This window comes from Youhaiella tibetensis, assembly GCF_008000755.1.
GTDB lineage: Bacteria > Pseudomonadota > Alphaproteobacteria > Rhizobiales > Devosiaceae > Paradevosia > Paradevosia tibetensis.
Genome location: NZ_CP041690.1, coordinates 1,294,075 through 1,346,651 on the forward strand (window position 1 = coordinate 1,294,075; position 52,577 = coordinate 1,346,651).

Here is a 52,577-nt window from a genome sequence, read left to right on the forward strand (position 1 = left end):
TGCTCCCCCGCTGTTCTACTCGCAGGAATGCGCGATCTACATGAACTCGTCCGCTTCCCGCGCCGGCGTCATCAACAACGCCAAGGACTTCGAGGTCGGCTTCGCTCCGCTGCCCTACTACGATGACGTGACCACCGATCCGAAGAACTCGATCATCGGCGGCGCCACCCTCTGGACCCTCCAGGGCCGTCCGGCCGAAGAGTACAAGGGCGTGGCCAAGTTCTTCACCTACCTCCAGCAGCCCGAAGTCCAGGCCGCCTGGCACCAGTACACCGGCTACCTGCCGATCACGCAGGCTGCCTACGACCTGGGTATTTCGCAGGGCTTCTACGAGAAGAACCCTGGCTCCGACATCGCCATCAAGCAGCTGACCCGCGTCACCCCGACCGAGAACTCCAAGGGCATCCGCTTCGGCAACTACGTCCAGATCCGCAACATCATCTCCGATGAAGCCGTTGCGATGCTGGGCGGCCAGAAGACTGCCAAGGAAGCTCTCGACGAAGCCGTTGCCAAGGGCAACCAGCTCCTGCGCGAGTTCGAGGCGGCCAACCAGTAAGGCCTGGCCTGCACACCGGAAGCCCGCGCCAACCCGCGGGCTTCCTTTTGCCCCGAACCCGAGATAGGCCGATGCAGACCAAGCGCACCGTCTTTCCAAACAAGGTCCTGCCGTACCTGCTTCTTCTGCCGCAGCTGGCCGTGACTTTCGTTTTCTTCCTGTGGCCGGCGGCCCAGGCCTTCTGGCAATCCTTCCTTCGCGAAGACGCCTTCGGCTTCAAGACCACGTTCGTGTGGTTTGCCAACTATTCCAAGCTGTTCGAGGATCCGAACTACCTCAATTCGATGCGCGTGACGGCGATCTTTGCGATCAGCGTCACCGTCCTCTCGATGGTGGTCGCGCTGATCCTGGCCGTCACGGCCAGCCGCATGCTGCGCTCCTCGAAGGTCTATTCCACCCTTCTGGTATGGCCCTACGCCATTGCGCCGGCCATCGCCGGCATCCTCTGGTGGTTCATGTTCAACCCGACCATCGGCATCCTCAGCTACGCGCTGCGGGCGTTCGGGGTGAACTGGAACCACATGATCAACCCCAACGACGCGATGATCCTCATCGTGCTCGCCGCCACCTGGAAGCAGATCTCGTACAACTTCCTGTTCTTCCTGGCTGGCCTGCAATCCATCCCGAAATCGCTCGAGGAAGCGGCGGCCATCGATGGCGCCGGCCCGGTCAAGCGCTTCTGGACCATCGTCTTCCCGCTGCTGTCGCCGACGACCTTCTACCTGCTGGTCATCAACGTGGTCTACGCCATGTTCGATACGTTCGGCGTCATCCACGCGACCACAGAAGGCGGACCGTCCCGCGCCACCGAGATCCTCGTCTACAAGGTCTATTTCGATGGTTTCATCGGCCTCAATCTCGGCTCCTCCGCTGCCCAGTCGGTCATTCTGATGGGTATCGTCATCGCCCTAACCGCCATCCAGTTCCGCTTCGTCGAGCGGCGCGTGCAGTACTGAGGAGGCGCAAATGGTAGAAAACCGTCCCATCCTCAACTTCCTCTCGCACCTGGTGATGATCATCGGCGTGGTGGTCGTGGTGTTCCCCGTCTACCTGGCTTTCATCGCCTCGACGCGCGGCCCCAACGACTTCTACTCGGGCGTCGTGCCGCTCCTGCCGGGGCCGCACATGATCGAGAACTACTGGACCATGCTGACCAGCGGCATGTCGACCTCGGGCGCGCCGCCGCTCGGGCCGATGATGCTCAACTCGCTGATCATGGCGCTGGGCGTCGCGATCGGAAAGATCGCCATCTCGATCCTGTCGGCCTTCGCCATCGTCTACTTCCGCTTTCCCTTCCGCACGCTTGCCTTCTGGCTGATCTTCATCACGCTGATGCTGCCGGTCGAAGTGCGTATCGTGCCGACCTTCAAGGTTGTGGCGGACCTGGGGCTGCTCAACAACTACGGCGGGCTCATCGTGCCGCTGATCGCCTCGGCGACGGCCACCTTCCTCTTCCGCCAGTTCTTCCTGACCGTTCCCGAAGAGCTGATGGAGGCGGCGCGCGTCGACGGGGCAGGGCCGATGAAGTTCTTCCGCGATATCCTGTTGCCGCTCTCGGTCACCAATATCGCAGCCCTCTTCGTGATCCTCTTCATCCTGGGCTGGAACCAGTACCTGTGGCCGCTGATCGTGACCACGAACCCGGACCAGTACACCGTCGTGATGGGCATCAAGCGCATGGCCGACGTCGCCGACAGCTACCCGCAATGGCACACGGTCATGGCGGCGGTGATCCTCGCCGGCCTTCCTCCCGTCCTCGTCATCATCGGAATGCAGCGCCTGTTCGTCAAAGGCCTCACCGAAACGGAGAAGTAACATGGCAACGATCGATCTCGTTGACATCAAGAAAGACTACGGCAACGGCCTGGCGGTGAAGGGCATCGACCTCAACGTCGCCGATGGTGAGTTCATCGTCCTCGTCGGCCCCTCCGGCTGCGGCAAGTCCACGCTCCTGCGCATGGTCGCCGGCCTGGAAACGGTATCCGGCGGCACCGTCAGCATCGGCGGCAAGAACGTGAACAAGGCCGAGCCGGCCGAGCGCGACATCGCCATGGTGTTCCAGAACTATGCGCTCTACCCGCACATGACCGTGCGGCAGAACCTCGAATACGGCCTCAAGAACCGCGGCGTGCCGCGGCCGGAGATCGACAAGCGCGTCAAGGAAGCCGCCGATATTCTCGAGATCGGCCAGTTCCTCGACCGCAAGCCGCGCCAGCTTTCCGGCGGCCAGCGCCAGCGCGTTGCCATGGGGCGTGCCATCGTGCGCGAGCCGGCGGCCTTCCTCTTCGATGAGCCCCTCTCCAATCTCGACGCCAAGCTGCGCGTCCAGATGCGCGTGGAAATACGTCGCCTCCAGCGCCGCCTCAAGACCACCAGCCTCTACGTCACCCACGACCAGCTCGAGGCGCTTACCCTCGCCGACCGGCTGGTGGTGATGAACAATGGCCTGGTCGAACAGGTCGGAACGCCCGTGGAAGTCTACGAGCGCCCGGCGAGCCTGTTCGTCGCAAGCTTCATCGGCTCTCCGCCGATGAACCTGGTGCCCGTGGCCCATTTCAAGGGGGCGACCGGCTCGCTCCCCGCAGGCACCGATATCGTGGGCATTCGCCCCGAGCACCTGTTGCTGGCGGCCCCGGCCGAAGAGCACGCCAAGCTCGAAGCCACCGTCGAACTCGTCGAGCCCGCTGGCGGAGAAAGCCATATCCATGCGCGCTTGGCCGGCTCCGACCAGGTGATCGTCGTGCTCGTCCAGGGCCGGCCGCAGATCGCGGAGGGCTCGACGCTCATGCTTCACGCCCGGCACGCAGACTTCCACCCCTTCAATCAAGAGAGCGGCAAAAGGACCGACTGAACCTGCCATGAGCGCAATAGCGGCAACTAGCACGGAGCGCCCCACCAGAGGGGCGGGCCTCCGGATCGACCAGGTCCACGCCCACAAGGGTGCATCGGCGGTCGCCCCGGAAAACACCCTGTCGGCCTTCCGGTCGGCCTATGGGCAGGGCGCGCGTTGGGTCGAGTTCGACGTCTCCCTCCTCGGGGACGGCACGCCGGTGGTCATCCACGACGCGACGGTTGACCGCTGCTCGTCCTCGACGGGTCACCTCAAGGATCTCTCGCTCAAGGACCTGGACGCGATCGATGCCGGCTCCTGGTTCGATCCGTTCTACCAGGGCGAGCGCATTCCGACCCTGGCCGAGGCGCTCGAGTGCTTTGCCGAATTCGGTCTTTCCGGAAATCTCGAGATCAAGCGCCACAAGCACCAGGCCTCGGTCGAGGAACTGACCGGCAACATCCACGCCGTCCTCAAGGACCGCGACCCTTCCGTCAGGATCTCGATTTCGAGCTTCGATGTGGATGTCCTCAAGTCTATCGGCGCCAAGGACCCATCCCTGGAACTGGCGATGCTTTGGGACAAGCTGCCCGAGAACTGGCGTGACGTCCTGGCGGACATCCCGACCAAGGTCATTCATCTCAACTACAAGGCCCTGACCCTGCCATTTCTCGATGAGGTGGTGGAAAAGGGCCTGTTGGTCCGCGCGTGGACTTGCAACGATCCGGCCGAATTGGCCCAGTTCTGGTCGATGGGGCTGGGTGCGGTCATCACCGACGAGCCGCGGTACTTCCTTAGCCGATAGTTCAAACGGAACGGTAAGATGCTCTCCGAGAGGCAGGCCGAAATACTGTCGCTAATCGAAAGCGAAGGGGCTCAATACATTGAGGACCTGGCGCGTCGATACGGCCTGACCACGCAGACCATCCGCCGTGACATCAACTACCTGTGCGACCGGGGCTACGCCCGCCGCTTCCATGGCGGCGTCGACGTTCCGGTCGAGGGCCGCAACATCTCCGCCAATGCGCGCTTCGAGATCAATGCCGCCGCCAAACAGGTGATCGCGCGCCGTATCGCCGCCGAAATTCCGGAAGGCGCCACGGTGCTCATGGGCATCGGCACCACGGTGCAATATGTGGCCGAGGCCCTGCGCGACCATCGCGACCTCACCATCGTGACCAACAACATCGACGTGGCGCTGACCTTGGGCGATGCGAAACACCTCGAGGTCCACCTGACCGGCGGCATCTATCGGCCGGACGACCGCGACAGCGTCGGCCCGGACACCGTGCGCTATTTCCAGAAGTTCCACGCGGCCTGCTGCGTGGTGGGCACGGGCGGCCTGCACCCGGACATCGGCATGCTCGAGTTCACCCACGAGGAGGCGCAGGTGACTGCCGCCATCATCGAGAATGCCGAGCAGCGCTTCCTTGCTGCCGACGTCTCCAAATGGTTCCGGCCCGCGGCGGCCAAGGTGGCGCCGTTCTCGCGCATGACGCGCTTTTTCACCGATCGCCTTCCGGACGATCCCTCTATTGCCGACAAGCTGCGCCAAAGCGGCGTAGATGTCGTTATCTGTGGTTCGGAGACCTCATGACTTTCCTCGGCCCCGCTCCGGCGACCAGCGATCTGCGCTCGGTGCGGTATCTGTTCACCGACATCGACGACACGCTGACCACGCATGGTCGGCTCCTACCCCAGACCTACCAGGCACTCTGGGACCTGTCCGATGCCGGCATCTCCGTGATTCCGGTCACGGGCGGTTCGGCCGGCTGGGCCGAGCATATCGTGCGCACCTGGCCGGTGGCGGCGGTGATCGGAGAAAGCGGCGCCTTCGTCCTGACCTCGGATCGCGGCAAGGTGGTCTTCGAATATTGGGACGACGAGGCCACCCGGCGCCTGCGCCAGCGCGAGCTCTTGCAGCGCCTCAAGGTCATGCTTTCGGGGACCGGCTTCGAGCTGGCGCATGACCAGCAGTTCCGCATCGCCGATGTCGCCATCGACCTGGCCGGCCACAGCGCCGACGAGATCAACGATCTCGCCAACGCCATTCGCGCCACCGGTGCCCGCGCCGTTGCCAGCTCGATCCACATCAACACCTGGATCGGCGACTACGACAAGCGGGCCATGAGCGAGCGGGTCCTGCTCAAGGATTTCGGCGTCGCGCCCGCCGACGTCGCTGGGCTCACGGCGTTCGTGGGGGACTCCCGGAACGATGCGCCGATGTTCTCCTTCATCCGCAATTCGTTCGGCGTCGGCAACATCGCTCCGTACCTGGCGGAACTGCCGCAGGCCCCGCAATGGGTCTCCAGCCAGCCGGCGGGCATCGGGTTTGCCGACATCGCCAGGTCGCTGCTGGCGGCGCGGGGCTAGGGGACGCCTAGCCCTTCACCTCGTTGCGCCAGCTGTATTGCGGCCAGTAGCCCAGCATGCGCTTGGCCTTGTCGATCGAGAGCAGCGTGCCGTTGGTCGAGATGCCCGGCTTGTGCGGCACGCCCGGAAAGACCTCGGCGAGCAGGGACGCATTGTCCCGGCTCATCACGGTATCGGCGTTGGCGATGATGAACGCTTCGAACCCCTTGAATTCGGCCTCGAGCGCGCGGCGCACTGCCTGCGCGCCGTCGCGAGCATCGATATAGCCCCAGAGATTCCACTTCCGGCCCATGGGGTTCGCATTGAAACTCGGGAAGGCCTGGTAGTCCTCCGGGTCCATGACGTTGGAAAACCGCAGGCCGACGATGCGCAGCTCCGGATCCCAACGGGCGAACTGGGCGGCCATGGTTTCGTCCAGCAGCTTGCCGAGCGAATAGGCGCTTTCGGGCCGCGGGAAATACTCCTCGTCGACCGGCACATAGGGCGGCGGATTGTCGAAGGGGAGGCCGAGCACGGTTTCGCTGGAGGCGAACACCACGTTCTTGATCCCGGCCTGGCGGGCGGCCAGGAAGACGTTGTAGGTCGCCGGGACATTGTTCTTGAACGTCGCCGCATTGGGGCTGAGGCCGGGCGCGGGAATGGCGGCCAGGTGCACGACCGCGTCGAATGGGCCGTGCCGTTCATCGATGCCGCCAAGGATCGCTTCTGCAACCTGACCGTAGTCGGAAAGGTCGACCTTGACGGTCGGGCAGGGGCCATTGCGCGGCGCCACGGTATCGAGGTTGACGACCTCGTATCCATGGGCCAGCAGGTCGCGGACCACCGCGCGCCCAAGCTTTCCACTCCCACCCGTTACGATGACTTTCGGCATGTCCAGTATCCTCCCAAGGCACTCGCGGCCGAAGGACGGCGACCGCTCGGGGCAACCTAGCAAGCCATCCCGACGGGAGCTAGTGGCGCGAAACTGAACGGAATCTGAACGGCCCTCTCAGGGGTGGTTCAAGGCCCTCCCGATAGCTTCGTGTCCATCGAAACGCAACGCGAGCCCTCGAGGACCGAAATGAACAAGCGTCATGAACAGCTTCTGGTGGCAACCCTGGCCGGCCTCGTCATCCTGAGTGCCGCCGCCTTCGCCGTCCAGCCCGCCATGGCCGCCGGCTACAACGTGGACCAGCAGGCCCAGGTGACCGGCGTCGCCAAATGGGACCGGCTGAACGTGCGCAAGTGGCCGGCCGCCTATTCCCAGAAGGTCGGTTCGTTCCAGCTGCACACCATCGTCTGGGTCGAGCGCTGCATCGAAGCCACCCACGGTTCGGACTGGTGCCTCGTCGAGCGCGGTTTCCAGAAGGGCTGGGTCAACTCCTCCTACCTCACGCTCGCCGACGACCTCGACATCTGATTTTTCACTGCGACCTCCCGCCAACTCCTCCGGCCTGTGCTATTTCTTCGCGAATAGCACATGCCGGAGTTCTTTCATGACCGAAGCCAATCCCATTCTTGCCCAGATGGTTCGCGGTAACTGGGTTGAGAATCGCTATCGCGGCGCTTTCGCGGTGGTCGACGCGGATGGCAAGGTCATCTTCTCGGCCGGCGACATCGCGCGCCCGATCTTCCCGCGTTCCGCCGTCAAATCCATGCAGGCCCTGGCGATGGTCACGGCCGGCTCGATCGATCGCTTCGCCCTCTCGGACGAGGACCTGGCGCTCGCCTGCGCCTCCCACCGCGGCGAGGACGTGCATGTCGAAGGAGTCGTCCACTTCCTCGAAGAACTGGGGCTGAGCAAGGACGACCTCGAATGCGGCGCCCATGCGCCCGGCGATCCGGAGGCCCGCAAGGGCCTGCGCCTGCGCCACGAAGCGCCATCAGCGCTCCACAACAACTGCTCGGGCAAGCATTCGGGCATGCTATCGGTGGCACTCGCCATGGGCGCGCCGACACGCGGTTATATCGACCGCGATCATCCCGTACAGGTGCGCGTCCGATCCGCCATAGAGGCGGTCATCGGCGAGCCGCTGACCGAAGGGCGGTGCGGCACCGACGGGTGCTCCATCCCGACATGGGCGGCGCCCCTTGAAGCCTATGCGCGCGGCTTCGCGCGAATGGCGACCGGCAAAGGCCTATCCCCTGACCTGGCGGCCGGCGCCCAGCGCATCTTCGACGCCGCCACGCGCCACCCGCACCTGGTTGCAGGTAAGGACCAGCTCGATACCGTCGTCATGGAAGCGTTCGGCGGTCGCGTGATGCAGAAGGGCGGCGCCGAGGGTGTCCAGTGCGGCGCCATCCGCGACAAGGGCTGGGGCTATGCCATCAAGTGCGACGACGGCAACATGGACGCTTCGCGCGCCATGGTCGCGGCGCTGCTGCTGGCGATCGCCGACCCCGACGCGGCGCAGGCCGAAGTGCTGCACCGCTTCCGCGCGCATCCGGTCCTCAACGTTCGTGGCCTCCATGTCGGGGTCATCGAAGCGCTGGAAGGCGTCTGGGGCTGATCAGCCGGTGACGTTCCCGCTCACGGTGACATTGGGGAAGCGGCTGGCCTCCTCGGCCAGCTTCTCGCTCCTGAACTCCTGCCAGGCCATGCCCGCAATAGCGGCGCGCCTCGAGCCGGAGATCGTATTATTGGTGATCTGAGCGCTGCCTGCGTCTTCCACGACGCTCGCGGCGATGCCCACCTCGGCGTTACGCACGATGTTGCCGTTGACGAGGACGTTGCGCAGGAACGGCCCCCAGCCGGCGAGAATCCCCGGACCGGGAACATTGTCGATGACGTTGCCGGTGATGGCCACGTCGGCCTCCGCGAAAATGCCGGCAGGCGTCGTATCGGGATTGGTCGCCGAGTTCGGAGTGATGTTGCGCACGATATTGCCCGTGCAGGTCGCCAGGTGCCCCTCGCTGTCGAGATTGGCGATCGAGATGCCAACGGCTGCCGCATCGATGATGTTGTTGGCGATGACCGAGCCAGAAAAGGCGAACTCGGAGAAGATCGCCGTCTCGCTGCTGTTGATACAGGTATTGCCGGTGACCTGGGTGTTGTTGGTCGAGTTGAGGCGCACCGCCGAGAAGGCGCAGTCGGCGATGTGATTGTTGGCGACGATCACTTCGTCGGCGCGGAAGACATTGATGCCGTTGCCGTTCTGCCCGTTGCCGCCCGCATCGAACGCGACGTTCGAGATGCGGTTGTTGGTGACGATCGTTCCATCGCGCCCGCTGGCGCTGCGCCAGACCAGAATGCCGTTATTGCGGCAATCGCGGATGCGGTTCGAGGAGATGACGAGCCCGACATTGTCCAGCGCGAAGAGGGCAGTCGAGACGCTTTCGAAGGTGCAGTTTTCGACCAGGCCCTCGCTCGCGAAGATCGCCAGGCCATTGCCCGCCGCGTTGACGAACCGAGCATTGCTCAGGGTTACGCCGCGGCTGTTCTGGATATCGAGAAGACCGGTCCGCGCCTCGCCACCGTCGCCGTTGCCGCCGTCGAATGCCAGCCCATCGAGCGTGACGTTGGTGCGGCCGGTGACCGAAAGGATCGTCTGGCCCTCGGAAAGCGTCAGCACGGTCTCGCCGGGCATGCCGATGACCTGCATGCCGTCCGGCACGTTGAGGTTGGCCGCACGATAGACGCCGGGGGGCAGGAAGAGCGGCAGGTTCTGCGCGGAGGCCGCTTCGAGCGCTGTCTGCAATGCCTGGCTCTGGTCTTCGCTCAGATCAGGCACGACGCCGAGCGTAGCGCCATCCAGCATGGTTTGCGCCCATGCCGGGCGCGCAAGGGTGGCGAGCCCGAGGCACGTGCTGCCTGCGAGCAGCCGGCGGCGGGTAAGCGTGATCTTTTCCATGCCTCACCATGGCTTAGCCACGAGAGGCGGCACAGCGAAAGCTGCCGGATTGGTGAACGGGTGCCTCACTTGCGCGCCCGGATGGTGAGAGCCAGCGGTACGCGAACGTGCCCCGGCGGCAAGCGCCACAGGTGGTCGCTTCCCTGCGTCATCCCATCGCCGATTCCCCACTGCAGGGCCTCATGCTCGCCGATGTGTTCGATCGTGAGCCCGGCCCCGATCAGGGCGTTGAGGATCGAAGAGAGCGAGTGGCTCCATTCGTAGGTCTGCCGGTTCGCGAGCGGGCGCTTTGAGAGGTTGTAGTTGGCAACGACTTCGACAGGCAACGGCCGGTCCGCCGCGGTCTCGTAGTCGAATGCCAGTTTGAGGTTGCCGTCCGCGTCCGGCGCGAGCATCCAGGCGGTGGGGTGGCAATCGACATAGTGGAAGACGCCGCCGGGCTTGAGCAGGCCGGCGACGGCGCGCGCCCAGCGCTCGAGGTCATCCATCCAGACCAGCGTTCCCCAACTTGTGAAGACGCGATCGTACCGCGTGCCCAGGATCTGCGGCGCGTCGTAGACAGCGCCCTGCTCGAAGCGAGCGTCGATGCCGGTCCGGCGCGCGAGTTCACGAGCGTGGGCAATGGCGCGACCGGAAAAGTCGAGCCCCGCGATCACGCCCGCGCCTTGCCGCCGCAGGGACAGCGTGTCGGTGCCGATGTGGCACTGGAGGTGCGCGACCGAACGACCGTCGAGATCGCCCAGTTCTTCGCGCTCTATGGGAAGCAGCAGGTTCGCGCCGGCCAGCAGCTCGGCGATGCGGTAAAAGCCGGTTTCGTCGGCGAAATGCAGGTCGGCGCGTTCATCCCAGTTGGCGCGGTTGGCGGCAAGGTGCGAGGCAAGCGGCATGTCGGGTTCCAGGACTGAAAGCACGGTCATGGAACACGCGCACCGGCACTGAATATCCGGGTGACTACTTACCCCGGCCGCACCGCATAATGTCGGCCATCGGGGAGGTTCGGCTTGTGGGCGCGGATGGCGGGCAGCTATAAGACTCGCCAAATCATCTATTTGCCGAGGCCGCCATGCTCGTTGACGATAAAGTCTATCTCGGAACCAGTACCCGGCCGGAGTACCTTGCCCTCAAGTACGGCAACCGGCACGGACTGGTGACGGGTGCGACGGGCACGGGCAAGACGGTGACGCTCCAGATCATGGCCGAGGGCTTTTCGCGCCTCGGCGTCCCGGTCTTCGCCGCGGACGTCAAGGGCGACCTCTCGGGCATCGCCATGGCCGGTACCGAGCAGGACTTCCTGCTCAAGCGCGCCAAGGAAATCGGGTTCGACGACTACAAATTCGAGGCCTCGCCCACGATCTTCTGGGACCTGTTCGGGCGGCAGGGCCACCCGATCCGCGCCACCATCTCGGAGATGGGGCCGCTGCTGCTGGCGCGCATCCTCGGCCTCAACGACACCCAGGAAGGCGTGCTCAACATCGTCTTCAAGCTCGCCGACGACGAAGGCCTGCTCCTGCTCGACCTCAAGGACCTGCGCGCGCTCCTGGTCGAAGTGCAGCAGCGGTCGACCGAGATCGCCACCAAGTACGGCAACGTCGCCACCGCCAGCGTGGGCGCGGTGCAGCGGGCGCTGCTGGTGCTCGAGCAGCAGGGCGGCGACAACTTCTTCGGCGAGCGCTCGCTGGCCATCCAGGACCTGATGCGCACGACCCCCGATGGCCGCGGCTATGTGTCGGTGCTGGCGGCGGACGAACTGATGCGCTCGCCCAAGCTCTATGCGACCTTCCTGCTCTGGATGCTCTCCGAGCTCTTCGAGGAGCTGCCCGAGGTCGGCGATCCGGACAAGCCCAAGCTCGTCTTCTTCTTCGATGAAGCGCACCTGCTGTTCGACGATGCGCCCAAGGCGCTGCTCGACAAGATCGAGCAGGTGGTACGCCTGGTCCGCTCCAAGGGCGTCGGCGTCTATTTCGTAACACAGAACCCGGTGGACGTGCCCGATACGGTTCTCTCCCAGCTCGGCAATCGCGTCCAGCACGCGCTGCGCGCCTATACGCCTCGCGACCAGAAGGCGGTGAAGGTCGCCGCCGACACCTTCCGCCCCAACCCCGCGTTCTCGACCGCCGAGGTCATCACCCAGCTCGGGACCGGCGAGGCGCTGGTCTCGGTGATCGAGGAAAAGGGCGCCCCCTCGATGGTCGGTCGCACGCTCATCCGTCCGCCCAGCGGCCGGCTAGGGCCGGTGCTCCCCGAGGAACGCCGCACCATCATGGCGAACAGCCCCGTTGCAGGGCTCTACGACACGGCAGTCGACCGACAGTCCGCCTTCGAGGTGCTGGCCGCCAAGACCAAGCAGAAGCAGGAAGACGAGGCGCGCCAGCGCGAACTGGACGAGCAGCTCAAGCAGGCCCGCACGGCCGAGGCGCAAAAGCCCAAGGCGCGGACCAGCACCCGCCAGACCCCGCAGGAGGCCGCCATGAACTCGTTTGCGCGGGCGGCAGCCACCGCGCTCGGCGCGGCGCTGGTGCGCGGCATCCTCGGCTCGCTCAAGCGCGGCCGGTGACCATGCAGTTGCCCGGTACCACCCATTCGGCCAAGCCGACCCTGGCCGTGTTCGCGTCCCAGCAGGGGCCGGGAGATGCCGAGCGCTCTTCCATCATGTCCCAGGCGGGAACGTATTTCGCCCGCAAGGGTGCGCGGATCGTCTGCCTGATCGATGCACTGACCATTCCCGTGCCCCTGATCACCAGCGCCCGCGCCGCGGGCGGCGAGGTGGTCATCATCGCCGACGAGCGCGCACCGCTCCTGCCGGCGCTCCAGGGCGTGGCGGTGGAGCGGATCGCCGAGGTCGGCGAGCGGCTCACCCGGGTTTCGACCCTGGCCGATGGCTTCATCGGGCTGCCCGGCTCGCTCGCCTCCGCGTCCAGCCTCTATTCGGCCTGGGTCAAGGGCGGCGGAGGTCAGGGCGGCAAGCCGGTGGTGCTCTACAACCGCAATCACGCCTTCGAGGTGTTGCGCGGCTACGTCGCAGACGTGGTCTCCCACAGCCGGCGCGGGCACGAACAGGTCGTCCAGTTCGCCGATTCCATCGAGGATAGCTGGAACCGCATCGCCCGGATGCTCAACCTCCACTAGCGAATTAACTTTCTATGGCGGTCCCGACAGGCGCATAATGGTTCATTGCCTGCCGTCGGGAGCAGTCCGATGAGCGATGCCGGGACCACACCCCGCCTCAAGCCGGAGGTGAAGACGCAACGTCCTCGCCTCCACAAGGTCATTCTCGTCAACGACGACTACACGCCGCGCGAATTCGTGGTGCTCGTTCTCAAGGGCGAATTCCGCATGAGCGAGGACGAAGCGCACCGGGTGATGATCACGGCGCATACGCGCGGCGTGTGCGTGGTTGCCGTCTATGTCCAGGAGATCGCCGAAACCAAGGCCACAAGGGCGACCGAGGCGGCCCGAAGCAAGGGATACCCGCTGCTCTTCACCACCGAGCCCGAAGAGTAGCGTCAGCCGCCGAGCTGCTTGCGCATGTAGACGGTGGTGCCTCCCATGAAGGGTTCGGTCTTCTCGATCTGGAAGCCGGCGGACTGGTAGAGCCGCACATTGGCCTCGAAGGCGCCGTTGGTGAGGAGCCGCAGCTCGAAAAGTCCCGCGGCCTCGGCCTGCCGCTCGGCGTGGACGAGCAGGCGGCGCCCCAATCCCTTGCCCTGGTGGAGTGGGCTGACGGCGATGTTTTCGATGAAGAGGTAGTCGGGGTGCGCGATGGTTTCGATGAGGGCTATGATTTCGCCGTCGCCCACCATCAGGTCGATTTCGTGGTCGCGGATGGCGGCGTCGTAGTCGGCCAGCATCGGCATGGGCTCGCGTCCGATGACGGGGACCCACCTGGCGTAGGCCTCGCGAACCAGCTGCCGCACGCTTTGTGCGTCTTCGGCGCGGGCGCGCCGCATCTCGATCATGTCAGTGAATGCCGGGGCGTTCGTCTCGGCCGAAAAGCGCCACGACGTTGTCGGTACTGCGCCCATAGGCGGCCACGCGCGGCATGGCGATGCGCTCGCGGCGTTCGGGCCCACGATAGGTGCGGCCGCCGACGAGCCGCTCGGCCCGCCGCAGGCGCGAGAGCACGCGCTCGAGCAGGTAACGTGGTGACATAGGCTTGACGATGACCTCGTCGATCCCGGTCGAGACCGCGGCGCGCTTGGTGGTTTCGGTGACCGTGCGCGTGAGCGCGATGATCGAAAAGTCGCGCCGGAAAAGCCGCGTATCGTGGCGCAGGGCATCCGCGACTTCGTTGGCCGGCGCATCGGCGCAATCGAAATCGGTCACGAGCACGTCCACCGGCGCCAGACGCATGTAGGTCGTGAGCGCCGCCTGGCTCTCGAACAGGCGAACGCGCAGCGTCGGGCAGCCGGCCAGGACCATCGTCAGGATCGACGACAGTGCCGGATTGGCTGCCAGTACCGCTACGACTTTGATGGATTCGCCCAAGACAAGCCTTTTCGTTAACAAAGTGTTACCACGATTGCGGTCCGGCCGAGAAGCATCTCCGATGGGAGGAGGGCGATTATGCGCAACTATGCTTACGGCGGATCCGTCGGGGTGGTCGCACGAGGTGTTAACGGCGCCATCACCGGGGCGCCCCGGCTGAACGAAGGGCTGCGGTCTTGGTTTGGATCTTTAGGGCGTGTGTCGGCCCGGCCGTTGGTGGAGATGGCGCGTTCCGGACAGGCAAAAGCAAAGCCCGCCCACCTTGCGGCGGACGGGCCATGCGAAACGGCAAATGCCGAAGGAATTACTTGCTGGCGGCTTCGTAGAGCTCGGCCACGTAATCCCAGTTGACCAGGTTGTCGACGAACGCTTCGAGGTACTTCGGACGCAGGTTGCGGTAGTCGATGTAGTAGGAGTGCTCCCACACGTCCACGCCCAGCAGCGGGGTGCCGCCATGGACCAGCGGGTTCTCGCCGTTCGGGGTCTTGGTGATCTCGAGCTTGCCGTCCTTGAGCGACAGCCAGGCCCAGCCCGAACCGAACTGGCCGACACCGGCCGCCACGAAATCGGTGCGGAACTTGTCGTAGCCGCCCAGGTCGGAATCGATGGCCTTCTGCAGCGCGCCCGGCAGGTTCTTGCCGCCGCCATTCGGCTTCATCCACTTCCAGAAGTGGATGTGGTTGTAGTGCTGGCCGGCATTGTTGAAGAGGCCGGCGTTCTTGCCGTAGCTCTCCTTGACGACGTCTTCGAGGCTCTTGCCCTCTAGGCCCGAACCTTCGAGCAGCTTGTTGCCGTTGGTCACGTAAGCCTGGTGGTGCTTGTCGTGGTGGTACTCGAGCGTTTCCTTGCTCATGTACGGGCCAAGCGCATCGTATGCATAGGGCAGGGCGGGCAGTTCAAAAGCCATTTTCGGCCTCCTTGATTTTGGAAAATGACGCGCCGTGAGACGGCAGATGCATTTGACAATATACGTATTGTTTTATTCGGGCAATCGCCCTCATGAGGACGTCTCGTCCAAATTTACGCATTTGAGAGCAAAGGCATAGCTCAAAGCCGTTTCCTTGAGTCGATCGAAACGCCCCGACGCGCCTGCATGCCCCGCCCCCATATTGGTCTTGAGGTACAACGGATTGGTGTCGGTTTTCGTTGCCCGCAGCTTTGCCACCCATTTGGCCGGTTCCCAATAGGTGACGCGAGGGTCGGTGAGGCCGGCCAGCGCAAAGATCGGCGGATAGGGCTTCGCCTCGACCTGCTCATAGGGCGCATAGGACTGGATACGCTTGAAATCCGCGTCGGACTCGATGGGGTTGCCCCATTCGGGCCACTCGGGCGGAGTGAGCGGCAGCGTATCGTCGAGCATGGTGTTGAGCACGTCCACGAACGGCACCTGGGCCAGCACGCCCGCCCAGAGGTCGGGACGCATGTTGGCGACGGCACCCATCAGCATGCCGCCGGCTGAGCCGCCCATGGCGACAATCCGGTTCGGCGCCGAATAGCCATCGGCCACCAGCTTTTCGGCCGATGCGATGAAATCGGTGAAGGTGTTGACCTTGTGCTCGCGCCGGCCGAGCCGGTACCAGCGATAGCCCTTGTCCATGCCGCCCCGGATATGGGCCGTGGCATAGACGAAGCCGCGATCGACCAGCGAAAGCGCCGAGACCGAGAACGAGGCCGGCATCGACATGCCATAGGCGCCATAGCCATAGAGCATGGTCGGGGCGGTGCCGTCGATCGGGGTTTCCTTGCGGTAGAGCAGGGTGATCGGAACGCGCTCGCCATCGCTGGCCTCGGCGAAGACGCGCCGGGTCACGTAGTCGTCCGGGTTGTGGCCGGAGGGAACTTCCTGCTCCTTGAGCAGGGTGCGCTCGCCGGTTTCGAGATCGTAGTCATAGGTGCGCGAGGGCGTGGTCGGCGACGCGTAGGTCAGCCGGAACGTCGAGGTGTCGAACTCGTAGCCCACCGACATGCCGAGCGAATAGGCCTCTTCCTCGAAGCGGATCGTCTCTTCCTTGCCGGTCCGCAGGTCGCGCACCACGATGCGCGGCAGCCCCTCGAAGCGCTCGAGGCGCAGCAGGTGGTTCCTGAGCACGATGATATCGAGGATGAGCACGCCTTCGCGGTGCGGCACGAGGTCCGTCCAGTACTCGGAGCCGGGCGTGGCAACGGGCGCGGTGACGATCTTGAAGTCCTCGGCGCCATCGGCATTGGTGAGGATGAACAGCTCACCCTCGCGCTCGTCGACATCGTATTCGCGCTCGAGCTGGCGCTTTGAAACGACGAACGGCTCGCCGCCCTTGAGCGCATCGATCAGCCAGACTTCGGAGGTCTGGTGGTCATGAGCATCGATGACGATGAACTTGTCCGAAAGCGTCTTGTCGACGCTGACGAAGAAACCCGGATCGGCTTCCTCGTAGATGATGGCGTCGTCGGCCTGGGGCGTGCCCAGGTCATGCCGGCGCACGCGGAACGGGCGGTGGTTGTCGTCGATTTCGGTGTAGTAGAGGCTCTTGCTGTCGGCCGACCACACGCCATCGCCGGCGGTCCGCTCGATGCGGTCGGCGATCTCCTGGCCGGTCGCGAGGTCGCGGATGTGGATGGTGTAGTATTCCGAGCCCTGCCGGTCGGCGGCCCAGGTCATGAGCTTATGGCTCGGGTCGTGGCTGGCGCCCGCGAAGCCGAAATAGCCGTCACCCGCTTCCACGTTGCAGTCGAGCAGAACCTGCTCCTCGCCCCCCTCGCGCGGCGTGCGCACGATCAGCGGGTACTGCTTGCCCTCGAGCATGCGTGAGTTATACGCCCAGGGGCCGTCCGGGGTCGGGATGCCGGAATCGTCTTCCTTGATGCGGCCGCGGATCTCCCAGAAAATCTTGTCCTGCAGCGCTGCGGTAGGCTTGCCGAGCTCTTCCTCGTAATAGGCGTTCTCGGCCTCGATATAGGCGCGAATGTCGGCCGGGAGCGTTTCGGGAGCGTGCATGACCTCCTGCCAGTTCTCAGCGCGCAGCCAGTGATAGGGGTCCTGGCGGGTGATGCCGTGATGGGTTGCGGCATGCTGGCGGCGCTCGGCGACCGGCGGGGTAATCTTGCTCATGTGGGACGTCCGAAATGGAAAGGCGTGGGCCCTTAGATAAGGACCCACGCCCGCTTGTGGAAGCCCCAGCGTTCAGGACTTGGGCTCGAAGTCGAGCGCGGTGCCGTTCATGCAATAGCGCAGGCCGGTCGGCTGCGGACCATCGGGGAAGACGTGCCCGAGATGGGCGCCGCAATTGGCGCAATGCGCTTCCACGCGCACCATGCCGTGCGAACGATCGATGGTCTCGCCCACCGCCGTGTCGCTGATCGGTTGCCAGAAGCTGGGCCAGCCTGAGCCCGATTCATACTTGGTGACGCTCTCGAAAAGCGGTGCTCCGCAGGCCACGCAATGGTAGATGCCATCGCGCTTCTCCATGTTGAGCGGGTGAGAGAACGCGCGCTCGGTGCCGTGCTCTCGGGTCACGCGAAACTGCTCCGGCGTCAACTCGTTGCGCCATTCCTCTTCGCTTTTGAGGACTTTGGGCTCGTCGGTCATGGGAACCTCCTTGTCGCGGCACATGTAGGCATTTCGATTTCGCCCCGCCACTTCAAAACTCTGTGGTTTTCGTGAGCATGCGACATCATGCAATCCGTTTCGGCTTGTCCTGCCGGGCCCACTGGGTAAGGTACGCGCCCAAGACCTGCCGTCGTTCAAAGCGGCGCCACCCGAAATATACAAGAGTGAGACGTGGCCCCTTCGCTTGATCAGACCATAACGCTCATCGCCATCGCGCCTTTTCTCGCGGCCATCCTCGCCCCATTCATCTTTCGCTTCGCCGGTTCCTATTCGGGCTGGATCCTGGCGATCGTGCCCGCGGCGATCTTTCTCTATGTGCTCAACTTCATCGAGCCGGTCGCGGCCAATGGCGCGGTGAGAGCAGGACTGGACTGGATTCCCTCCTACGACCTGCGGTTTTCCTTCCTGCTCGATGGGCTCAGCCTCACCTTCGCGCTGACCATTGCCGGGGTTGGCACGCTCATCCTCATCTATTCGGGCGGCTACCTCAAAGGCCACCCGCACCAGGGGCGCTTTCTTGCCTATATGCTCGCCTTCATGGGGGCGATGCTGGGGCTGGTGACGGCCGACAACCTGGTCTCGCTGGTCCTGTTCTGGGAGCTGACCAGCGTCACCTCGTTCCTGCTGATCGGCTTCGACCATATGCGCCAGGCGGCGCGCCGCGCCGCCATACAGGCGCTGGTCGTCACCGGGGCAGGTGGCCTTGCGCTGCTGCTCGGAGCGGTGATCCTCCATCAGGTCGCCGGGAATTGGGAACTCAGCGCCATCCTGGGGCAGGGCGAGGTGGTGCGCGCCAGCTCGGCCTACCTGCCGATCTTCCTGCTGCTGGTGCTGGCCGCCTTCACCAAGTCGGCCCAGGTGCCGTTCCATTTCTGGCTGCCCAACGCCATGGAAGCGCCGACCCCGGTCTCCGCTTTCCTGCATTCGGCAACGATGGTGCAGGCCGGCGTCTACCTGCTGTTGCGCACGTCGCCGATCCTCGGAGGCACCGCGATCTGGGAAGGGGTGCTCGTCGTCTTCGGCGCCGCCACCCTCATCTGGGGTTCGCTCGGGGCGCTGCGCCAGACCGACCTCAAGCAGATGCTGGCCCAGACCACCATCGCCTCGCTCGGCCTTCTCGTCCTTCTCATCGGGCTGGGGTCCGAACTGGCGATCAATGCCGCCATCGTCTATTTCGTGGCCCACGCGCTCTACAAGGCCGCCCTGTTCCTCGTGGTCGGCGTCATCGATCACGAGACGGGTACGCGCGACATCACGCTGCTGCGCGGCCTACGGGGCAAGATGCCGCTCACCTTCGCGGCGGCGGTGCTGGCGGGCCTCTCCATGGTCGGCCTGCCCCTGACGGTGGGCTACCTCGCCAAGGAGGAAATGTACGCCGCCCTCGCCGGTGGCGATTTCACCCAGATCGTTGTGCTGATCGTCCTCATCGCCGGCAACGGCCTGCTGGCCGGCGTCGGCCTGGCGGTCGCCATTAAACCCTTCTTCGGCACGCATGTCCCGACTCCGACCGCTCCTCACGAGGGTGGCCCGAGCCTGCTGGCCGGCCCGGTCGTTCTCTCGGTGCTCGGCATCGCCGCCGGCATCAAGGCCGCCACGGTCGGCATGTTCCTGATGGCCCCGGCCGCGACGGCCGTGCTCGGACACTATGTCGAGAGCCACCTCAAGCTGGTCGTGGACCCGACGAGCCTGTTGCTGTGGCTTTCGGTGGCGACCTGGGCGGTGGGTGTTGCGACCTTCCTCTATCTCGACGCCATCCGCTCGCTGCTGCGCCGCGGGTACAATGCGGTGGGCTGGACCTTCGACAAGGGCTTCGACAGCGCCATGTTCGGGCTCATCCGCTTCGCGGCAACCACCACGCGGTTCTTCCACCACGGACGGCTCGAGCTCTATATCGTGGTGCTGTTCGTGATGATGGTGCTGGCAGTGGCCCTGCCGCTGGTGCTGCTCGGCGGCCTCCCGGCCATGCCCGCCTTCCCGGCGCTGACCTTCTACGAGTGGGGCATCTTCATCGTGGCGATCACCGGGCTCATCACGCTGCTCCTGGCGCCTTCGCGGCTGGTGGCCATCGTGTCGCTGGGCGTCCAGGGCCTGGCGGTCGCCATGCTCTTCCTCTTGTTCGGCGCGCCCGACCTCGCCTTCACCCAGTTCATGGTCGAAATCCTTTCGGTCGTGATCCTGGCCCTGGTGATGACCCGGCTCAAGCTCGACCTGCGTGACCGGCGCGAGTTCGAGGACTTCGTGCGCGACGGCACCATCTCGGTCGCGGCCGGTGCCGCGGTGATGGTGCTGCTGCTGGTCGTCGTCTCCGGACCGCTCGACACGCGGCTGTCGGACTTCTTTACCCAGACCAGCGTGGCGATCGCCCACGGGCACAACATCGTCAACGTGATCCTGGTGGACTACCGCGGCCTGGATACGCTCGGCGAGATCTCGGTGGTGATGACCGCCGGCATCGCCGTGCTCGCCCTGCTGCGTCGCCGCAAGCGCGGCGAGGGGGCACGCCAGGCGACTGCAAAAACCAAGGAAAGGGTGCAGGCATGAACAGCGTGATCTTCCGCACCATCGCTCCGGCCATCGTCCTGGTCATGCTGGTCTTTTCGATCTTCGTGCTGCTTCGCGGGCATAACGAGCCTGGAGGCGGCTTCATCGGCGGGCTGATCGCCGCCTCGGCCATCACCATCTTCGGCATGGCCTCGGGCGCCAAGCATGTGCGCTGGGCCATCAAATACGACCCGATGTCCTTCGCCGGACTCGGCGTGCTACTGGCAGGCGGCGCCGGTTTCGCCTCGCTCTTCTACAACGTGCCGTTCCTGACGGGGCTGTGGACCTATTTCCAGATCGGGGAATCCGAGGTTGCCGTCTCGACGCCGATGATCTTCGATATCGGGGTCTACCTCGTGGTGTTCGGCACGATCTCGGCGGTGGCGCTGGCGCTCGCCGATGGAGGCGACGCATGATCGAGACCGCCTTTGCCGCCCTTGTCGGGGTATTCTTCGCCGCTTCGATCTACCTGCTGCTCTCGCGCTCGGTCATCCGCATGCTGCTTGGCCTGACGCTCTTCGGCAATGCGGTGAACCTCCTCATCTTCACGGCGGGCCGGCTGACGCGCGAAGTGCCGCCGATCGTGCCCGACGGGCTCAAGGTGCCGACCGAGCAGATCGCCAACCCCTTGCCGCAGGCGCTGATCCTCACCGCCATCGTCATCGGCTTTGCCATGTTCACGTTCCTGCTGGTGCTGGCCTACCGCGCCTACCAGACGCTGAACGCCGACAACACCGACACCATGCGGCTCACCGAGCCCAAGGGCGGGCCGAACCCGCCGCTGAGTTACTGAGATGATCCAGACCCTTACGCCAGCAGCCGATTGGGTTGTGATCCTGCCGGTGGTGCTTTGCCTGGTGGGCGGCGCGCTGTTGCTGATGCTGCGCAACAGCGGCGGCTACCTGGCGAGCTTCGCCATCCTCGTGGTCATCGCCGTTCTCGTCTGCGACGCCCAACTGTTCGCGCGCGTGCTCGCCGAGGGTCCGGTCAGCATGACCATGGGCAAGTGGCTGCCGCCCTTCGGCATCAGCTTCACGGCCGACCTGATGAGCGCCGGCTTCGCCCTGGCGGCGGCGGTGGTGACGCTGGTGGTGCTGTTCTACGTGCAGATGGACCCCGAGGGGCGCGATGGTTCGACCGGCCTCTATTCGCTGATCCTGCTGCTCCTGGGCGGCGTCAGTGGCGCCTTCCTCACCGGGGACCTCTTCAACCTCTATGTCTGGTTCGAGGTGATGCTGATCGCGTCCTTCGGGCTGATGGTCATCGCCGGACGCGAGATCCAGCTCGATGCGACTATCAAGTACGGCTTCCTCAACTTCCTCGCCACGAGCTTCTTCCTGGCCGCCCTGGGGCTCCTCTATGGCCTGGTGGGAACGCTCAACATGGCCGACATCATCATCTCGGCGCCCAAGGCCAACCCGGCCGGCATGGCAAGCGTCGCCGCGCTCTTCCTGCTCGCCTTTGGCACAAAGGCGGCGGCGTTTCCGGTCAACGCCTGGCTCCCTGCCTCCTACCACGCCCCGCCGGCCGCCATCTCGGCGCTGTTCGCGGGCCTGCTGACCAAGGTCGGCACCTATGCGCTGCTGCGCACGATGGTGGCGCTGCTGCCGGCCAGCCGCGAGATCCTCGATCCGGTGATCGCGGCGGTCGCGATCCTGACCCTGCTCATCGCGCCCCTGGGAGCCATCGCCGAAACCAACCTGCGCCGCGCGCTCGGCTTCATCGTCATCGGCGGCATCGGCGTGGTGGTCTCGGGCATCGCGCTGCCGACGCTGCAGGGCATCGCCGGCTCGACCGTCTATATCTTCCACGCCATCCTCACCATGAGCGCGCTCTACCTTGTGGCGGGGCTGATCGAGCGGACCACGGGAGAAACCGATACGCGCCGCATGGGCGGGCTCTACGCCGCCAACGCGCCGCTCTCGATCCTCTTCCTCGTACTGGTCTTCGCTGCCGCCGGCACGCCGCCGTTCCTGGGGTTCTGGCCCAAGCTGCTGCTGCTGGGCGCGGGTACCGAGCAATCGGGCATGACTACTGGCGGGCAGATCGACTGGTGGGCCGTCGCCATCCTCGCCGCGCTCCTCCTCAACGCCTTCCTCACCCTCATCGCCGGCACCCGTATCTGGGCGCACGTCTTCTGGCGGCAGGGCCATGAGGGCGAGCGCTCCGAAGAACCCAATGCGAACCTGCGCGCCCCCGGTAGGATCGAAACCTGGCTCGGGCTCGTGCCCGCCGGGCTGCTGGTGGCCGCTATCGTCGCCATGGGCCTCTGGCCGGACCTGCTGGTCCATTCGGGCACCGAAGCGGCCCGAGGCCTCCTCGATCCGCAAAGCTACATCGCCGCCGTAGGACTGGAGCCGACGCCATGACCGAAATCCTCATCGGACTTGTCCTCTCGCTCATCTGGATGGCCATAACCGGCTCGTTCACACTGCCCAACCTCGTGATGGGCCTGCTGGTGGGCCTGCTGGCCATGCTGCTGCTGCGCGACCGCATCGGCGGGGCGCTACTCACCGAGCGGGTGATGAAAATCCTCGGCCTCGCCGGGCTCTTCGTGGTGGAACTGTTCATCAGCGCCTTCAACGTGGCGGTGCTGGTGATGACGCCCAACATCAAGGCGCACCTGCGCCCCGGCTTCGTGGCCTTTCCGCTGACCGCGAAATCGGACCAGGAGATCACCCTGCTGGCCAATCTCATCACCCTTACGCCCGGCACGCTGAGCGTGGATGTCTCGGAGGACCGCAAGACCCTCTACATCCATGCCCTCCAGCTCAAGAACCGCGACGCACTGGTGCGCTCGATCGCCTCGGGCTTCGAGAAGCAGGTTATCGAGGTGTTCAAATGAGCGGCGCCGAGTTCCTCAACAACGCCACGCTCGTGGCCCTGGGCCTGCTGACGCTGGCCCTGTTCACGACTGTCATCCGCATCGCCCGCGGCCCGACTTTGCCTGACAGGGTGCTCGGACTGGACCTGCTCACGACTATAGCCACCGGCTATATTGGTGTAATTGCGGTACGTACCGGCTTCATGCTGTACGTCGACATCGCAATTGCCCTCAGTCTCGTTGCGTTTCTGGCAACCGTGGCTTTCGCCCGGTATATCCTGGTGCGCGGAGCGAAAGCGCGCGAGGGTTCCGAAAAGACAGAGGGGTCCGGGCAATGATTGTAGAAATCACCCAGTATGTTTCCGGTTTACTTCTAGTCGCGGGCGCGGCTTTTGGTTTGCTTGCCTCGCTCGGAGTCCTGCGCCTGCCTGACCTTTACTCACGTATGCATGCGGCATCAAAGGCGGGGATAGTTGGCGCCGGCCTTATTTTTGTCGGTATTGCAGTTGTCTCATTGGACGGCGCCGTGATTTTGCGCTCGCTGATCGGGATATTGTTCCTTGTCTTGACCACACCGGTTTCAGCCCACCTTCTTGCGCGGGCTGCCTACTTGGTAGGCTATCAGCCGTGTGATCTGACTGTTCTCAATGAGATGGAAGACAATACCCATACTCAGCCATAATCAACTGCGCGCAATTCTGTTCATAAATTAACTTGCAACGCGCATTGAATCATGCAGAAACATGTTTCGGATTTTGACCGGGCTTCGAAATCTCCTCCGCGAAGCCCATGGGAATACACAGAAGGTTCAGATATGAGCGAAATCGATGGTGCTGCGACTTTGGCTGACAACGATCTCATCGAACTGAGTGCTGGGATCGTCTCGGCCTATGTTAGCCACAACGCGCTCAGCCCGACCGACCTGGCCAAGTTGATTGTCGATGTGCATGGAACGCTCAAGGGCCTGCAGTCGACCGAAGCTCCTGAGCCGGTTGAAGAATTGAAGCCGGCCGTGCCGGTCCGCAAGTCCGTGGCGCCCGACTACATCATCTGCCTGGAAGACGGCAAGAAATTCAAGTCGCTCAAGCGCCACCTGCGCACCCACTACAATCTCTCGCCCGAAGAGTACCGCGAGAAGTGGGGCCTGCCGGCCGACTACCCGATGGTCGCCCCGAACTACTCGGCGACCCGCTCGCGCCTCGCCAAGGACAATGGCCTCGGCCGCAAGGCCGACGACAAGTAAGCCACAGGCGCAGTTCAGATCTTGAAACGGCCGTCCTTTCGGGGGCGGCCGTTTTGCTTTTCGCCGCCCGCCTATCCGCCCGGCGGCCAAAGCGGGAACGCCAGCTTTCGCCGGGCGCTCGCCGCTTCCCCCAAACGCCTCTGAGGAACTTATCCCCGCCCTCGAGTCTTGCCGCAATCATATAGGAATAATATCCTATGTTGCTTCGGAGGACTTGGATGCATATGCGAGGGGCGGATTGGAGCCAGAACGCCAGCGTTTCCAGGCAAGGGTTCGGCGAATCCATGCAGGCGAGCTTTGTCGGTGACCTCGCCGTCGCAGGAATACTTTCCTTGGTGGCGCGCGAACGCCGCGTGCCGGTCGGGTTGCTGCTGCATAAGTCGCGCTGCGCTGCCGACGTCGCCGAGGCCCGGCAATTGGCCATGTACCTCATGCATGTCGTCCTGCAGCGGCCCATGACCGAGATCGGGGCCTTCTTCGGCCGCGACCGCACCACGGTGTCCCATGCCTGCCATTGCGTGGAGGACAAGCGCGACGACGCGGCGTTCGACAGCGAAGTCATCCGGCTCGAGGCAGCGATAGACGAGATCACCGGCAGCCTCCCCAAATGGCTCGCGCGCGCCGGAGTGGCCCATGCAGCCTGACCGCAACACCATGCGTTTCGTGCGCGCGCTCATCGGCGGCGCCACGGGCAGGCGCGTCGGAGAGGCTTATGGTCTCCAGGCAGGCGAGGCCAGATTGCGTGCTCCCGAGCGGGTCGTAGCGCGGCTCGCGGCGGACGGCGTGCTCGAAGCGGACGGGCATACCTGCCGCGCCGGTTCGGGAGCCAGGACCTGGCTGCGCCGCAACAGCCTCGAGGCCGAACACTTCGCCGGCCAGCATCGCGAACTGGTGAAGACGGAGGAGGGGCTCAATCGCAATCTCGCCGAGAGCCCGCTGGCTCGTCTCGCGCGGCCCGCCAGGGGTGAAAGCCAGGCCTTTCTCGACAGGGCCCAGCTTGAGGCAGGCGAGCGGGTCCGGCGCCTTGCCGAACGGGCTCGGCTGCAACCGCGTCTCACCATGAGCTATTCGGCCACCCACACCGTCAACGCCAAGTCGGGGGCGGGTGCGGGAGAGATCAGCGACCTGGCGGCCGATGCCCGTCGCCAGCTTCAGGACATCGTGCGGTCGCTGCCGCCGGACTGTGCCAGCGTCGTCCTGGATGTCTGCGGCTTTTCCAAGGGCCTGCAGCTTGTCGAGGCCGAGCGCGGCTGGCCGCGACGCAGCGCCAAGCTGGTGCTGCGCATCGGACTCGACCAGGTGGCCCGCCACCTGGGATTGAGCGCCGCCGCCCAGGGGCCACAGCGCGTGCGCCAGCGCGGCTGGATGGGCGAGGACGCCCGGCCGAGTGTCTTCGGCTAGACGCGGGAGGTTGCTTCCGAGCGGATGCGATTGACCATGGCCACCAGGCCATTGGACCGCTGCGTGGTGAGGTGCTCGCGCAGGCCCAGTTCATCGAAAAGCGCGATGGCATCGGTCTGGGCGATCTCGCGAGCCGGGCGGCCCGAATAGATGGCGACCAAGATGGCGACCAGGCCACGGACGATCATCGCGTCGGACTCGCCGCGATAGGTGAGGTTCTCACCGTCCTCGGAGGAAACCAGCCAGACCTGGGAAACGCAGCCATGAACCCTGTTGGCCTCGCTGCGCTCCTCGGGAGCCAGTGGCGGAAGGGCCTGCCCCAGTTCAATGATGTAGCGATACCGGTCTTCCCAATCGTCAAGGAACGAGAGGTTTTCGGCGATATCGAGGAAGGCTTGCGGCTGGGTCATGCCCACTACTTAGTGCAAGCGCCGGGTCAATCCAACACCGGGCCGGTGTTTTGAAGCGCCGTCCCAAAACAAAAAGAGCTGCAAACACGGGGCAGCGTGCTTGCAGCTCAAACCGGACCCATGGCCGCCCTGCGGGGGCTTGGCGGCAACGTCCGGCACTAACCCAGCCAGGCCGGCCGCGGCCGCGGGACCGGGGCCGTCGCTTCGGTCGTGGAAATCTGCATGGGTGTGACCGGAGCGGGAGCGGGCAGGGCAGCACTCGTGACAGCGGCAGAGAGGAGGGCTTTGCCGCCGACGCATTGCAGGGTGTTGCATTCGGTCTTGTCGATCTGCTGGACGATTGCCGACTGGCCCGCCGCCAGGGCCTGGCTCGTCACGGCGCCCGCCGCGGCGGGGAGGTCTACCCCGGGCCGGATCACCATGAAGGCCACTGTCAGCCAGAACGCCGATTTCAGAATGAACCTCAAGATCGCTGCTCCACCAGAGCGGTACTCGGCCGCCTCTTGCACCTGCAACATTATGACCGGCGCTTTAATGGCGGATGGGACCAATCGATAAAATTTGAATCAATTGCCGCCGATCGTGCGCAAGGACTTGTTTACGCTACCGCCGGAAACCGACCGCAGAACAAGCACTTCGCCACGGGAAACAGGAGCCGGCCGGGGTGCACTTAATTCTGTCTTAGGTCTTCGATGAAAGGGTGATTCCACGAATAAAGGGGCAAACCCCGGTGAGTTTTGTGATGCGTAGCCTTTTCTCTTTGGGCCTCGGCAAAGAGACGTCCAATCCTGTTGCTTCGGGCAGCGGGCGGCCAGAGATTCTGCGTCGCCGGACCTTGGACGTGGGCTCGCGCGTCTTCATCGTTGCGGGCGTTCTCGCGCTTCCTTTTGCGCTTTATACCCTGATCGGCGGGGTGCTGGTGCCGTTCGTGGCGGCCGTGATTGCCCTCGTCGCCGGCATGATGAGCATGGCGCTGCACCAGCGCGGCCAGTACGAGCGGTCCGCCGCCGCGCAGGTCTATGGCATGGGCTCTATCGGCGCCGTAATGGCGCTGGCCCATCCGCTCTTCGTCGATTTCGGCCTGGCGACCGCCCTCATGGCCCCGATCTATGCAGCGCTTATGTCGCGCGGCGCGTTGCGCAAGCGCAGCTGGGTTTTCGTCGCCGTGGCGCTCATCGCCTCGGGCGTCACCGCCCTCAAGTTCGTCGTGCTGCCGGCGGCGCTTGCGCCGGGATTCGGCGGCATCGGCGCCTTCGTGGTTTCGGTGCTGCTCGTCGGCTTCGCTGCGGCGCGCCTTGGCGCGGGCTTCGAAGTCCACGACGCCAGCAAGATCAAGACCTACCGCCATCTCATCGAGCACGTGCAGGACGCCGTGATGCGATTCGGCGATGACGGCGAAGTTCTCTTCTCGTCCCATTCGGCCGAGCGCCTCTTCGGCTGCCGTCGCTACGAACTCTCGCGCGGCGGCCTGGGCGAACGCATCCATGTGCTCGACCGCCCGACCTACCTCACCGCCTTCGCCGACGCCAACCAGGACGGCAAGGCGCGCACTATCGAAGTGCGCATGCGCCGGGACGACCCGGAAGGCACCGCACGCGCGCCCCAGTTCATCTGGGTGGAAGTCGCCTTCTCGCCCGTCGTCGAGAACGACATGGCCGGCTCGCGCCATGAGGTGGTGGCGCTCTATCGCGACATCACCAGCCGCAAGGATGGCGAGGACGCGATGAAGGCGGCCCGGCAGGCCGCCGAGGATGCCTCGAACGCCAAGTCGCGGTTCCTCGCCACGATCGGCCACGAACTGCGCACCCCGCTCAATGCCATCGTCGGGTTCTCCGAGATGATGTCGACCGGCATCGGCGGCGAACTGTCGCCGACCCACAAGGAATATGCCGGCCTTATCCACCAGAGCGGCCATCACCTGCTCGACGTGGTCAAGATGCTGCTCGACATGTCCAAGATCGAAGCGGGCAAGTTCGAGCTCCAGACCGAAGCCTTCGCGCCTTCGGCGCTGGTCGAGCCGAGCCTGCAGATCGTGGGGCCGATGGCCAGCACCCGCAACATCACCATCCGCACCGATATCCCCTCGGTGCTGCCCATGCTGACCGCCGACGAGCGCGCCTGCCGGCAGGTGGTGATCAACCTGCTCTCGAACGCCATCAAGTTCAGCCACGACTATGGCGTGGTGACCCTGTCCATGAAACGGCAGGGCCAGAACCTCAACATCTCGGTACGCGACAACGGCATCGGCATGGGGCCCGAATCGATCCGTCGCCTGGGCGAACCCTTCTTCCAGGTGCATGACGGGCTAGCCCGCCAATACGAGGGCACCGGGTTGGGGCTGTCGATCGTCAAGGGCCTGGTGGACCTGCACGAAGGCTCCATGCACGCGGTTTCCGAGATCGGCGTGGGGACAACGATGACGGTTTTACTCCCGGTAAACGGTCCGGCGATTAAGCTACCCGAAACGGCATCTGTCACACCTATCCGCCGCGAACCGAGCGTGCAGCAAACTCCCGCATGGCAAGACGCAAGAAAAAGAAGAGCTTTATGACGGCAACCGTGCTGACCCGCCTGCCCGTGATGGCGGGCGGAGCCGTTGCGTCCTCCGCAGGGCGCATCGGCCTGTGGGCAATATCGCATTTCGCCAGGGCACCGCTCGCCTATAGCAGCGTGTTCGTGCTCACCACCCTTTCGGTGATGGCGGCCAACAATGCGCTCTTCAACCAGCAGCATCGCCACCCGGCGCCCCTGTTCTCGGGCACCGCCACCGCCCAGGCCATGGCCCCGGTGACGGAGGATGTCGCCGAAGTGCAGCCGGCCGTGCGCCAGACCGCGACCCGGCAAGTGCAGCCCGACTACATCAGCGATCCCGTCAGCCCGCAGACGACCGCCAGCGTTTCCCAGCGCGCCACCATCGCCGACGTTCCCGATGGCGAGCCGATCGGCAACTCGCGCGTCTTCGAAGTGCAGAAGAAGCTCGCCCAGCTTCGCCTCTTCGACGGCAAGGTGGACGGCTATTACGGGCCGATGACGGCCTCGGCCATCCGCAAGTTCGAAGCCGCCGCCGGGCTCAAGCCGCAGGGCGCGCTGACCGAGGACGTGGTCAACATGATCCTGCGGGCGCCCGTCAACGACCAGATGACGATGCTGGTGCAGGGACAGTCCCAGGAGCCCGCCGCGCTGCCGCAGCAGCGGCTGGTCCAGCAGATGGCCGCCAATGGCAATGTCTACGTGGCGCCCCAGCAGCCCGTGGCCCAGCAACAGGCCGTGCCGCCGCTGGTCTTCAGCCAGCCCGCCCAGCAGCAGGTCGCGGTGCGCAGCGAGCAGCCGGTGCTGATCGCCCAGCAGGTCAAGCCGACGGCCGAGGATGTCTTCGACGAAGTCGCCAACGGCGCGGCCAACGCCTTCGATACGGTGGCCAATACGGTCGGCGAATGGGTCAACCAGCCCGGCGCCGTGCGTCAGATCCCGGCGGCGCGCAATACGCAGACGCCCCAGCCGCCCGCACAGCTCGTCACCACGCGGCAGGCGACGGAACAACCCCCGGCCCAGCAACGCGTGACCGCCCCGTCGGTGCAGACCGCTTCGCTCCAGGCGCCGGCCAGCGCCACGTCCTCCACGGACCCGCAACTGGTCTCCAAGGTGCAGCGCGGCCTCGCGAGCCTGGGCTTCCTCGCCGGCTCGGTCGATGGCGTGCCAGGCGAGGCGACCGCCAAGGCGATTCGCAATTTCGAGGTCTACTACAACTACGACGTGACGGGGAAAGTCACCCCGCAGCTCGTGGACATGCTGGTGGCAGCCGGAGCCGTGATATAGGGCTCTGCCATGAGCCAGCTCCGCACGGACCTATGGTGCGCCGCCTTCATCCGGCGCCACAACAATATCGGCCAGTTCTGCGTCGTGTCGCGCCGGGGTGATCCCGTCGCGGGACAGGTGTTCATCGAGGTCGATCACCTCAACGGCACCGTCTCACTGTTCGCCCCGGCCTCGGCTGTCGCCCGCACAGAGGACGAAGGGAGCGCCGACCGGCTGTTCAGCCTGCGCTTCGACCATGTCGAACCGGCGAAGGTGCGCGAGCGGCTGGCGCGCGAGGAGGACTTCGACCCCGATTTCTGGGTGCTGAGCGTGGAAACGCGCGAGAGCGACCTGGGGCTCGATATCGCCCCAGGCGCGTGAGGCTGGCCTAACTGGCGCGGCGGTTGTCGCTTCCGCAGCCCGAGCGCGGACGGGCGCAGACGGCCATGTCGCCCATGAAGCGGTGCAGGAGCACGTTGAAGTGGTCCGGCTTCTCCCAGAACGGGGCATGGCCGGCGCCGCCGATGACGTTGACCTTGCCGCTCCACAGGTTCTGGTAGGCGAGGTTGCCGACATAGGACAGGCGGGCCACGGGCTCGAACTCGCCATCGACCATGGCGATGGGAACGGGCGATCTCTCCACGACGCGCTTCTGGTCCGAATCGAGACCCTTCATGGTGGCCTTGAAGACGCCGGTGCGCGCATGGCCATCGGTCCGGCGCACATTCTCGATGAACCCGGCGGGCGGTTCGCTGTCGCGGAAGCAAAGGCGGGTGAAGCGCGCGATATCCTCGTCGCTGAAGTGCTCCTTGGAGGCCAGCAGCATGTCGCGGTGCATCTGGAAGCCGCGCAGCAGCCCGATCGGCCCGCGATTGACCGGCGGCGCGCCGGTGAGCATGAGCCCAACCACACGCGGATCGGTCGCCAGCAGCTCGATGCCGATATGGCCACCCAGCGACCAGCCATAGACGGCGACCTTGTTGACGGAGAGTTCGTCGAGCACCTCGCTCACCACCTTGGCGAAGCCGCCGAAGGAATAGGTGCCCGCCGGATCGACGGCGTTGCTGGATTCCCCATGCCCGGGCAGGTCGATGGCGATGACGCGGTACATCTCGCCCAGGGCGGTGTTGATCTGTTTATCGAACACTTCCTTGGAGGCGCCGGCTCCGTGGATCATGAGCAGCGGCAGGCCATATCCAGCGGTCTCGCGGACCCGAATGGTGGCGTAAGGAGTGGCGATGGTCTTGTCTATTGCGGGCATGGCGGCCCCGTCTCCAGGATATAACCATGCTATCGTTTCATTTGGATATGTATTTGGCGTTGAGACTTGTGGTGAACAAATGCATATCTGACCCGGAGTATTTGGTTACGCTGGGGAGCTGAAGCCAATGACTGTCCAAGAGACCGAAGGCGCCGGTGGTTATGTGCTGGGGCACTCCGATCGCGAGCTCGAACGGCTCGAACGGCAGGCCACATTCTTTGGAGACATGACCCGCGAGGTGCTGGTTCGGGCGGGGATCGAGCCGGGCATGCGCGTGCTCGACCTTGGATGCGGCGTCGGCGACGTGTCGATGATCGCGGCCGACCTCGTCGGCGCGGACGGCGAGGTGGTGGGCATCGACATTTCGCCGGATGCCCTGGCCGTCGCCACGCGGCGCGCCCAGGCCTCGGGCCGGGCCATCGCCGAATTCGTCCATAGCAGGATCGACGATTACCAGGGCATCGACGGGTTCGACGCCATCGTCGGCCGCTTCATCATGGTGCACCTGCCCAAGTCAGGGGAGACGCTGGGGCGCCTCGTGCGCGAGGCGCGGCCCAACGCCATCTTCGCCTTCGCCGAGATGGACCTGGATACAGTTTCCGCCAGCGGGGAAACGCCCTTGCTCGACCAGTGCGTGGCCTGGGTTGCAGAGGTCTATCGCCGGGCCGGGCTCGACCCCAATCCCGGCGCCGGGCTCTTTGCCACCTTCAAGGCGGCAGGGCTGCACCCGCAGATGTTCGGGATGACCCGGATCGGGGACAGCCAGGACATGCCGGGCTTCGCGTTCCTGGCCGAATCCGTGCGCAGCATGCTGCCGATGATCGAAAAGCTCGGCATCGCCAGCCCGCAGGACATCGGCATCGACACGCTGCGCGAGCGGCTGCTGGCCGAAGCAGCCCAGGCCGATACCTGCGTCTTCTATCCGCGCTTCGTGGGCGGCTGGGGACGGGTGCAGTAGCGGGCTACTCGGCCGGCTCCTCGAACAGCCCGGTGGGCAGACCATCGATGCTGAACTGGTTCTTCTCGCGCCGGTAGGCATCCAGGCCGACGTCCTTTTCCTTGGCCTCGGCCCAGCGCGCCAGGGTAGGGCGCTCCCCGGCGTAGTCGAAAAGGGGGACGCCGAAGCCGCACGAGGTCTGCACCAGGTCGATATCGAGCGAAGCGATCTGGCGGGCGCCCAGCGGTTCCTCGTTGTAGTGCGCGGCCAGGAGCTCCCCATATTCGGCGCTGCCTTGCGCGATGATGCGACCCTTCCCGTAAAGGCGAAGAATCTTGGGCGGGCCCTCGAACGAGCAGAACATGATCGTCATGCGGCCATCCACGCGCGTGTGCGCCGCCGTCTCGTTGCCGCTTCCGGTGAGATCGAGATAGACGACGCGATTGGGCGAGAGAACGCGAAGGCAGTCCGTGGGGCGCGGGGAGATGTTGACGCGCGAGCCGGCGGTCGCCGTCGCGGTAAAGAATATCTTCTGGCGCGAAATGAACTCGGACTGGACGCCGTCGATATCGGGATATTGCTTGGCCATGGCGGCACCTCCGGACCGGTTCTAGTCGAACCGGCTGGAACTGTCACCACGACCTAAGTCGTCGTCAACCGGCGCGACGGGTGCCGATGCGCGAGAGCGCGGCGAGGGCCTCGTTGAGCACCGGATTGCGTTCGGTGCGCTCGGCCGGGCGGCGGCCATCGGCAAAGGGCCTGTACTCTGGCTTGGTGAGCTCGAGCAGGTTCACGTCGCCGCGCCACGAGCTCATCAGGAACGCCATCGAATCGGGCGTGACCGTATCGAACATGCGCGCGAACTCGGTCAGCACCGGCGATTTGTCGTCATCGTGCGAGGTGGCGTGGATGAGGACCTTAAGGCCCTCATAGGCCGTGGCTCCGAACGCGCGCAGGATCACGAAGAGCGCCGCCCCTGAAACGTCATGGGCGATCTGGCCGCAGCGGACTTCGTCCAGGCCCGTGATCTGGTGGAGGAGGCGCGTGACTTCGGGCCGGCGATTCTCGGCGAAGAGCTTCATGAGCGCGCGGGTGAGTTCATCCGTGGCGACCGTGATCTGCTCGATGGTCTTCTTGATCGGCGCCTCGGGCGTGCGGCGCTCGCCGAACGCCTTGATGACCTTGATGCGGTCAGACTCGTTGAGATCGAAGAAGGCGGGGGCGAGCAGGGCGCAATCGAAATCGTCGCGCGCCGCCAGCGACCAGGCGACCTGGTAATCCATCTGCGCGGAGCGGGCGAGGGCCGAGAGATAGGGGCCGCGCGGCACGATGGCCATGTTGGTGGCCAGGGCGCGATAGACGCGCCGGCTATTCATCTGGAAGAGCTTGGCCAGGGCGACGTTGGAAAGATCGGAGCGGCGCGCCAGCGAGGCGCAGGCCACGGCTTCGCCCTTGGCGATGACCTTGAGCATGGTCGCCTCGGACATGGCCGGGGCGTTGAGCAGGTAATCGGGCAGGTCGTCCCCGGCATTCTCCAGAACCAGTTCCTCGAGCATCTGGGAAAGGTGTTCCGAGCGCCCGAGCGTCGCCGCCGCCTTGGCGCGCGCGGTGGGCGCAGCGGTCGAGAACAGGCGCTGCACCAGGGCCTCGAACTGTTCACGCTCGGCAGAGGTGGGCTTTTCGCGCCGCGCATAGGCGTCGCAGGCCGCCACCAGCAGCGTGTTGGTGCGGTCAACGCCACCAGATTCGATCAGCAGCTGGAAAGTTTCATAGGGTTGGAAGCCGAGCATCGATCGCCTGAGCCAAAAGTCTGAAAAGTCGCAAAATGGGACGCAAATCGCGTCTCCATCACTCTTTCCAGAGATTCGTTAGCGGACTGTTAACCTTGACGATCTCTTAATGAAAACCGTCGGACATGCGGCGTTCGACACTTCGCCAGGAAGGCGGAGGCAGCAACAGGAGGCTGGCTTGGGAAAGCTCGTCCCGTTTGATCGACCGACGGAATCGGTCCCTAAACGCCCGCCCCTTTCGGGGCCGGGTCAGATATTGATTTTTACCGGGGTCCGGTATGAGCGTCACAACAGGCCAGAACCGGACAGCCGGACGACATCAGGCAAGCCGAAGCGGCGGCGCGGCCAGGGTTCTTAAAGGCCTGCTGGCGCTGGCGCTGGTCGGCACGGCCGCTGCATGCGCGCGGCCCGTGGGCGATTTCGGCCGGGCCCAGCCCAGCTTCACCCATGACGTGGTGATGCCCACGGTCGGCAAATGGCGCGCCAGCCAGGCGGGCGAGCCGGTCTCGAACTTCAACCAGACCGACCAGGAACGGCTGATGCACGACGTGGTCTGGCGCTTCCTCATCGCGCCGCACGGCCGCGACTGGGCGTTCGACACCTCCGTCGAGCTGCAGCGCACGCGCATTTATCCGGCGCGCGACGCCAAGTTCACCATCGACCGCTACTACGGCACGCTGCGCTCGGACGCCTACCAGTCATCGCGCGTGCGCTACAAGCGCGTGGGCAGCGATGTCGAAACCGACGTCGCGCTGATGCCGGCGGCCTTCGCGGCCATCTGCGAGGTGATCGAGGTCGACCGCCAGCGCGCCGAGGCCCTGCGCTCGCTGGCCATGGGCAGCCCGATGTCCACCGAGGCGGCGGCCCGGCAGGCCGAGAACGCGCAGTATATCGACTGGTTTACCCGGGCGGTGCGCTATCGCTATGATTCGTATTCCTACGCGCTCGACCACCTGCTGGTGGAAACGCCCCATGAAGAGGCCCGGGCGGTGGACGCGAGCCTGAGCAAGCTGCTGGCCTACGTGGATGCGGCGGAACGCGCCGATTTCTGCCGTGGCGCCGGAGCCTTCAATGGCGGCCACCCGAGCAAGTCGCTGCCCTCGCGCGTCTACATGACGCCCAGGGACTACGAAGGCGAATATCGCAAGTAGCGCCGCTACTCGGCTGCCAGCCCGAACTTGGTGATATCGGCCGCCGCCATGGTGCGGCGCGCCAGCTCGGCCGCCTTGACGTAAAGCGCGTATTCGATGTCGGACTGGGAGGTGCCCGGTTCGGCGTCGGTCCATACCTTGAGGGTGATCGGGTGCTCGCTGACCCGGCCCCCCGAGACTTCGCGCAAGGTAACCCTGGCAACCGCGAGAATCCGGCCGGGAAGCGTGGGATGGGGGCGAATCTCGGAAAGACTCCAGTCCTTTAGCTGGAAAGACATCGCGCTCACTCCATACGAATCCTAGTCAAGGCCGGGACTATGGCTCCTGCCCTCGCGTCGAGGGAACGTAGTTTTGCCGGTTTGCACAGATAGTGCCCGGTCCCGAGCGCTCCTTCCTAATGAACGGCAGATGAACGGGCGGTTAGCACCGTGTTCAAGCTTGTTCGGCCATAAGGCGGCCAAACAGAGTAAATTTTCCGGAGACAATTCCCGTGCCATTCTATGCAAGACGGATCGCCGCGGCCGCTGCGGCACTTGCGCTGCTGGCGACTCCAACGCTGGCGGCGGACATCGCCAAATCGCCCGTGGGCGTCTGGCAGACCGAACAGGGCGACGCGCGCTTCAGGGTTTCCCTGTGCGGCGACGGCAAGCAGCTATGCGCCAAGCTGACCTGGCTGCGCCAGGACGTCCGCAGCGCCGAGAACCTGCGCTATCTTAACAAATACGTGGTGCAGGGCGCCATGCCCGTGCAGGTCAACAAGTGGCGCGGCACGGTGAGCTATAACGGGGAAACCCTTTCGGGCTCGGTGACGCTGGCCGGCGATGTGATGAGCCTGCAGGGCTGCAAGGGCATCTTCTGCCAGTCCATGTCGTTCCAGCGCCTCTGATTTTTCGCGTTTTTTTGGGCGCCGGAACTTATCCCCCATCCGGCGACCGAGCTAAAGGGCTGCTTTTGCGGCCCTTTTTGTTTTGGCGGCGCCGCATTGCCGGACTTATCCGTGCGTGACGGCGATCCGCTATAGTTTTGCTACGGTCGCAGAAATGGGCCTAGCGCTCCCTCTCCGGCATCAGCCGATAGCTGAACCGGTCGCGGATGCGGGCATTGAAGAAGCGCCCCTTGGAGAAGGCGGCGCGGAAGGCCTCGGCCGTCTGCGGCGGCACGGCGAGATAATCGTAGCGCTTGCCGGTCGGCACGAACCACACCGAGAGCGTGCGGCTCTGCGGATCGTACTTGAAATTCCTGATGGCGGTTGAGGGCATGCCGGCCTCCGCGCGTGGTTCACGAGGGTGAACGACGCGCGGAGCGCCCGGTTGCGGAAAGGAGCGGGGATGGACGATGACATGAAGGCGTTCTGGGCCGCGGTCCAGGTGGACTACGAGGGACGCGAACTCACCCTGGAAGCAGTCGCCATGCGGCACGGGCTCACGGTGGGGAAGCTCGCCTACGCTGCCCGTCAGCTGGGCTGGGCGCGCCGCTACCTCAAGCATCTCAACCTTGAAAACAGCATCAAGCGGATGTTCCGCGTGCTGGAAACCCACCTCATTCGGCTGGAGGCAACGGAAGTCACGATGAAGACGGAAAGCACCAAGGAAATCACCCTGCTGGCCAACATGTGCAAGACGCTCGAAAGGCTGATCGAGATCGACAATGCGCGGCCGATTCAAAAGCGCACCGGCAAGCAGGGCAAGGAAATGACGGAACTGACCAACCAGCTGGTGCGCCGGATTGAAAAGCTTAAGCGCGGATGAGCTGAGGGCGATCAGGGAATGCCTGCAATCGCTTGCGGACAACCACTCGCGCGAAGAGATCGCCAGGCTGATCCCCGATCGGTGGCATGAAACACTGCACTTCTACTGGCCCGCTTGGGCGCGCCCCCAGCAATTGCCGCCCGACGGCGATTGGACGACCTGGCTCATCATGGGAGGGCGCGGGTCCGGAAAGACGCTGGCGGGCGCGCAATGGGTGCGCGACCTGGCCACCGGGGAAAGCCCAGTCTCTCCCATCGCCCTGGTGGGCGAGACGATGACCGAGGCCATCGCGGTGATGGTGAAGGGCGTAAGCGGCATCCTGTCGGTGCATCCCGACGAGCAGCGGCCGGTGCTCAAGGGCACCTCGCTGGTCTGGCCTAATGGGGTCGAGGCGACGGTGCTCTCCGCTTCCGATCCCGACCGGTTTCGCGGCCCGCAATTCGCGGCGGCGTGGTGCGACGAGGTGGCCAAGTGGCCGCAGGCCGAAGAGGCCTGGGACATGCTCCAGTTCGGGCTGCGGCTGGGCGACAAGCCCCGGCAGCTGGCGACGACGACGCCCAAGCCCACCAAGCTGCTGCGGCGCCTGCTCGCCGATGAGCATACGGTCCTCACGCGCATGAAGACCGAGGATAACCGCCAGTACCTGGCGGAAGGATTTCTCGAAGCGGTGGTGGGGCGCTATCGCGGCTCGGTGCTCGGACGCCAGGAACTTGATGGCGAACTGATCGAGGATCTGCCCGACGCACTCTGGAACCGGGACATGTTCCGCCGCTTCCGCGGCGGCGAACTGGGCCGGGTGGTGGTGGCGGTCGACCCGCCCGTCACCGGCGGGCCCAAGGCCGATGCCTGCGGGATCGTGGTGACGGGGCAGGCGGGCGAAGGCGCGGCGGTGCTGGCGGACTACACGGCCTCGGGATTGCATCCGGTGAACTGGGCGCGCCGCGCCGTGCGGGCGTTCCGCGATTTCGAGGCCGACTGCATCGTGGCCGAGGTCAATCAGGGCGGGGACCTGGTGAAATCGGTGATCGCACAGGTGGATGCCTCGGTGCCGGTCCGGGCCGTCCGGGCCAACCGGGGCAAATGGCTGCGGGCCGAGCCGGTGGCGGCGCTTTATGCGCGCGGGCTCGTGGCGCATGCCGAGGGATTGTCCGCGCTCGAGGACGAGATGTGCGCATTCGGCGCGGACGGCCGAGCCGACGGCCATTCGCCGGACAGGGTGGATGCGCTGGTCTGGGCGGTGACGGAACTGCTGCTGGGAGAGGTGCAGGTGGTGCCACGGGTGCGGCGGGTGTGAGGGGCTGAATCGGGGTTGTGGCTGACCCCCACCCTTGTTCCCTCCCCACAGGGGGGAGGGGGACCTGCTGGCTCGGTGGTGCCCTCGGCGCTTCCCTCCCCCTTGTGGGGAGGGATTGAGGGTGCGGGTGCCAGGGGCGAGATTTGCTCCTGCTGTGTCTGGGCCGCCCCTCATCCGACGCTGCGCGCCACCTTCTCCCCGAGGGGGCGAAGGAAGGGGCGGGTTGCTGGTGCGGTTTCTTGGGGCGCAGGCCGTGAGGCGGCGAAAGCCGTCGCCCTGTTGGGTGAGGGAGCCCGGCAGGGCGGTGAGGGGAGATTAGGCGAGATCGGGATGGTTTACCCCAACCCTTGTTCCCTCCCCACAAGGGGGAGGGAGACCTGCTGGCTCGGTGGTGCCCTCGGCGCTTCCCTCCCCCTTGCGGGGAGGGATTGAGGGTGGGGGAGCCAGGGGCGAGATTTGCCCCTGCTGTGTCTGGGCCGCCCCTCATCCGGCGCTGCGCGCCACCTTCTCCCCGAGGGGGCGAAGGGAGGGGGCGGGTTGCTGGTGCGGTTTTTTGGGGCGCAGCCGGTTAGGCGGCGAGAGCCCTCGCCCCGTTGGGGAGAGGGTGCCCGGCAGGGCGGTGAGGGGAGATTAGGGCGAGATCGGGGTGGTTTACCCCCACCCTTGTTCCCTCCCCACTAGGGGGGGGGGACCTGCTGGCTGGATCGCGCCTCGGTGCTTTCTTCCTCACAGGGAGAGACCTTGTGAGGGGTCGGTTCAGGGCTGCGGTTCCAGCAACTCGATGCGGTTGCCGAAGGGGTCGGCGATGTAGCAGCGGGTGTAGCCGGGGAGGGGTTCGTCGGTGGTGACGGTGACCCCGGACGCCTGCAGGTGCTCAATGAGGTCCGGCAGGTCGGCGACGCGGAAGGCGGGGTGGGCCTTGCGGGCGGGGACAAAATTCTGTTCGACGCCCAGATGGACTTTGAGGGTGCCGGTTTCGAACCAGGCGCCGCCGCGCTTGGCCAGGTTTTCGGGTTTGGCGACTTCGGGAATGCCCAGGATGCCGGAATAAAAGGCACGCGCCTCCGGTTCGCGGCCGGCAGGCATGGCGAGCTGGACGTGATCGATCGCGAGCAATGTCATGGGGACTCCTCTGGCAGGTTTCCCCCGTTCATAAACTCAATCAAGGATTTGACCATGCCCAATTGGCTGACCCGCCTCGCCGGCGGGCGACGGGACGCGCCGGTGGAACGCAAGTCGAGCGGCGGCGGGACGGTGTTTTCGCTCACGCAGTTGGGCGAGGCGAACTGGACGCGGCGAGGCTTCTCGAGCCTCGTCAACGAGGGCTTCGCCAAGAACCCGGTAGTCTACCGCTGTGTGCGCATGGTGGCCGAGGCGGCCAATTCGGTGCCGCTGGTGGTCGAGGAAAACGGCAGGCGGGTAAGCGATCACCCGGTGCTGCAATTGCTCCGCCGCCCCAATCCGCGCCAGTCGGGGAGCGAACTGCTGGAGGCGGTGTATTCGTACCTGCAGACGGCGGGAAACGCCTATCTCGAAGCGGCGATCGTCGAGGGCGAGGTCAAGGGGCTCTTCGCGCTGCGGCCGGACCGCATGAAGGTGGTGGCGGGCCGCGACGGCTGGGCCTCGGCCTATGCCTATACGGTGGGCTCGAAGACGCGGCAGCTGAGCCAGGAGCCGGCGCCGATCCCGAAAGTGCTGCATATGGCGCTGTTCCACCCGCTCGACGACCACTACGGCATGGCTCCGCTCGAGGCAGCGCAGCAGAGCCTCGACATCCACAACGCCTCCGCCCTCTGGAACAAGGCGCTGCTCGACAACGCGGCCCGGCCTTCTGGGGCGCTGGTCTATTCGATGGGGGCGGGGAATCTGACGCCCGACCAGTTCGACAGGCTCAAGGACGAGTTGGAGGAACAGTTTGCCGGCGCTGCAAATGCCGGGCGGCCGATGGTGCTGGAAGGCGGGCTCGACTGGAAGACCATCGCGCTTTCGCCCCGGGACATGGATTTCATCGAGGCGCGGCACGGCGCGGCGCGCGATATCGCGCTGGCGTTCGGCGTGCCGCCGATGCTGCTCGGGCTGCCGGGGGACAACACCTATTCGAACATGGTCGAGGCCAACCGGGCGCTGTGGCGGCAGACGGTGATGCCGCTGGTGCGGCGGGTGGCGGACGATCTGAGCTACTGGCTGGCGCCGGCGTTTGGCGGGGTGAGCGTGGTCGCGGACTTCGATGGCGTCGAGGCGCTGGCGGAGGATCGCGCGGCACTCTGGGAGCGGGTGGGGGGCGCTGGGTTCCTCAGTGATGAGGAGAAGCGGGGGATGCTGGGGGTTTAGGTGGGACAAGTGCTTGGGGCAGCCCCTCACCCGGCGCTGCGCGCCACCCTTTCCCCGAGGGGGCGAGGGTTGGGAGCGTGTTGCGCTTGCCCCAACGAAAACCCTCGCCCCGTCGGGGAGAGGGTGCCCGGCAGGGCGGTGAGGGGTCGCAAGGGTGAGATCTCGATTTTGGCTCACCCCCACCCTCAATCCCTCCCCACAAGGGGAGGGAAGCCTTGAGGCACGGTCGAGCCAGCAGGCCTCCCTCTCCCTTGTGAGGAGGGGTCGAGCCACAAACGCAATATGGAGACATCCATGGACGAGCTAACCCGCAGCGTGGTCGCGCGCGGTGACCTGGCGCATCTGGCGCTGTTTTTGTGGGCGACGATGAGCTCGACGCTGCTGGTCTGGGCGCTGCGCGAGCTGGCGGCGGCCAGTAAGCGGTTCAACGATTTCGTGCACGAGATCGCCACGATCAATCAGCTTTTCAGACGGAAGGACGAGTGATGGCGGAAAAGACCAATTCCGAGGCCAACCAGGTGTTCCGGCAGTTTGCCTGGAACCTGGCGGGCACGCTGGCGAGCGTGAAGGCCGGGCAGCGCCCGCAGGCCGGCAAGGGCGGGAGCAAGCGGTGAGCGGCATTCCGATCGACGAGACGGGGCGGTTCGCCGGCTATGCCAGCGTCTTTTCCAGGGTCGACGAGGGCGGCGATATCGTCATGCCCGAGGCGTTTGCCAGGAGCCTCAAGCGGCGCGGGACGGAGCGGATCCGGCTCCTCTTCCAGCACGACCCCAAGGAGCCCGTCGGTACCTGGGAGCGGATCGTGGAGGACGGGTTCGGGCTCTGGGTGGAAGGGCGGCTGGTGCCGGGCGTTCCGCGCGCCGACGCGCTGCGAAAACTCATCGAGCGCGGGGCCATCGACGGGCTGTCCATCGGCTTTCGCACCGTCAGGGCCACGCGCGAGGCGGCGACGGGTTACCGCAAGCTCTGGCAGATCGACCTTTGGGAAATCTCCATCGTGACTTTCCCGATGATGGAGGGCGCGCGCATCGCGGCGGCCTCTCCGGACGCGCACCTGCAGCGGGCGCTGCAGGCGACGGTTTCTCTCCTCAAAAAACCCTGAAGGACTTTACGGCATGACCGAAAAGATGACCGACGGCCTCGAAATCAAGGCCGGAGCGGGCAGTGACGATGCTGCGCTCTTCCAGCTCATGAATGCGTTCGAGAGCTTCAAGATGGAGAACGACGCGCGGCTCGACCGGCTCGAGAAGCGCGGCGCCAGCGATCCGCTGACCGAGGAAAAGCTCGAGCGCATCAACGCCGCGCTCGATGGCTACAAGGCCGCCATGGACCGGGCCGCGCTCGACCGCGCGCGCCCCTCGCTCGAGGGTGGGCGCAGCGATGCGGGCGACGAATACAAGGAGGCCTTTTCGGCCTATGTGAAGCGCGGCGAGGAAAAATCGCTCTCGGTCGGCGTCAATGCCGATGGCGGCTATGTCGTGCCGGGAGAGACCGAGGCCGAGATCACCCGGCGCCTGACCGAGATCTCGCCGATCCGGGCCATCGCAGGTGTCCGCCAGGTCTCCTCCTCGGTCTACAAGCGCCCGATCTCGATCACCGGTCCGGCGACGGGCTGGGTGGGTGAAACCGACGCGCGTCCGCAGACGGCGAGCCAGACGATCGATGCGATCAGCTACCCGACGATGGAACTCTACGCCATGCCGGCGGCGACCTCGGCCTTTCTCGATGACGCAGCGGTGGATGTGGGCCAGTGGATCGCCGAGGAGGTCAACGCGGCCTTCGCCGAGCAGGAAACGGCGGCCTTCGTCAACGGCGACGGGGTCAGCAAGCCGACCGGGTTCCTCAGCGCCACGCTCGCGGCCGAAAGCGCCTGGGCGTGGGGCAAGCTCGGCTACGTGGCGACGGGCGTTTCGGGCGATTTCCCGAGCGATGACCAGTCCGACGTGCTGATCGACCTGGTCTATACGCTCAAGGCCGGCTACCGCCAGAACGCGAGCTGGGTGATGAACCGGCGCACCCAGGGCGCCATTCGCAAGCTCAAGGATACTGAGGGCAACTACCTCTGGCAGCCGGCGGCGGTGGCGGGCGGCAACGCCACGCTGCTCGGGTTCAACCTGGTGGAAGCCGAGGACATGCCCGATATCGGCGCGGGAACGACGCCGATCGCCTTCGGCGACTTCCGCCGCGGCTACCTGATCGTGGACCGCCAGGGCGTCAACGTGCTGCGCGATCCGTTCTCGGCCAAGCCTTATGTGCTGTTCTACACGACCAAGCGCGTGGGCGGCGGCATCGCCGATTTCGACGCGATCAAGCTGCTCAAGTTCGCGGTGAGCTGAGCCGGCAACGCGCTCTGAGACACCCTCCCCCTTGCGGGGAGGGAACAAGGGTGGGGGTGGGTCAACTCCCCCCGGGCTCACCTCCACCCTCAATCCCTCCCCACAAGGGGGAGGGAAGTTCCTCCCAACAAGGATCGACATCATGACCTCTTACCTTCTGGCGGGACCCGCCCAGGAGCCGGTGACGCTCGCCGAGGCGAAGGCGTTCCTGCGGCTCGATGACGAGGCCGAGGACGGGCTGGTCTCGACCCTCATCACGGCGGCGCGGCTGCATGTGGAGGGGATCACCGGCCGGGCGCTGCTGGCGCAGAGCTGGCGCGTAGTGCTCGATGCCTGGCCAAGGGACCGGAGCGTGAGGCTCCCCGTGACCCCGCTCATGAGCGTGGCGGCGGTGACCGCCTATGACGCGGATGGCGTTGGGCACGAGATTGCGCTGGCCCAGTTCTGGCCGGAGAACGGCAGCCTGCTGCTGCCGCTGAACGTGGCCGGCATGCCGGTGCTGCGCGAGCGGCAGGGCATCGAGGTCGACTACGTCGCCGGCTTCGGCACAGACCCCGAGGACGTGCCGGCCGATATCCGCCAGGCGCTGCTGGCGCTGGTTGGATACTGGTTCGAACACCGCGACGCGGTGATCGTGGCAGGCTCGGGGGCGGTGGTGCCGACCGGGTTCGATCGGCTGGTGGCGCCTTATCGGAGCGTGCGGCTATGAGCGAGCGCATCCCTTCGATCGGAACCCTGACCGACCGCATCCAGCTGCTGCGGCGCGAGATGATGAGCGAGCCGGGCGGCGGGCACGTGAAGATCTACATTCCCGTCGCCACCGTATGGTCGCGCGTGCGCCCGCTGTCGGGGCGGCAGGGTGTAGATGCCGACGGGCGGGGCGTGGTGATGAGCCACGCGGTGGTAATGCGGTTTCGGTCCGACGTGAAGCCTGGGGATCGGGTGGTCTATCGCGGCCGCAAGCTCGAGGTGGTGACGGCGGGCGATGTGAACGGGCGGCGGGCGTACCTGAGCTGCTCGTGCGCGGAGAGGGCGGTGACGGGATGAGCGGCGTTGCGTTCGTGGCTCACCCCCACCCTTGTTCCCTCCCCACAGGGGGGAGGGAGACCTGCCGGCTTTATGGTGCCCCGTCGCCTCACTCCCCCTTTTGGGCAGAAATCGAGGGTGGGGCTGCACCATGACCCATCCGATCACCTCCCTCCAGTCGGCGCTCGTCACAGCCCTTCGCGCCGACGCCGGGCTCACGGCGCTCATCGGGGTCGATGCAATCTTCGATGCACCGCCGGTGGGCAACACCGGTAGCTATATCGTGGTGGCCAGGCACGACATGCGGCCGCGCGACGGCGACCTGATGCCGGGTAACGAGCATCGGATGCTGCTGCACATCTGGCACGCCGACCCTTCGCGGAAGGCGGCGCTGGAGATTGCCGAGCGCGTGGCGGCGCTGGTGTTCGATGCCGATCTCGACGATGCCGATCTCGTCGTGACGCACCGGCGCCACGAGGGCACCGAGACGACGATCGACAAGGATACCGGCAGGGCCCGGGCGGCGCTGGCGCTGCGCTTTTTCTCAGAACCCACATCCTAGGAGGATCGCATGGCAGCCCAGAGCGGCAAGGACATGCTTTTGAAGCTCGATGCCGACGGTTCGGGCAGTTTTCTCACTGTCGCGGGACTGCGCACCCGGACGCTCGCCTTCAACGCGGCGTCCATCGACATCACGGACGCCGAAAGCGCCGGGCGCTGGCGCGAGCTGCTGGCGGGGGCGGGGGTGAAGAAGGCCTCGGCTTCGGGCTCGGGGATCTTCAAGGACCAGGCCTCGGACGCGGCGATCCGCGAGCTCTTCTTCGGCGGCACCATCCGCAGCTGGCAGTTGATCCTGCCCGATTTCGGGGTAGTTGAGGGACCGTTCCAGATCACCGCGCTCGAGTTCAAGGGCGACCATGCCGGCGAGGTGACGTTCGACCTGGCGCTGGAAAGCGCCGGGGCGTTGGCGTTTACGGCGGTTTAGCCTTTTCCGCCGGAGCGGTTCTGCGCGGCGTGATAGACGCGAGTGATGGTAATGACCTGCATGCTTTCGCTTTGGTCCAGGTGATAGACGATCACGTAGGGAAGGCCGGGAACGACCTTTTCCAAGAGATCGCCTCTGCTGCGGCGCCCGCTGACGAAGAGCGCGAGGCCGTCGCCGGTCTCGCGTAATATGTCGGCAACGCGGATCGCCGCGGTGCGGTTGTCCCGCGCGATATGGATGAGCTGGTTCTTGATGTCGTTGAGTGCACTTTCAGACCACTGAACCTTGCGCTTCAAGCCGACTTTCTCCGGCTAGCCTGGTCGATCGCAGCATAGATTTCGGCCATCGCCTCTTCGTGAGAGACCACTCTGCCGGCTTCGATGTCCTCAATTCCCTCCAGGATGCCTTCGATGATCGGCAGTTCGATCGCGACAAATGCTTCGATCGCCTCCGCCGCGACGTAAGAGAGGCTGCGCTTTCCGGCCTCGGCGATCTTCTCGAGCTTCGCCTTTGTCTCTTCGGGAATTCTGACGGTGATCGTGGTGGTGGCGGCCATGGGACGCACTCCTTGTGTGCACTTGTACACAACCTAACACAAACACTTCACGGAGACCATAACATGGCCAATCCGCAACGGGGCGAGATCGAGGCGGTGATCGGAGGCGAGCGGCGGGTGCTGTGCCTGACGCTGGGGGCGCTGGCGGAGCTGGAGGCGCGGCTGCAGGCCGGCGACCTGGTCGGGCTCTCCGAGCGCTTCGCCGGTGGACGCATCTCGGCACGGGATCTGACGGCGATCATCGGGGCGGGGCTGCGCGGGGCGGGCAATGCCATCGCTGATGACGACCTGGCGCGCATGGCGATCGAGGGCGGCCTCAAGGGCGCCGCCGAGGTGGCGGCCCGCCTGCTGCGGGCGACGTTCGGGGAGGCGGTGGAGTGAAGCCGTTTCCCTGGGACGATGCCATGCAGATGGGCTTTGGCGTCATGCGCCTCTCCTCGCGCGAATTCTGGGGGCTGACGCCGCGTGAACTGGCTGCCGCCTTCGGCGCGCTGAGCGGGCCGGCGACGGCGCCGCCGCGCGAGCGGCTCGACGAGATGATGCTTGCCTTTCCGGATCGAGGGAGAAGTTGATGGCCGACACGGCATTTCCGGATGGATTCCGGGGCGAACTTGACGGGGTTTCCGGTGAACTCGAGCGGATCGGGTCGCTCGCCGACGGGGTGGCGCGGTCGTTCACCAACGCCTTCCGGGGGGCGATCTCGGATGGAAAATCGCTCAACGGCCTGCTCGGAGACATCGCGCGCAGCTTCGCGGACATCGCGCTCAAGGCGGCCTTCAAGCCGCTTGGAAACCTGGTCTCGGGGCTGATCGAAAATGTCTTCGCGGCGACCAACCCCGTGGTGCAGGGCGTGACGCCCTTCGCCAAAGGCGGAGTAATCGCCGCTCCCAGTTACTTTCCGCTCGGGCGGGGGCTGGGCGTGGCGGGCGAGGCCGGGGCCGAGGCGGTGATGCCCCTGATGCGCGGCGCGGACGGGCGATTGGGCGTGGCCGGTGGCGGCGGCGCTGTGAACGTGACGTTCAACGTGACGGCCAGCGACGCGCGCAGCTTTGTCGGCGCCGAGGCGGAAGTAGGCGCGATGCTGTTGCGGGCAGTCAGGCGCGGGAGCAGGGCGAGCTAGGCGGAGCTGGGGTTTGGGGTTTCCGTTCGTCCGACTCTTTTTGGAGGGGGAGGTCACCCCCACCCTTGTTCCCTCCCCACAAGGGGGAGGGAGACCTGCTGGCTGGGGCGGTGCGGCGCCTCGTCTTCGGCACTCAACAAAGAAGGATCGAAAAGATGTCCTTTCATCCAATCCGCTTCCCTCTCGACATCGCGCTGGGGGCGCGTGGGGGGCCGGAGCGGGCTACCGATATCGTTACGCTGGCCTCGGGGCGCGAGGAGCGCAATTCGCGCTGGGCGCGGTCGCGGCGCAAATACAACGCGGGGTATGGCGTCAAGTCGCGGACTGACATGCAGGCGGTGCTCGCCTTCTTCGAGGAACGGCGCGGGCGATTCCATGCATTCCTCTGGCGCGATGGGCTCGATTATTGCTCGGGCGGCATGGTCCCCGGCGCGGCCGACCAGGCGATCGGCACTGGCGACGGGGTCAAGACGTCCTTTCAGCTGGTGAAGCGCTACGGCGCCGATTTCGACCCCTATCTGCGGCCGATCACCAAGCCGGTGCCCGGTTCGGTGCTGCTGGCGGTGGACGGTGTCGAAACCGGTGACTTCGAGGTGGACGAAATCACCGGCGTCGTGACCCTGGAGACCGCGCCCGAGGCGGGCGTGCAGGTGACGGCAGGGTTCCTCTTCGATGTCCCGGTGCGCTTCGATACCGATCGGCTCGATATCGAACTCACCAGTTTCGATGCGGCTGAGGCGCCGAGCATTCCCCTGATCGAGGTGCTCGAATGAGGACGTTCGAAGCAGCCTTCGCCAGCCACATTGCCACCGGGCAGACAACGCTCGCTTCCTGCTGGCGCATCACGCGGACCGATGGCGTCGTGCTCGGCTTCACCGACCACGATGTCACACTCAGTTTCGAGGGCACAAACTTCGTGCCCGCCCATGGGCTAGACGCGGGCGAGGGCACGGCGAAGCTTGGGGCGCAGGTCGATACGTCCGAAGTGGTGGGTATTCTTCATTCCGATGCGATCGCCGAAACCGACATCCTGCTCGGGCGGTTCGACGGTGCGCTGGTCGAGACCTTCAGGGTGAACTGGCGCGACACCGCGATGCGCGCGCTGATGCGCCGCGACACCATCGGGGAGATCGTGCGCGAGGACGGTGCTTTCCGCGCGGAACTGCGTTCCGGGCAGCAGGCGCTCAATGTGCCCAGGGGGCGCATTTACCAGGCGCTTTGCGACGCCGAACTGGGCGACGGACGTTGCGGGGTGAACCTGGAGGTCGACGCGTTCCGGGCCGCCGCCGGCGTGGCGGCGGTGCACGATCGTTTCCGCCTCGAGGTGACGGGGCTCGACGGGTTCGACGAGGGCTGGTTCTCGTTCGGACGGGTGGGCTGGACGAGCGGATCCCGCATCGGCAAGGGCGACCGTATCGTCAGCCACGCGCGGATCGGCGGCGCGGATGTGCTCGCCTTCGATGCGCCCGTGGGGGATTGGGTGGCGGTCGGCGACGCGCTGACGGCGTTCGCGGGGTGCGACAGGCGGTTTTCGAGTTGCCGGGGCAAGTTCGCCAACGCCGCCAGTTTTCGCGGATTTCCGCACATTCCGGGCAACGACTTCGTGATGCGCTACCCCAAGTCCGGCGATGTGCTCGAAGGGCAGGCGCTGGTCAAATGAGCGTGGCAGCGGATCGGATCGTCCTCGAGGCCCGCCGCTGGGTGGGCACGCCGTACCGGCATCAGTCATCGACGCTGGGGGCGGGATGCGACTGCCTGGGGCTGGTGCGCGGGGTCTGGCGCGAAATCTATGGCAGCGAGCCGATGGCAATCCCTGCCTATCGCGCCGACCTGCGCGATGTGGCCTTTGCCGGCGCGCTGCAGGCGGCCGCGGACCGGCTGCTGGTGCGCGCCGAAGGGCTCGCCGCCGGGCGGGTGGTGCTGTTCCGCCTCAACGGCGCTGTAGCGGCCAAGCATTGCGGCATCCTCGTCGGAGGGGGCCGCTTCGTCCATGCCCAGGAGGGTCTGGGCGTGGTGGAGGCCAATCTCGAAGGCTGGGGCACGCGGGTGGCGGGGGTATTTGAGTTTCCGTGAGAGTTTTGGAGTTGGGGTTCACCCCCGCCCTTGTTCCCTCCCCACAAGGGGGAGGGAGACCTGCTGGCTTGGTCGTGCCCCATCTTCTCGCTCCCTTGCAGGGAGGGATTGAGGGTGGGGTGAGCCCGCAAGGGGGGAGGCGTTTCGATCCAGTTTGTCGTGGGTGGCAACGCCCCGTCCCGCATTCGTCGATTATTCATCTCAGGAGCCGCAATGGCTACGTTAGCACTCTCGGTTGCCGGGCAGTTCGTCGGCGGGTTCGTGGGCGGTCCGATCGGGGCGACGATCGGGCGGGCGCTGGGGGCGCTTGCCGGCGCGGCGGTGGACAACGCGCTTTTCGGCGAGAAGCCGCAGCGGCGCGCCGGCAGCGACTTCCAGCTCCAGGGCTCGCTCGAGGGTGGCGCGGTGCCGCGTCTCTACGGGTGGGGCCGGGTAAGCGGCAACATCATCTGGGCCACCGAGCTCGAGGAGATGACCAGCGAGGGTTCGGGCGCCAAGGGTTTCGGGCAGCAGACCAGCGAAAGCGAGATCTTCGCCAATTTCGCGGTGGGCCTGTGCGAGGGCGAGGTGCACCGCCTGGGGCGCGTCTGGGCCGACGGCAAGCTGCTCGACCTGAGCGGGCTCAACGTGCGCTTTTACCGCGGCACCTCCGGGCAGGGCGTCGACAGCCTCATCGAGGCCAAGCAGGGCGCGGGCAACGCCCCGGCCTATCGCGGGCTCTGCTACCTCGTATTCGAACGCCTGCCGGTCTCCCAGTTCGGCAACAGGATTCCGCAGATCTCGGTGGAGCTGTGCCGGGTGGTGGGGCAACTCGAACCCTCGATCAAGGCCGTGACGGTCATCCCCGGAGCAACCGAGTTCGGCTACGACCCCGTGGCGCGCGTGCGCGTGGTCGGCCCGGGAGAGACCGCGGCCGAGAACACCCACATGGCAGCCGGCATCTCGGACTGGACGCTCTCGATCGATGAACTGGTGGCGCTGTGCCCCAACCTCGAACACGTCTCGCTGGTGGTGACCTGGTTCGGCACTGACCTGCGCTGCGCCCAATGCCTCATCGAACCGAGGGTCGAGGGCGCCGGGCGCGTCATCGAGGGGACCTCGTGGAGCGTGGCCGGGCTGACCCGCGCCACGGCAGGCGTGGTTTCGACCCACGAGGGCGGCCCGGCTTATGGCGGCACGCCCTCGGACGCGGCGGTAATGGCGGCGATTGCCGATCTCAAGGCGCGCGGCCTCAAGGTGACGCTCTATCCGCTGGTGATGATGGATATTCCGCAGGGCAACACCCTCACCGACCCCTACTGGGGCGGCTACCAGCCCGCCTATCCCTGGCGCGGGCGCGTGACGTGCGACCCGGCGCCCGGGAGCGCAGGATCGCCCGATCGCAGTGGCGCGGTCCTCGACCAGGTCGCGGACTTCGTCGGAACGGGCAGCGATTGGCGCTACCGCCGGATGGTGACGCACTACGCGAGCCTGGCGGCGAGCGCGGGGGGCGTCGACGCCGTCATCATCGGCTCGGAAATGCGTGCGATGACCACCCTGCGGGACGCTTCGGACAGCTTCCCGTTCGTAACGGCGCTGGTGGCGCTGGCTGCGGAGGTGCGGTCCATCGTCGGCGGGGCGACCAAGCTCACCTATGCCGCAGACTGGTCCGAGTTCTCAGGCTACCAGCCGGACGGGGAGAAGTTCTTCCATCTCGATCCGCTCTGGGCGAGCGCCGATATCGACGCGGTGGGGATCGACAACTACATGCCCCTGACCGACTGGCGCGATGGCGACGACCATCTCGACGCGGCCGAAGCGGATAGCCTCTACGAGCAGGATTACCTCCAGAGCCGGATCGCGGGCGGGGAGGGCTATGACTGGTACTATGGCTCGGACGGCGCACGGGTGGCGCAGGTCCGCTCCCCGATCGGGGATGGAGCTTATGGGGAACCCTGGGTCTGGCGATTCAAGGATATCGAGGCCTGGTGGAGCAACGCACACCACGATCGCCCGGGCGGCGTGCGCTCGGCGTCGACCACGAGCTGGGTGCCGCAATCCAAGCCGATCTGGTTCACCGAACTGGGTTGCGCGGCGGTGGACAAGGGCGCCAACCAGCCCAACGTATTCGGCGATCCGAAAAGCTCGGAGAGCGGGCGACCGTATTTTTCGAGCGGCCTGCCCGATCCGCTCGGGCAAAGGCAGTTCCTGCGGGCGCAACTGGACTATTGGGGCGGGGCGGCAAACCCCGCCTCAAGCGTTTATGGCGGCCCGATGGTCGCGCGCATCTACCTCTGGACGTGGGACGCGCGGCCCTATCCCGCCTTTCCCGCCGATACCGCAAGCTGGAGCGATGGCGCCAACCACGCCACCGGCCACTGGCTGACGGGTCGCACCGGAGCCATGGCGAGCGACGAGCTGATCGCAGCCGTCGCCGCCGACTACGGAGCTGAATTGGACCTGGTCCAGCCGGTGCAACCCTTGATCCACGGACTGCGCATAGAAGGCCTCGCCTCCGCCCGCGAGGCGCTGGGCGAGGTGCTGGCGGTGAGCGGGCTTTCGGCACGTGACAGCGCCCAAGGCCTGCAATTCCGCCGCGGCAATGCACGAAACGCCATTGCGGCGGGCGAACTGGTGGCGGACGACGGGCCGATCCTTTCGCGGCGTCGGCCTGACCCCGGGGAGGCCCTGGGCCGGGTGGCGCTCACCTATTTCGACCGCGAGCGGGCCTACCTCACTGGAACGGTGACGGCGCTGCGTCTTGCCGGCGGCGCGGCGGGAGCCGAAGCCTCCAACCTCGTGCTCGACCTCGCCGGGGCGCGGCATGCCGCCGAACGCATCCTGCTCGATCGCAGCGCCGCGGCGGAGACGGTGGAATTCTCCCTGCCGCCCTCGATGGCGGCGGTGGAGGTGGGCGATGTCCTCACGCTCGAGGGCGTCGCGGAAGGCCCGTTCGAGGTGACGGAAATCCGGGACGGGCTGGCGCGCAAGATCTCGGCCCGCGCGATGCCCCCGGCGATGACTGCTGCCATCACCTCCGATCGCCCGCAGGCCCCCATGGCGCTGACCGGGGTGAAGTCCATGCCCATCGTGCTCGCGGCGCACCTGCCGCCGCTGCCCGACGCGCCATTGCGATCCCGCCTGGCGTTTGCCGCCTCCGCCAGGCCGTGGCCGGGCGACGTGACGATCAACGACGAGGTGACCGGCTCGACCCTGGCGCGCCTTTCGGGCGCCACGGTGCTTGGGGAACTTACAGCTGACCTGCCGGCAGGGACGTTCGGCGGCTGGGACGACCTCACCACGGTACGGCTGCGCGTCTATTCGGGGCACTTTTCCTCGGTGAGCGAAGCGGCCGTGCTGGCCGGGAGCAACAGGCTGGCGGTGCAGGGCAACGACGGGGAATGGGAAATCCTCGGCTTTGCCGCGGCGGAGCTGCTGGCGCCGGGGCTCTACGAACTCAGCCACCTTCTGCGCGGCATGGACGGCTCGGCGAGCGGGGCAGCAGCGTCCGGCAACGCCCTCTTCGTGCCCGATGCGCGGGCGGCGGTGGTGCCCGTAGACGCGGCCTGGCTCAACACGACCCTTGACCTTCGGGCCTTCGCCGGGCGCTCCGACCTGACGGGGCAGGCACTCGCGATACCTCTGACATTAGCACCGGTTCTACCCCTCGCGCCGGTCGAGCCGATCGCCAGCCGCGCTCTGCCATCGGGCGTCGTGACGATCACCTGGACGCGCAGGAGCAGGGGAGACCCCAACGGCACCGGCGCCGGCGTGCCGCCGCTCGAATACGTGCCCGAAACCTACCGGGTGACGGTGTTCGACGCGGGCGTGCCCGCGCGGGTGGTGACCGTCTCGACCACCTCATTTGTCTATTCGTCCGCTGACCAGACCAGCGATTTCGGGGCCTTGCCGGCGGACTTCGCCTTCGAGGTCGCCCAGGTGAGCGCCGGCTACGGCCCAGGACACCCAGCCCAGGGAGATTTCCATGCCTGAACCGACAGACCGCTTCTCGGCGTGCCTCAAGATCGTGCTGGCCCAAGAGGGCGGCTATGCCGATCATCCCGCCGATCCGGGTGGCGCCACCAATATGGGCATCACCCGCAAGACGCTGGCGCG

The 52,577-nt window shown here is 65.7% G+C and carries 65 protein-coding genes (2 of these 65 only partly in view); 47 read left to right on the top strand and 18 right to left on the bottom strand.

The features are described 5' to 3' along the window. The 7 genes from ugpB to FNA67_RS06320 all read left to right on the top strand — a co-directional run. Positions 1–556: the 3' portion of a sn-glycerol-3-phosphate ABC transporter substrate-binding protein UgpB gene (ugpB, locus tag FNA67_RS06290; RefSeq protein WP_049704394.1), read on the top strand. Its footprint begins 770 nt before the window's first position; 556 of the gene's 1,326 nt are visible here — the last part of the coding sequence; the start codon falls outside the window, past its left edge; its stop codon occupies positions 554–556. Between the two features lie 71 nt (positions 557–627). Continuing rightward, entirely contained in the window at positions 628–1,512 is an 885-nt protein-coding gene (gene ugpA / locus FNA67_RS06295; RefSeq protein ID WP_049704395.1) for a sn-glycerol-3-phosphate ABC transporter permease UgpA, read from the top strand. Between the two features lie 10 nt (positions 1,513–1,522). After that, entirely contained in the window at positions 1,523–2,371 is an 849-nt protein-coding gene (ugpE, locus tag FNA67_RS06300) for a sn-glycerol-3-phosphate ABC transporter permease UgpE (RefSeq protein WP_049704396.1), read from the top strand. Position 2,372: 1 nt separating this feature from the next. Continuing rightward, positions 2,373–3,407, top strand: a complete 1,035-nt coding sequence (locus FNA67_RS06305) for a sn-glycerol-3-phosphate import ATP-binding protein UgpC (RefSeq protein WP_049704397.1) — start codon at positions 2,373–2,375, stop codon at positions 3,405–3,407. Between the two features lie 7 nt (positions 3,408–3,414). Then, positions 3,415–4,191 carry a glycerophosphodiester phosphodiesterase family protein gene (locus FNA67_RS06310; RefSeq protein WP_147655434.1) on the top strand — a complete coding sequence of 259 codons (777 nt, stop codon included), beginning with the start codon at positions 3,415–3,417 and terminating at the stop codon, positions 4,189–4,191. 18 nt (positions 4,192–4,209) lie between these two features. Continuing rightward, positions 4,210–4,983, top strand: coding sequence for a DeoR/GlpR family DNA-binding transcription regulator (locus FNA67_RS06315; RefSeq protein WP_049704399.1), 774 nt, complete (start codon positions 4,210–4,212; stop codon positions 4,981–4,983). Then, positions 4,980–5,759, top strand: a complete 780-nt coding sequence (locus tag FNA67_RS06320) for an HAD-IIB family hydrolase (RefSeq protein ID WP_147655435.1) — start codon at positions 4,980–4,982, stop codon at positions 5,757–5,759. Before FNA67_RS06315 ends, FNA67_RS06320 begins: the two co-directional genes overlap by 4 nt. A 7-nt stretch (positions 5,760–5,766) precedes the next feature. Here the strand turns inward: FNA67_RS06320 and FNA67_RS06325 are convergent, their stop codons facing one another. Then, entirely contained in the window at positions 5,767–6,630 is an 864-nt protein-coding gene (locus FNA67_RS06325; protein ID WP_147655436.1) for an NAD-dependent epimerase/dehydratase family protein, read from the bottom strand. A 189-nt stretch (positions 6,631–6,819) separates the two neighbouring features. Here FNA67_RS06325 and FNA67_RS06330 point away from each other — a divergent pair, with 189 nt between their 5' ends. Then, on the top strand, positions 6,820–7,158 hold the full coding sequence (locus tag FNA67_RS06330) for an SH3 domain-containing protein (RefSeq protein WP_147655437.1): 339 nt from the start codon (positions 6,820–6,822) through the stop codon (positions 7,156–7,158). Positions 7,159–7,234: 76 nt separating this feature from the next. Then, the gene (locus FNA67_RS06335) at positions 7,235–8,248 is read left to right on the top strand and encodes an asparaginase (RefSeq protein WP_147655438.1); all 1,014 of its coding nucleotides are present in this window, start codon (positions 7,235–7,237) and stop codon (positions 8,246–8,248) included. Here the strand turns inward: FNA67_RS06335 and FNA67_RS06340 are convergent, their stop codons facing one another. Further along, positions 8,249–9,589 carry a TIGR03808 family TAT-translocated repetitive protein gene (locus FNA67_RS06340; protein ID WP_147655439.1) on the bottom strand — a complete coding sequence of 447 codons (1,341 nt, stop codon included), beginning with the start codon at positions 9,587–9,589 and terminating at the stop codon, positions 8,249–8,251. A 65-nt stretch (positions 9,590–9,654) separates the two neighbouring features. Next, entirely contained in the window at positions 9,655–10,506 is an 852-nt protein-coding gene (locus tag FNA67_RS06345) for a class I SAM-dependent methyltransferase (protein ID WP_210246445.1), read from the bottom strand. 146 nt (positions 10,507–10,652) lie between these two features. Between FNA67_RS06345 and FNA67_RS06350 the strand changes: the two genes are divergently transcribed. From FNA67_RS06350 to clpS, 3 genes are all read left to right on the top strand, one after another. After that, positions 10,653–12,143, top strand: coding sequence for a helicase HerA-like domain-containing protein (locus FNA67_RS06350; RefSeq protein WP_147655440.1), 1,491 nt, complete (start codon positions 10,653–10,655; stop codon positions 12,141–12,143). Beyond that, complete coding sequence (locus tag FNA67_RS06355; protein ID WP_147655441.1) at positions 12,140–12,715, top strand: LOG family protein; 576 nt, start codon at positions 12,140–12,142, stop codon at positions 12,713–12,715. The genes FNA67_RS06350 and FNA67_RS06355 overlap by 4 nt, the downstream gene beginning before the upstream one ends. Before the next feature lie 69 nt (positions 12,716–12,784). Further along, on the top strand, positions 12,785–13,090 hold the full coding sequence (clpS, locus tag FNA67_RS06360; RefSeq protein ID WP_049704407.1) for an ATP-dependent Clp protease adapter ClpS: 306 nt from the start codon (positions 12,785–12,787) through the stop codon (positions 13,088–13,090). A gap of 2 nt (positions 13,091–13,092) precedes the next feature. Here clpS and FNA67_RS06365 read toward each other — a convergent pair whose 3' ends face one another. The 5 genes from FNA67_RS06365 to msrB form a co-directional block, all read right to left on the bottom strand. After that, positions 13,093–13,545 carry a GNAT family N-acetyltransferase gene (locus FNA67_RS06365; RefSeq protein WP_049704408.1) on the bottom strand — a complete coding sequence of 151 codons (453 nt, stop codon included), beginning with the start codon at positions 13,543–13,545 and terminating at the stop codon, positions 13,093–13,095. A 1-nt stretch (position 13,546) separates the two neighbouring features. After that, positions 13,547–14,074, bottom strand: a complete 528-nt coding sequence (locus tag FNA67_RS06370; RefSeq protein WP_049704409.1) for a response regulator — start codon at positions 14,072–14,074, stop codon at positions 13,547–13,549. 304 nt (positions 14,075–14,378) lie between these two features. After that, positions 14,379–14,981, bottom strand: coding sequence for a superoxide dismutase (locus FNA67_RS06375; RefSeq protein ID WP_049704410.1), 603 nt, complete (start codon positions 14,979–14,981; stop codon positions 14,379–14,381). Positions 14,982–15,071: 90 nt separating this feature from the next. Continuing rightward, a complete protein-coding gene (locus FNA67_RS06380) occupies positions 15,072–17,162 on the bottom strand; it encodes a S9 family peptidase (RefSeq protein ID WP_147655442.1) in 2,091 nt (696 codons plus the stop codon). 72 nt (positions 17,163–17,234) lie between these two features. Then, positions 17,235–17,639 (bottom strand): peptide-methionine (R)-S-oxide reductase MsrB, encoded by a 405-nt coding sequence (gene msrB, locus FNA67_RS06385; protein ID WP_082202424.1) that lies wholly within the window; start codon positions 17,637–17,639, stop codon positions 17,235–17,237. A gap of 192 nt (positions 17,640–17,831) precedes the next feature. On the opposite strand from msrB, the gene FNA67_RS06390 reads away from it, so the two are divergent. The 10 genes from FNA67_RS06390 (at position 17,832) to FNA67_RS06435 (ending at position 25,669) form a co-directional block, all read left to right on the top strand. Continuing rightward, positions 17,832–20,201 carry a putative monovalent cation/H+ antiporter subunit A gene (locus FNA67_RS06390; RefSeq protein ID WP_244616493.1) on the top strand — a complete coding sequence of 790 codons (2,370 nt, stop codon included), beginning with the start codon at positions 17,832–17,834 and terminating at the stop codon, positions 20,199–20,201. After that, a complete protein-coding gene (locus FNA67_RS06395; protein WP_049704413.1) occupies positions 20,198–20,617 on the top strand; it encodes an MnhB domain-containing protein in 420 nt (139 codons plus the stop codon). Before FNA67_RS06390 ends, FNA67_RS06395 begins: the two co-directional genes overlap by 4 nt. Then, entirely contained in the window at positions 20,617–20,994 is a 378-nt protein-coding gene (locus FNA67_RS06400; protein WP_049707871.1) for a Na+/H+ antiporter subunit C, read from the top strand. The genes FNA67_RS06395 and FNA67_RS06400 overlap by 1 nt, the downstream gene beginning before the upstream one ends. A 1-nt stretch (position 20,995) precedes the next feature. Next, positions 20,996–22,570, top strand: a complete 1,575-nt coding sequence (locus tag FNA67_RS06405; RefSeq protein ID WP_147655443.1) for a proton-conducting transporter transmembrane domain-containing protein — start codon at positions 20,996–20,998, stop codon at positions 22,568–22,570. Beyond that, a complete protein-coding gene (locus FNA67_RS06410) occupies positions 22,567–23,046 on the top strand; it encodes a Na+/H+ antiporter subunit E (RefSeq protein WP_049704415.1) in 480 nt (159 codons plus the stop codon). Before FNA67_RS06405 ends, FNA67_RS06410 begins: the two co-directional genes overlap by 4 nt. Next, positions 23,043–23,363: a cation:proton antiporter gene (locus tag FNA67_RS06415; protein WP_049704416.1), complete on the top strand. Its 321-nt coding sequence runs from the start codon at positions 23,043–23,045 to the stop codon at positions 23,361–23,363. Before FNA67_RS06410 ends, FNA67_RS06415 begins: the two co-directional genes overlap by 4 nt. After that, positions 23,360–23,707: a monovalent cation/H(+) antiporter subunit G gene (gene mnhG, locus FNA67_RS06420; RefSeq protein WP_049704417.1), complete on the top strand. Its 348-nt coding sequence runs from the start codon at positions 23,360–23,362 to the stop codon at positions 23,705–23,707. The genes FNA67_RS06415 and mnhG overlap by 4 nt, the downstream gene beginning before the upstream one ends. 132 nt (positions 23,708–23,839) lie before the next feature. After that, the gene (locus FNA67_RS06425) at positions 23,840–24,268 is read left to right on the top strand and encodes a Ros/MucR family transcriptional regulator (RefSeq protein ID WP_049704418.1); all 429 of its coding nucleotides are present in this window, start codon (positions 23,840–23,842) and stop codon (positions 24,266–24,268) included. A gap of 218 nt (positions 24,269–24,486) precedes the next feature. Then, on the top strand, positions 24,487–24,912 hold the full coding sequence (locus tag FNA67_RS22240) for a helix-turn-helix domain-containing protein (protein WP_244616495.1): 426 nt from the start codon (positions 24,487–24,489) through the stop codon (positions 24,910–24,912). Beyond that, positions 24,902–25,669 (top strand): DUF6456 domain-containing protein, encoded by a 768-nt coding sequence (locus FNA67_RS06435; protein ID WP_147655445.1) that lies wholly within the window; start codon positions 24,902–24,904, stop codon positions 25,667–25,669. Before FNA67_RS22240 ends, FNA67_RS06435 begins: the two co-directional genes overlap by 11 nt. Here FNA67_RS06435 and FNA67_RS06440 read toward each other — a convergent pair. Together FNA67_RS06440 and FNA67_RS06445 are read right to left on the bottom strand one after the other, a co-directional pair. Beyond that, positions 25,666–26,079 (bottom strand): SufE family protein, encoded by a 414-nt coding sequence (locus FNA67_RS06440; RefSeq protein ID WP_049704419.1) that lies wholly within the window; start codon positions 26,077–26,079, stop codon positions 25,666–25,668. The genes FNA67_RS06435 and FNA67_RS06440 overlap by 4 nt on opposite strands. 158 nt (positions 26,080–26,237) lie before the next feature. Further along, a complete protein-coding gene (locus tag FNA67_RS06445; RefSeq protein ID WP_147655446.1) occupies positions 26,238–26,546 on the bottom strand; it encodes a hypothetical protein in 309 nt (102 codons plus the stop codon). A gap of 374 nt (positions 26,547–26,920) precedes the next feature. Between FNA67_RS06445 and FNA67_RS06450 the strand changes: the two genes are divergently transcribed. Genes FNA67_RS06450 through FNA67_RS06460 form a run of 3 tightly spaced genes read left to right on the top strand, consistent with a single transcriptional unit; the run spans position 26,921 to position 30,255 of the window. Then, complete coding sequence (locus FNA67_RS06450) at positions 26,921–28,630, top strand: sensor histidine kinase (RefSeq protein ID WP_170267234.1); 1,710 nt, start codon at positions 26,921–26,923, stop codon at positions 28,628–28,630. Beyond that, complete coding sequence (locus FNA67_RS06455) at positions 28,627–29,895, top strand: peptidoglycan-binding domain-containing protein (RefSeq protein ID WP_170267235.1); 1,269 nt, start codon at positions 28,627–28,629, stop codon at positions 29,893–29,895. The genes FNA67_RS06450 and FNA67_RS06455 overlap by 4 nt, the downstream gene beginning before the upstream one ends. A gap of 9 nt (positions 29,896–29,904) precedes the next feature. Next, positions 29,905–30,255, top strand: a complete 351-nt coding sequence (locus tag FNA67_RS06460) for a DUF1491 family protein (protein WP_147655449.1) — start codon at positions 29,905–29,907, stop codon at positions 30,253–30,255. A gap of 7 nt (positions 30,256–30,262) precedes the next feature. On the opposite strand, the gene FNA67_RS06465 is transcribed toward FNA67_RS06460, so the two are convergent. After that, entirely contained in the window at positions 30,263–31,135 is an 873-nt protein-coding gene (locus FNA67_RS06465; protein WP_147655450.1) for an alpha/beta fold hydrolase, read from the bottom strand. A 127-nt stretch (positions 31,136–31,262) separates the two neighbouring features. Between FNA67_RS06465 and FNA67_RS06470 the strand changes: the two genes are divergently transcribed. Further along, positions 31,263–32,093, top strand: a complete 831-nt coding sequence (locus tag FNA67_RS06470) for a class I SAM-dependent methyltransferase (protein WP_049704425.1) — start codon at positions 31,263–31,265, stop codon at positions 32,091–32,093. Between the two features lie 4 nt (positions 32,094–32,097). Here FNA67_RS06470 and FNA67_RS06475 read toward each other — a convergent pair whose 3' ends face one another. Together FNA67_RS06475 and FNA67_RS06480 are read right to left on the bottom strand one after the other, a co-directional pair. Continuing rightward, positions 32,098–32,661, bottom strand: coding sequence for a pyridoxamine 5'-phosphate oxidase family protein (locus FNA67_RS06475; protein WP_147655451.1), 564 nt, complete (start codon positions 32,659–32,661; stop codon positions 32,098–32,100). 64 nt (positions 32,662–32,725) lie between these two features. Further along, complete coding sequence (locus FNA67_RS06480) at positions 32,726–33,862, bottom strand: DUF2336 domain-containing protein (RefSeq protein ID WP_147655452.1); 1,137 nt, start codon at positions 33,860–33,862, stop codon at positions 32,726–32,728. A 278-nt stretch (positions 33,863–34,140) separates the two neighbouring features. On the opposite strand from FNA67_RS06480, the gene FNA67_RS06485 reads away from it, so the two are divergent. Next, positions 34,141–35,013 (top strand): hypothetical protein, encoded by an 873-nt coding sequence (locus tag FNA67_RS06485; RefSeq protein WP_147655453.1) that lies wholly within the window; start codon positions 34,141–34,143, stop codon positions 35,011–35,013. A 5-nt stretch (positions 35,014–35,018) separates the two neighbouring features. Here the strand turns inward: FNA67_RS06485 and FNA67_RS06490 are convergent, their stop codons facing one another. Beyond that, on the bottom strand, positions 35,019–35,291 hold the full coding sequence (locus FNA67_RS06490) for a hypothetical protein (protein WP_147655454.1): 273 nt from the start codon (positions 35,289–35,291) through the stop codon (positions 35,019–35,021). 212 nt (positions 35,292–35,503) lie between these two features. Between FNA67_RS06490 and FNA67_RS06495 the strand changes: the two genes are divergently transcribed. Next, positions 35,504–35,899, top strand: a complete 396-nt coding sequence (locus tag FNA67_RS06495; RefSeq protein WP_049704430.1) for a DUF2147 domain-containing protein — start codon at positions 35,504–35,506, stop codon at positions 35,897–35,899. A gap of 160 nt (positions 35,900–36,059) precedes the next feature. Here the strand turns inward: FNA67_RS06495 and FNA67_RS06500 are convergent, their stop codons facing one another. Next, complete coding sequence (locus tag FNA67_RS06500) at positions 36,060–36,272, bottom strand: KTSC domain-containing protein (protein WP_049704431.1); 213 nt, start codon at positions 36,270–36,272, stop codon at positions 36,060–36,062. 69 nt (positions 36,273–36,341) lie between these two features. Between FNA67_RS06500 and FNA67_RS06505 the strand changes: the two genes are divergently transcribed. Together FNA67_RS06505 and FNA67_RS06510 are read left to right on the top strand one after the other, a co-directional pair. Then, on the top strand, positions 36,342–36,761 hold the full coding sequence (locus FNA67_RS06505; protein WP_147655455.1) for a hypothetical protein: 420 nt from the start codon (positions 36,342–36,344) through the stop codon (positions 36,759–36,761). Next, positions 36,739–38,055, top strand: a complete 1,317-nt coding sequence (locus FNA67_RS06510; protein ID WP_244616498.1) for a DNA-packaging protein — start codon at positions 36,739–36,741, stop codon at positions 38,053–38,055. The genes FNA67_RS06505 and FNA67_RS06510 overlap by 23 nt, the downstream gene beginning before the upstream one ends. 756 nt (positions 38,056–38,811) lie before the next feature. On the opposite strand, the gene FNA67_RS06515 is transcribed toward FNA67_RS06510, so the two are convergent. Next, complete coding sequence (locus FNA67_RS06515; protein ID WP_147655456.1) at positions 38,812–39,177, bottom strand: VOC family protein; 366 nt, start codon at positions 39,175–39,177, stop codon at positions 38,812–38,814. 54 nt (positions 39,178–39,231) lie between these two features. On the opposite strand from FNA67_RS06515, the gene FNA67_RS06520 reads away from it, so the two are divergent. From FNA67_RS06520 to FNA67_RS06560, 9 genes are all read left to right on the top strand, one after another. Beyond that, the gene (locus FNA67_RS06520; protein WP_049704434.1) at positions 39,232–40,386 is read left to right on the top strand and encodes a phage portal protein; all 1,155 of its coding nucleotides are present in this window, start codon (positions 39,232–39,234) and stop codon (positions 40,384–40,386) included. A 294-nt stretch (positions 40,387–40,680) separates the two neighbouring features. Then, positions 40,681–40,872 (top strand): hypothetical protein, encoded by a 192-nt coding sequence (locus tag FNA67_RS06525; protein ID WP_147655457.1) that lies wholly within the window; start codon positions 40,681–40,683, stop codon positions 40,870–40,872. Further along, complete coding sequence (locus tag FNA67_RS22380; protein WP_280176981.1) at positions 40,872–41,000, top strand: hypothetical protein; 129 nt, start codon at positions 40,872–40,874, stop codon at positions 40,998–41,000. Before FNA67_RS06525 ends, FNA67_RS22380 begins: the two co-directional genes overlap by 1 nt. Then, on the top strand, positions 40,997–41,488 hold the full coding sequence (locus FNA67_RS06530) for an HK97 family phage prohead protease (RefSeq protein WP_244616500.1): 492 nt from the start codon (positions 40,997–40,999) through the stop codon (positions 41,486–41,488). The genes FNA67_RS22380 and FNA67_RS06530 overlap by 4 nt, the downstream gene beginning before the upstream one ends. 13 nt (positions 41,489–41,501) lie before the next feature. After that, positions 41,502–42,722: a phage major capsid protein gene (locus FNA67_RS06535; RefSeq protein WP_147655458.1), complete on the top strand. Its 1,221-nt coding sequence runs from the start codon at positions 41,502–41,504 to the stop codon at positions 42,720–42,722. A 142-nt stretch (positions 42,723–42,864) separates the two neighbouring features. Further along, positions 42,865–43,431, top strand: a complete 567-nt coding sequence (locus FNA67_RS06545; RefSeq protein WP_147655459.1) for a head-tail connector protein — start codon at positions 42,865–42,867, stop codon at positions 43,429–43,431. Continuing rightward, positions 43,428–43,769 (top strand): phage head closure protein, encoded by a 342-nt coding sequence (locus FNA67_RS06550; protein WP_147655460.1) that lies wholly within the window; start codon positions 43,428–43,430, stop codon positions 43,767–43,769. The genes FNA67_RS06545 and FNA67_RS06550 overlap by 4 nt, the downstream gene beginning before the upstream one ends. 130 nt (positions 43,770–43,899) lie before the next feature. After that, complete coding sequence (locus FNA67_RS06555) at positions 43,900–44,310, top strand: DUF3168 domain-containing protein (protein WP_147655461.1); 411 nt, start codon at positions 43,900–43,902, stop codon at positions 44,308–44,310. 9 nt (positions 44,311–44,319) lie between these two features. Next, positions 44,320–44,733, top strand: coding sequence for a phage major tail protein, TP901-1 family (locus tag FNA67_RS06560; RefSeq protein WP_147655462.1), 414 nt, complete (start codon positions 44,320–44,322; stop codon positions 44,731–44,733). Here the strand turns inward: FNA67_RS06560 and FNA67_RS06565 are convergent. Continuing rightward, positions 44,730–45,029: a type II toxin-antitoxin system RelE/ParE family toxin gene (locus FNA67_RS06565; protein ID WP_147655463.1), complete on the bottom strand. Its 300-nt coding sequence runs from the start codon at positions 45,027–45,029 to the stop codon at positions 44,730–44,732. The genes FNA67_RS06560 and FNA67_RS06565 overlap by 4 nt on opposite strands. Then, a complete protein-coding gene (locus FNA67_RS06570) occupies positions 45,026–45,289 on the bottom strand; it encodes a CopG family ribbon-helix-helix protein (protein ID WP_147655464.1) in 264 nt (87 codons plus the stop codon). The genes FNA67_RS06565 and FNA67_RS06570 overlap by 4 nt, the downstream gene beginning before the upstream one ends. Before the next feature lie 63 nt (positions 45,290–45,352). Between FNA67_RS06570 and FNA67_RS06575 the strand changes: the two genes are divergently transcribed. The 8 genes from FNA67_RS06575 to FNA67_RS06610 form a co-directional block, all read left to right on the top strand. After that, a complete protein-coding gene (locus FNA67_RS06575) occupies positions 45,353–45,670 on the top strand; it encodes a gene transfer agent family protein (RefSeq protein ID WP_049704442.1) in 318 nt (105 codons plus the stop codon). After that, complete coding sequence (locus tag FNA67_RS06580) at positions 45,667–45,861, top strand: rcc01693 family protein (RefSeq protein WP_049704443.1); 195 nt, start codon at positions 45,667–45,669, stop codon at positions 45,859–45,861. Before FNA67_RS06575 ends, FNA67_RS06580 begins: the two co-directional genes overlap by 4 nt. Then, positions 45,861–46,409 carry a phage tail tape measure protein gene (locus tag FNA67_RS06585; RefSeq protein WP_147655465.1) on the top strand — a complete coding sequence of 183 codons (549 nt, stop codon included), beginning with the start codon at positions 45,861–45,863 and terminating at the stop codon, positions 46,407–46,409. Before FNA67_RS06580 ends, FNA67_RS06585 begins: the two co-directional genes overlap by 1 nt. Before the next feature lie 155 nt (positions 46,410–46,564). Continuing rightward, on the top strand, positions 46,565–47,182 hold the full coding sequence (locus tag FNA67_RS06590; RefSeq protein ID WP_147655466.1) for a DUF2460 domain-containing protein: 618 nt from the start codon (positions 46,565–46,567) through the stop codon (positions 47,180–47,182). Then, a complete protein-coding gene (locus FNA67_RS06595) occupies positions 47,179–48,069 on the top strand; it encodes a DUF2163 domain-containing protein (protein ID WP_147655467.1) in 891 nt (296 codons plus the stop codon). The genes FNA67_RS06590 and FNA67_RS06595 overlap by 4 nt, the downstream gene beginning before the upstream one ends. Then, complete coding sequence (locus FNA67_RS06600) at positions 48,066–48,482, top strand: NlpC/P60 family protein (RefSeq protein WP_147655468.1); 417 nt, start codon at positions 48,066–48,068, stop codon at positions 48,480–48,482. The genes FNA67_RS06595 and FNA67_RS06600 overlap by 4 nt, the downstream gene beginning before the upstream one ends. A gap of 213 nt (positions 48,483–48,695) precedes the next feature. Then, positions 48,696–52,454 carry a baseplate multidomain protein megatron gene (locus tag FNA67_RS06605; RefSeq protein WP_147655469.1) on the top strand — a complete coding sequence of 1,253 codons (3,759 nt, stop codon included), beginning with the start codon at positions 48,696–48,698 and terminating at the stop codon, positions 52,452–52,454. Then, a protein-coding gene (locus FNA67_RS06610; RefSeq protein WP_147655470.1) for a glycoside hydrolase family 108 protein crosses the window boundary here: on the top strand, positions 52,447–52,577 show its beginning. It continues 646 nt past the right edge of the window; only the first 131 of its 777 coding nucleotides appear in the window; the start codon lies at positions 52,447–52,449; the stop codon falls past the right edge of the window. The genes FNA67_RS06605 and FNA67_RS06610 overlap by 8 nt, the downstream gene beginning before the upstream one ends.

What these genes read in the sequence shown, in the direction of transcription:
- ugpA (WP_049704395.1), top strand. Translation starts at nt 628, where the DNA reads ATGCAGACCAAGCGCACCGTCTTTCCAAACAAGGTCCTGCCGTACCTG.
- ugpE (WP_049704396.1), top strand. Translation starts at nt 1,523, where the DNA reads ATGGTAGAAAACCGTCCCATCCTCAACTTCCTCTCGCACCTGGTGATG.
- FNA67_RS06305 (WP_049704397.1), top strand. Translation starts at nt 2,373, where the DNA reads ATGGCAACGATCGATCTCGTTGACATCAAGAAAGACTACGGCAACGGC.
- FNA67_RS06310 (WP_147655434.1), top strand. Translation starts at nt 3,415, where the DNA reads ATGAGCGCAATAGCGGCAACTAGCACGGAGCGCCCCACCAGAGGGGCG.
- FNA67_RS06315 (WP_049704399.1), top strand. Translation starts at nt 4,210, where the DNA reads ATGCTCTCCGAGAGGCAGGCCGAAATACTGTCGCTAATCGAAAGCGAA.
- FNA67_RS06320 (WP_147655435.1), top strand. Translation starts at nt 4,980, where the DNA reads ATGACTTTCCTCGGCCCCGCTCCGGCGACCAGCGATCTGCGCTCGGTG.
- FNA67_RS06325 (WP_147655436.1), bottom strand. Translation starts at nt 6,630, where the DNA reads ATGCCGAAAGTCATCGTAACGGGTGGGAGTGGAAAGCTTGGGCGCGCG.
- FNA67_RS06330 (WP_147655437.1), top strand. Translation starts at nt 6,820, where the DNA reads ATGAACAAGCGTCATGAACAGCTTCTGGTGGCAACCCTGGCCGGCCTC.
- FNA67_RS06335 (WP_147655438.1), top strand. Translation starts at nt 7,235, where the DNA reads ATGACCGAAGCCAATCCCATTCTTGCCCAGATGGTTCGCGGTAACTGG.
- FNA67_RS06340 (WP_147655439.1), bottom strand. Translation starts at nt 9,589, where the DNA reads ATGGAAAAGATCACGCTTACCCGCCGCCGGCTGCTCGCAGGCAGCACG.
- FNA67_RS06345 (WP_210246445.1), bottom strand. Translation starts at nt 10,506, where the DNA reads ATGACCGTGCTTTCAGTCCTGGAACCCGACATGCCGCTTGCCTCGCAC.
- FNA67_RS06350 (WP_147655440.1), top strand. Translation starts at nt 10,653, where the DNA reads ATGCTCGTTGACGATAAAGTCTATCTCGGAACCAGTACCCGGCCGGAG.
- clpS (WP_049704407.1), top strand. Translation starts at nt 12,785, where the DNA reads ATGAGCGATGCCGGGACCACACCCCGCCTCAAGCCGGAGGTGAAGACG.
- FNA67_RS06365 (WP_049704408.1), bottom strand. Translation starts at nt 13,545, where the DNA reads ATGATCGAGATGCGGCGCGCCCGCGCCGAAGACGCACAAAGCGTGCGG.
- FNA67_RS06375 (WP_049704410.1), bottom strand. Translation starts at nt 14,981, where the DNA reads ATGGCTTTTGAACTGCCCGCCCTGCCCTATGCATACGATGCGCTTGGC.
- FNA67_RS06380 (WP_147655442.1), bottom strand. Translation starts at nt 17,162, where the DNA reads ATGAGCAAGATTACCCCGCCGGTCGCCGAGCGCCGCCAGCATGCCGCA.
- msrB (WP_082202424.1), bottom strand. Translation starts at nt 17,639, where the DNA reads ATGACCGACGAGCCCAAAGTCCTCAAAAGCGAAGAGGAATGGCGCAAC.
- FNA67_RS06395 (WP_049704413.1), top strand. Translation starts at nt 20,198, where the DNA reads ATGAACAGCGTGATCTTCCGCACCATCGCTCCGGCCATCGTCCTGGTC.
- FNA67_RS06405 (WP_147655443.1), top strand. Translation starts at nt 20,996, where the DNA reads ATGATCCAGACCCTTACGCCAGCAGCCGATTGGGTTGTGATCCTGCCG.
- FNA67_RS06410 (WP_049704415.1), top strand. Translation starts at nt 22,567, where the DNA reads ATGACCGAAATCCTCATCGGACTTGTCCTCTCGCTCATCTGGATGGCC.
- FNA67_RS06415 (WP_049704416.1), top strand. Translation starts at nt 23,043, where the DNA reads ATGAGCGGCGCCGAGTTCCTCAACAACGCCACGCTCGTGGCCCTGGGC.
- mnhG (WP_049704417.1), top strand. Translation starts at nt 23,360, where the DNA reads ATGATTGTAGAAATCACCCAGTATGTTTCCGGTTTACTTCTAGTCGCG.
- FNA67_RS06425 (WP_049704418.1), top strand. Translation starts at nt 23,840, where the DNA reads ATGAGCGAAATCGATGGTGCTGCGACTTTGGCTGACAACGATCTCATC.
- FNA67_RS22240 (WP_244616495.1), top strand. Translation starts at nt 24,487, where the DNA reads ATGCATATGCGAGGGGCGGATTGGAGCCAGAACGCCAGCGTTTCCAGG.
- FNA67_RS06435 (WP_147655445.1), top strand. Translation starts at nt 24,902, where the DNA reads ATGCAGCCTGACCGCAACACCATGCGTTTCGTGCGCGCGCTCATCGGC.
- FNA67_RS06440 (WP_049704419.1), bottom strand. Translation starts at nt 26,079, where the DNA reads ATGACCCAGCCGCAAGCCTTCCTCGATATCGCCGAAAACCTCTCGTTC.
- FNA67_RS06455 (WP_170267235.1), top strand. Translation starts at nt 28,627, where the DNA reads ATGACGGCAACCGTGCTGACCCGCCTGCCCGTGATGGCGGGCGGAGCC.
- FNA67_RS06460 (WP_147655449.1), top strand. Translation starts at nt 29,905, where the DNA reads ATGAGCCAGCTCCGCACGGACCTATGGTGCGCCGCCTTCATCCGGCGC.
- FNA67_RS06465 (WP_147655450.1), bottom strand. Translation starts at nt 31,135, where the DNA reads ATGCCCGCAATAGACAAGACCATCGCCACTCCTTACGCCACCATTCGG.
- FNA67_RS06470 (WP_049704425.1), top strand. Translation starts at nt 31,263, where the DNA reads ATGACTGTCCAAGAGACCGAAGGCGCCGGTGGTTATGTGCTGGGGCAC.
- FNA67_RS06475 (WP_147655451.1), bottom strand. Translation starts at nt 32,661, where the DNA reads ATGGCCAAGCAATATCCCGATATCGACGGCGTCCAGTCCGAGTTCATT.
- FNA67_RS06480 (WP_147655452.1), bottom strand. Translation starts at nt 33,862, where the DNA reads ATGCTCGGCTTCCAACCCTATGAAACTTTCCAGCTGCTGATCGAATCT.
- FNA67_RS06485 (WP_147655453.1), top strand. Translation starts at nt 34,141, where the DNA reads ATGAGCGTCACAACAGGCCAGAACCGGACAGCCGGACGACATCAGGCA.
- FNA67_RS06490 (WP_147655454.1), bottom strand. Translation starts at nt 35,291, where the DNA reads ATGTCTTTCCAGCTAAAGGACTGGAGTCTTTCCGAGATTCGCCCCCAT.
- FNA67_RS06500 (WP_049704431.1), bottom strand. Translation starts at nt 36,272, where the DNA reads ATGCCCTCAACCGCCATCAGGAATTTCAAGTACGATCCGCAGAGCCGC.
- FNA67_RS06505 (WP_147655455.1), top strand. Translation starts at nt 36,342, where the DNA reads ATGGACGATGACATGAAGGCGTTCTGGGCCGCGGTCCAGGTGGACTAC.
- FNA67_RS06515 (WP_147655456.1), bottom strand. Translation starts at nt 39,177, where the DNA reads ATGACATTGCTCGCGATCGATCACGTCCAGCTCGCCATGCCTGCCGGC.
- FNA67_RS06520 (WP_049704434.1), top strand. Translation starts at nt 39,232, where the DNA reads ATGCCCAATTGGCTGACCCGCCTCGCCGGCGGGCGACGGGACGCGCCG.
- FNA67_RS06525 (WP_147655457.1), top strand. Translation starts at nt 40,681, where the DNA reads ATGGACGAGCTAACCCGCAGCGTGGTCGCGCGCGGTGACCTGGCGCAT.
- FNA67_RS22380 (WP_280176981.1), top strand. Translation starts at nt 40,872, where the DNA reads ATGGCGGAAAAGACCAATTCCGAGGCCAACCAGGTGTTCCGGCAGTTT.
- FNA67_RS06535 (WP_147655458.1), top strand. Translation starts at nt 41,502, where the DNA reads ATGACCGAAAAGATGACCGACGGCCTCGAAATCAAGGCCGGAGCGGGC.
- FNA67_RS06545 (WP_147655459.1), top strand. Translation starts at nt 42,865, where the DNA reads ATGACCTCTTACCTTCTGGCGGGACCCGCCCAGGAGCCGGTGACGCTC.
- FNA67_RS06550 (WP_147655460.1), top strand. Translation starts at nt 43,428, where the DNA reads ATGAGCGAGCGCATCCCTTCGATCGGAACCCTGACCGACCGCATCCAG.
- FNA67_RS06555 (WP_147655461.1), top strand. Translation starts at nt 43,900, where the DNA reads ATGACCCATCCGATCACCTCCCTCCAGTCGGCGCTCGTCACAGCCCTT.
- FNA67_RS06560 (WP_147655462.1), top strand. Translation starts at nt 44,320, where the DNA reads ATGGCAGCCCAGAGCGGCAAGGACATGCTTTTGAAGCTCGATGCCGAC.
- FNA67_RS06570 (WP_147655464.1), bottom strand. Translation starts at nt 45,289, where the DNA reads ATGGCCGCCACCACCACGATCACCGTCAGAATTCCCGAAGAGACAAAG.
- FNA67_RS06575 (WP_049704442.1), top strand. Translation starts at nt 45,353, where the DNA reads ATGGCCAATCCGCAACGGGGCGAGATCGAGGCGGTGATCGGAGGCGAG.
- FNA67_RS06585 (WP_147655465.1), top strand. Translation starts at nt 45,861, where the DNA reads ATGGCCGACACGGCATTTCCGGATGGATTCCGGGGCGAACTTGACGGG.
- FNA67_RS06590 (WP_147655466.1), top strand. Translation starts at nt 46,565, where the DNA reads ATGTCCTTTCATCCAATCCGCTTCCCTCTCGACATCGCGCTGGGGGCG.
- FNA67_RS06595 (WP_147655467.1), top strand. Translation starts at nt 47,179, where the DNA reads ATGAGGACGTTCGAAGCAGCCTTCGCCAGCCACATTGCCACCGGGCAG.
- FNA67_RS06600 (WP_147655468.1), top strand. Translation starts at nt 48,066, where the DNA reads ATGAGCGTGGCAGCGGATCGGATCGTCCTCGAGGCCCGCCGCTGGGTG.
- FNA67_RS06605 (WP_147655469.1), top strand. Translation starts at nt 48,696, where the DNA reads ATGGCTACGTTAGCACTCTCGGTTGCCGGGCAGTTCGTCGGCGGGTTC.